Below are 56,604 nucleotides of genomic sequence, written 5' to 3'. Positions count from 1 at the left end.
CGACGACGCCGAACGCGCCTGGTTCTTCGAGAATGTCTGCACCCATGACTGGAACCTCGAACAGGATCGCGGACGCACATGGGCGGATGCCGAAGCCCTGCTGCTGGAAAACCACGCCGACCGGGAAGAGCACATCCGGGCTTTCCGCAAGCACTGGCATGAGATGGTCTCCCACTCCTATGACGATTCCGTTGTCATCCTCAAAAGCCTGATCGACAGCGGCCATGATGTGACGATGCTGACGAACTTTGCCTCCGACACGTTCCGCGAGGCGCAGAAGATGTACCCGTTCCTTACGCTTTCGCGCGGTGTGACCGTGTCCGGTGATGTCGGCCTGATCAAGCCGGACGTCGCGATCTACAAGCTGCATGCCGAGACCTTTGGGCTCGATCCTGAGACCAGCATCTTCATCGACGATTCGATTGCGAATGTGGAAGGTGCAAAAGAAGCTGGCTGGCAAGCGGTGCACTTCACCGGCGCGCAGAAGCTGAAGGCCGATCTGGCGCAGTACGGCATCAAGGCCTGACCCATGGCAGACGGGAAGATTTATCTGAACGGTCATCTGGATGTGCCGGAAGATCGTCGTGACGCAGTGGCCGATGCTTTACCGCAACGTCAAACTGACGCGGGCCGAGCCAGGATACCTCGCCTTCGACGTCGTTCTGAGCGATGATATTCCCGGACGCTATCTGGTCTCGGAGGTCTTCACCGATCAGGAAGCCTTCGATGCACATCAAAGCCGGATGAAGAACTCAAACTGGTTTACGGTCACGCAGGGCATCCCTCGTGATTACACGATCCGTAAGGGTGAGTGAGGCCGAAGGTATGTGGGAAGGGCTTTGAGAATTCCTGGCGCAGGCAGGAATGGCGGTCCCCGTCCTGCGCCAGTCCAGCCGCAAGCGGCCAGATCTGAAGAATCGTCAAACAGGGAAGCATCCGTCTTCTTGGCTTTGCGTATCTTTGCGATGCGCTAGCGGTTCGCTCTCGTCCCTAGGCGAGATTGATTAAGGTGGCTTACTTGCTCCAAGCTTGCCATGCAATTGAAATGTTTCGGGAAAACTCGTTGTCCCAAACAAGATAAACCAAGGCCCGGCGTCCAATGAACGCCGGGCCTTGCTTGTGCTTCATCCGGGACTGAAGGTACTAAACCGGATGAAGCATGTGGCGAAAGCAACGTGAAGCGGTGGATCGCAGATTAGCCGGCTTTTGCCAATTCCATGCGGATAACGCTTCTCAGATCATCGATCGGCTTGAGATCATCGCCATCCTGATAGTGCCAGAAGGTCCAACCGTTGCAGGCGTCGAGACCCTGCACCTTGGCGCCAAGACGATGGATGGACCCTGCGTCGCCGCCGGATGAAACGGTGCCGTCGGCACGGATGATTGCGGTATACCGGCGCTTGGCATCCGTCAGTACCTGCCCGGGACGAACAAGCCCGCTTTCCAGAAGAACGTTGAAAGCGACACGCGGCTCGGCCTTCTTACCGGTCATCACCGTCAGTTCGGCCTTGCCAAGCGGCTCGACCGCAGCGATGCGCGCGGATGCCGCATCGATGTAATCCTGCTCGCGCTCGATACCGACGAAGTGGCGGCCGAGACGCTTTGCCACCGCACCTGTGGTGCCTGAGCCGAAGAATGGATCGAGCACGACATCGCCGGGCTTGGTCGAGGCCATGATGACACGGGCCAACAGGGCTTCCGGCTTTTGTGTCGGATGGATCTTCTTGCCGTCGTCACCCTTCAGCCGCTCCGAGCCGCTGCAGATTGGAAACAGCCAGTCGGAGCGCATCTGCACGTCGTCATTCGACGCTTTCAGCGCTTCGTAATTGAAGGTGTAGCTTTTCGCCTTTGCGTCGCGGCTGGCCCAGATCATCGTCTCATGAGCGTTCTGGAAACGGCGACCCTTGAAGTTCGGCATCGGGTTGGTCTTGCGCCAGACGATATCGTTCAAGATCCAGAAATTCATGTCCTGCAGAATGGCGCCGACGCGGAAAATGTTGTGGTAGGAGCCGATGACCCAGATGGTGCCATTGGGTTTGAGCACACGACGGCAGGCGAGCAACCAGGCGCGGGTGAAGGCGTCATAGGCTTCGAAAGAGGCGAACTGGTCCCACTCGTCATCTACTGCGTCAACAAGCGACTGATCCGGACGATGCAGTGTACCACCAAGCTGGAGGTTATAGGGCGGATCTGCGAAAATCGCATCGACGGACTGGCTGGGCAGCGCTTCGAGAGCGGCGACGCAGTCACCCTTTATGATGCTGTCCTTCCAGGCATCGCTCTCGCCTGCAAGATCAAAACCGGCGCGCCGAAAATCGGCCAGTGGAAACACTGATGCCATGGGTACTCGCTCCATACGCTTACTCAACTGAACTGGCCTTATGGTTACCGAAGATGGTTATCAAAGGCTGAACAAGAGAAAGAAAGTTCGGCGTTAAGTGCATAAAAATGCGAGAAAATAGATTATCGAGGTCCAGAAACGAGATTGGGAGCGAAACCGATTGCCGCTATGGAATGATGAGACCGCCGGAATAGTGAAGTGCATAGGCTTCGTCGCCACCAACCATGATCACCTCGCGACCGTGGAAGTGGCGGGCATCACCCTCGCTCCGGTCGATGTATGTCCCGAATTCACCCGCCCATTGGAATCCGCCAAGGAATCGACCTGTCCGATACATCGTGGACAGGCACTCTTGATCATGGAGCCTGCGCGTTCACCATCGATCAGATCCGGACGAGAGATGAAACCGTAATAATTCATCGCCCAACAGGGAGTTTTCTGGAGCCAGAGAACCTCCGGCCCGATGAAGTTCGTGCCGCCAAAGTAGCTATCACGATAGTCCCAATCTCCCTCAGACCATGTGAGGTCGTGGGAGCCCTGCCTGCTCGCGTCCGTCTTTGATCCGCCGCCCCAAATAACAGGCCGCCTTTGCGCGAACGATCACCTCATTGAGACTGTCCATGGCACACTCCTTCTTGTAGAACGTAGAGTGAACTTACTATGCTTTTCCTCAAGACGAAAACGCATCTGCACGTTGCAGAAAGAGCTAATGGAACCGGATATTATTTTTAACGTTTTGATTTAGGAATTTTCCACGCTGGCGGTATTATGGTGCCAGTGAAGGGTGCAGGGGTTAAGTTGAAAATGCGCATAGCCTTGATGATCGCCGCGACGCTCTATGCCAGCGCCGCCTTCTCGCAGCAGCCTGCTCCGCAGGCTCCAAAGCCACGGGTCAATGTGCGCACCGACGCCTTCATGGTCAAGGGAGGCCCCTCGCTTGGCGACAGCGACAAGGTCCGCTGGGATTTCTACAAGGCAGACAGCATGGGCGGCCGCAGCGACGACAATGTCGGCGGCGCTTACGATGCAACCTTCGAGGAGAAAATTGCGCCGGGCAAATATGTTGCTGTTGCGGCGCTCGGCAATATCACCCGCGAGGTCGCTTTTGAGGTCAAGGACGGCGCCGTGACCGAGCTCGCGGTCGACTTCGAAGCCGCCCAACTGACGCTAGCTCCCAAGCGCAGCCCAGAGAGCAAGGAAGCCGAGCCGCTTGCGCGGGTCACGGTCACGCAGGACGGGTTCAGTGATAGCGTCTATGGACCGAAAGAACTCTTCGTGCCAGCCGGTGAGTTGAAGCTCGAGGGCCGCATCGGCCCGGCAGTGGCCGAGGAAACGATCACCGTCAAGGCTGGTGACACGGTGAGCCACGATGTGATCATTCCAAGCGGCGTGGTCGTGACCAATGCCGTCTACAAAGAAGGTGGTCGCCAAGTCGAGACCGACAGCATTCGCTTCGAAGCGCTTGCCGACACGCAGACACTGGACGATACGCGCACGACGATCACCGGCACTTACGGCCCCGGCAAAATCATGCAGATGCCGGCTGGAAACTTCATCATGCGAGCAAGGCTTGGCAAGGTCACCGTTGAAAAGCCTTTCAGCGTCACGGCAGGCCAACGCACCGATCTCAGTATTGATCTGGATGCGGGCGTTCTTGTCGTCTCAGCGCCTCAGGCGGAGCGGATCGACATTCTCGAAACCACGAAGGACCTGCAGGGTACGCAGAAGGAGATTTCCGGTCGTTATGGCACAACGCACCAGGAAACGCTTCACCCCGGCACCTACGCGGTGAAAGTGACCTATGACAAGAAGGCCAATCGCGATCCGAAGGAACTCAGCGCTACGGTGACAGCATCCGAACGCACCGAGATCAACATCACCGATTGATTTTGAAAACCGCGACTTAACCGACAATGGCAAAAGCGTCGCGCGTGGAGCCGGTCGGCGTACGGACAGCCGTCCTGCCGATCCATTGCACGTGGCCGTGCAGAATCCGCACGGCTTCTTCGGCCCGCTCGCCGCGAAGCGCGTCTATGATGGCGCGGTGGTCGGTGTCGGTGCGACGCTCCCAGCCTGCCCGCCAAGCAGAGAACAGAAAGCGGGCGCTGGCAGCATGCAGCCCGTCGATCGCTTCCATCAGTCGAGGCATATTGCAGGGTGCGGTGATCAGCCGGTGAAAGCGCCGGTTTGCTTCCTCCCATCGACGAACGTCCTGAGCATCATCACCTTCATGTGTCGCAGCTTCCGCCTCATCCAGAATGGCTTTGGTCAGATTGGGGATGGCGTTGCGCAGCGCCAGAACCTCGAGCGCGGCACGCATTTCCGCAACTTCACGCACATCCGCCAAGCCGAAATCGGCGACGCGAACGCCGCGGCGCGGAATGCTGACGGCTAAGCCTTGCGCTTCCAGTCTGCGAAAGGCTTCCCGTACCGGGACGTGGGAGGCGCCGAACTCTTCGGCAATATGATCCTGGCGCAGCCGTTCACCCGGCGCAAACTCGCCGCGCACGATCCGCTCGGCGAGCGTGCGACTGATCTTGGCAGCAATCGTATCGTCTGGCTTGGCTTTTGCGATCTTGACCATGACCTGACATAGGGCGAGGTGCTGCAATTGTCGAGCGCTGCGATAAACCGCAAAGCTCCCCTGCATTCCAGCCGGTTGAGCTTGTAGCTGAGTTGGTCTAAAAGCCGCCAACCCCATCCCATTCCTTCATCGACATCAAGGGAGCGCATATGAGCGGCTTCGACCTTATCATTTTCGACTGCGACGGCGTTCTGGTCGATTCAGAAATCATCGCGGCTCAGGTCGAGTCTCGCCTGTTGACGGAGGCCGGTTATCCGATCTCGACGGAGGAAATGGGTGAGCGATTCTCCGGCATGACCTGGAAGAACATCCTGCTCGAGGTTGAGCGCGAAGCAAGCATTCCCCTCTCGGCCACGCTGCTCGACAAATCCGAAAAGCTTCTGGATGCGCGCCTGGCACGCGATGTCAAAGTGATCGACGGTGTGAAGTGTGCACTGTCGCGGCTAACGACGCAGCGCTGCATCTGCTCGAACTCGTCCAGCGCCCGGCTAGACATGATGCTGACGAAAGTTGGCCTAAAGCCCTATTTCGAAGGCCACGTCTATTCCGCCAAGGATCTCGGCGCAGATCGCGTCAAGCCGAAGCCCGACATCTTCCTTCACGGCGCCAAACAGTTTGGCGTCTCACCTGACCGGGTGGTGGTGATCGAAGATTCCGTTCACGGCATCACCGGCGCGCGCGCTGCCGGCATGCGTGTCATCGGCTTCACCGGCGCATCGCACAGCTATCCAAGCCATGCGGACAAGTTGACAGACGCCGGAGCAGAAACCGTGATCTCCCGCATGCAGGACCTGCCCGCAACGATCGCGGCTCTCTCAGAGTGGGCGATCTGATCCAATAAAAAAGCCGGACCATATTCGATGATCCGGCTTCAAAATCTGTTTTCGTGGTCGGGTCTGATCAGCCCCTGCGACCACCCTTCTTGCCGGTGGCCTTAGCGCCACCTTCATCAAACGAGATGAAGACGTTGGTCTGCTTTGACGCGCCGCCCGGACCATTCGGAATGGCGACATTCGGATTGTTGAAGATAAACTGAGTGCCTGCTGTACCCGCTGGAACATCTACGCCGAGACTGCTGACCTGCGAGAAGATCTCACCGTCGCCGTCCTTCACCGTCACGCGGATCGGCAGATTGACGCGACCCGGCTTGGAGAGAGGACCTGGAACCACGCGGCCCTGCGCGAAGACGTTCACGGTCAAGGTGGAGTCATTCATGCTGCAGGAGCGCGTCGTATCGGAAATGGATGCCTGATACACGAGCTTGCTTGGATCGCCCTTAGTGCCAGCATAGACCTGATGAACGGCGTTGGTATCGAGCACGGTGATTGTGGGGCAGTTTGCCTGAACGACGGGGGCAGTCGCTGCCTGCGCAGCCGGAGGATTGACCGCCAGCGAATCTGACGGATTGGAAGAATTGCAACCCGCAAGCACGGCAAGCAGCGATGCTGCGGCGGATAAACGCAAAATAGTCCCTATCACTCTTTTCCACCCTCTAAAACAATTCCGCAACAGGCCGGAGATGCTATTTATTGGCCTTCCTTGCCTGTCGGCGATGGTCTATAGCAGCGGCGCCGGAAAAAATCGATGGTTGCGTTCGGATTTGCGCCATTTTTGCAAAATGGGCGAAATTTCCTCGCGAAGCGGTTCATGCGGCTTGACTGGTGACGACGACGAAGGACGATTTTCCGTGAAATATGTTTCGACCAGGGGCAGCGCCCCATCGCTTGGTTTTTCCGATGCGCTGCTGGCAGGTCTGGCGCGCGATGGCGGTCTCTACGTTCCAAGCGAATGGCCGACGATGAAGAAGAAGGAAATTCGCGCACTTCGAGGCAAGACCTATCCAGAGATCGCGTTCGAAGTTCTCTATCGCTTCACTGGCGGAGAAATCCCGGAGAAGGCTTTCCGCTCGATGATCGACGAAGCCTACGCGACCTTCCGCCATCCGGCCGTTGCCCCTCTGGTTCAGACTGGACCCAATAGCTTCATCCTCGAGCTTTTCCACGGCACGACGCTGGCGTTCAAGGACGTCGCCATGCAGCTTCTTGCTCGCCTGATGGATTACACGCTCGCCGAACGCGGGCAACGCGCGACGATCGTCGGCGCCACATCCGGCGATACGGGCGGCGCGGCTATCGATGCCTTTGCAGGACGCGACCGGACGGACATCTTCATCCTGTTCCCGCATGGCAAGGTGTCGCCGGTTCAGCAGCGGCAGATGACCAGCTCGACTGCTTCGAACGTTCACGCGCTTGCCATCAACGGCAACTTCGACGACTGCCAGAATCTCGTCAAGGACATGTTCAACGACGCGAAATTCCGTGACAGCGTCAAGCTATCCGGCGTCAACTCGATCAACTGGGCGCGCATCATGGCGCAGGTGGTCTATTACTTTACTGCTGCGATTTCGCTTGGTGCTCCGGACCGCAAGGTTTCCTTCACCGTGCCAACCGGCAACTTCGGCGATATTTTTGCCGGCTATGTGGCCAAGCAGATGGGCCTGCCGATCGATAAGCTGGTGATTGCCACCAATGACAACGATATTCTGGCGCGCACCCTGAAGACTGGTCGTTACGAGATGCGTGGCGTGCATGCTACCACTTCGCCGTCGATGGACATTCAGATTTCGTCAAACTTCGAGCGCCTGTTGTTCGAAGCCTACGATCGCGATCCGAACGAGATCAAGCGCTCCATGGATGGCCTGAAGCAGTCCGGCGCCTTCCAGATTTCCGAAGCGGCGATGAAGGTGATCAAGCGAGACTTCCGCGCGGGACGCGCGACCGAGAAACAGGTCGCCGCAACCATTCGCGACACGCTGAACGAGACTGGCTATCTGCTCGACCCGCATACGGCGACAGCGGTTTACGTGGCGAAAAAGTACGAAAAAACAAATAGTCCGATGGTGGTTCTTTCGACTGCGCATCCGGCGAAATTCCCTGAAGCCGTAAAATCCGCTTGCGCAATTGATCCTGCCCTACCAGTATGGCTTGCTGATCTTATGAACCGGGAGGAGCGTTTCGACGTCCTGGAAGCAGAGCTTGACGCCGTGGAGACTTTCATCGGCAAGCATGCTCGCGCCAAGGACTGACCGACGCGGAAAGACGTGGAAATGAATGTGAACGTAACCCGGCTGTCGTCCGGGTTGACAGTCGTCACCGAAAGAATGCCTCACCTCGAAAGCGTTGCTCTCGGTGTGTGGATAAAATCAGGTTCGCGCAACGAGACGGATGACGAGCACGGCATCGCGCATCTGCTCGAGCACATGGCGTTCAAAGGCACCGCGCGCCGTACCGCCCGGCAGATCGCCGAGGAAATCGAGAATGTAGGCGGCGAAGTCAACGCCGCGACATCCACCGAGACCACATCCTATTATGCCCGCGTGCTGAAGGATCACGTTCCGCTAGCGGTCGACATCCTGGCCGATATCCTGACCGAGTCTGCTTTCGACGATGGGGAACTGGAGCGCGAAAAGAACGTCATCCTGCAGGAAATCGGTGCTGCCACCGACACGCCCGATGACGTCGTCTTCGACAATTTTTCCGGCGTCGCTTATCGCGACCAGACGATCGGCCGTCCGATCCTTGGCACACCGGAGACGGTGCAGTCCTTCACCACATCTCAAATCCGCCATTATCTCGGTCGCAATTATACGACGGACCGGATTTTCGTCGTCGCAGCTGGTGCCGTCGATCACGAAACCTTCGTCAAGCAGGTCGAGCAGCGCTTTTCGAGCCTCCCGCAGAAGCCGGACGCGACGCCAATCATCGAGAAAGCCATCTATACCGGCGGTGAAATCCGCGAGACACGCGATCTCATGGATGCGCAGATTTTGCTTGGCTTCGAGGGCAAGGCCTATCACGCACGCGACTTCTACTGCTCGCAGATCCTCGCAAACATTCTCGGCGGTGGCATGTCGTCTCGCCTCTTCCAGGAAGTGCGCGAGTATCGCGGTCTCTGCTATTCGGTTTATGCCTTCCATTGGGGCTTCTCCGATACTGGTATCTTCGGCATTCACGCTGCAACCGGTAGCAGCGATCTGGCGGAATTGGTTCCGGTGATTACCGAAGAACTGCGCAAATCCTCCGAGGTCATCCATCAGGAGGAAATCGACCGCGCTCGTGCCCAGATTCGCGCGCAGTTGCTCATGGGTCAGGAAAGCCCGGCGGCACGCGCCGGCCAGATCGCCCGCCAAATGATGCTTTATGGTCGCCCAATTCCGAATGACGAGATGATGACGCGTCTTGGCGACATTACCCGTGAACGGCTGACCGATCTTGCAGGGCGTCTGTTTTTCGATAAGGTTCCCACCTTGTCAGCGATCGGCCCCTTGGAAAACCTCGCGCCGCTGTCTGACATCACGGCGGGGCTTTCTGCGGCGCCATCCATGAAGATAACGGCAAACGGCTGACGGCAGAGACTGATCCGCAGCATTGTGTTGGATGACTAGATGCTGCGTTTTCTCTCCCGCCACAGCGATACGCCGGAACTTCGAAACGCCAACTATCTGCTGAGACTGCCGCGTTATTCCGATTACCGGCAGTGGCACAAGCTGCGGTCGGAAAGCCGCGGCTTTTTGCAGCCATGGGAGCCGACTTGGCGTAGCGACGAACTGACCGAAAGTTCGTTTCGCGTGCGCGTCACGCGCAACAATCAGGAATTTTCCTCCGGCACCGCCGTATCGCTTCTGCTCTTCCTCGCGGATGGGACACTGATTGGCGGCATCACCATCGGCTATATCCGCAGAGGTGCTGCGCAAAGCTGCATGATTGGATATTGGATGGGTGAAGCCCATGCGCGGCACGGCCATATGTCTGCCGCATTAAAACTGGTAATACCCTACATCTTCAATGGACTTCAGTTGCACCGTATTGAGGCAGCCTGTATTCCAGAGAACTTCAAAAGCATCCGGCTGCTCGAAAATGCCGGCTTTCAGCGGGAAGGCCTCTTGCGCGAATATTTGAAAATAAACGGCGAATGGCGGGACCATGTCATGTTTTCGCTGATTGCCGATAAACACGGTCCCGGCAGGACTGAGCGAGATTGATGACATATATGAGCCTCGTGTCGCGCCTGTTGAAACACCTCCCGGCGAAAGCATGTGCGACGGCGCTATTGTTCCTCTGCGCCATTTTCTCCAGCCAGGCACTCGCCTTTGAGCCGGTCAAGATTTCCCGTGACGACAACGCGCTCGACCTGACCGCCACCACCGATATCTACGCCAATCAGGGCGAGGCTTTTCAGGTTTCTACCGCCCCCGGTCCGGATGGCATTCGCCGACGCATCGAAGTGCGCGCGAGCTCTCCTGCCCACCAGGGCGACTGGGCGGTCTTCGCGCTTGCCAATGTCTCGGAAGAACAGCTCGAACGCGTCATCGTCGCGCCACACTTTCGTCTTGTCAATTCCAAGCTGTTCTGGCCCGATCTCGGCTCTCAGCGTATCATCGCCATCACGCCGAGCGAAGGCTTTGCGCTGGATCGCCAACCAAGCCCCGACGCCGACGTCTTCCGCATTACTCTGAACCCGGGCGCAGTCATTACCTTCGTGGCCGAGCTTTCCACGCCGCAACTGCCACAGCTCTATCTGTGGGAGCCGGAAGCCTACAAGGACACGATCAACGCCTTCACGCTCTATCGCGGCATCGTGCTCGGCATCGCCGGTCTTCTTGCAGTCCTTCTCACCATCCTTTTCGTCGTCAAAGGGACCTCGGTTCTGCCAGCTTCGGCGGCACTGGCCTGGGCGGTTCTCGCCTATATCTGCGTGGATTTCGGCTTCCTCGAAAAGCTGATTACCGTAACATCCAGCGACGAGCGAATGTGGAGGGCGGGCGCCGAAGTGGCGCTCGCCTCCAGCTTCGTGGTCTTCCTGTTCACCTATCTCAATTTGAACCGGTGGCACGCGCATCTGGGTTACGCGACATTCGCCTGGATCATCGGCCTTGGCGCCCTCTTTGGCGTTGCGATCTACGATCCGTCGATCGCATCCGGTATCGCGCGCGTTTCCTTCGCGCTGACTGCGACGGTCGGGATCGTGCTGATCATCTATCTCGGCTTCAACCGTTACGACCGCGCCATCCTGCTTGTGCCCTCCTGGGCGCTGATCCTGGTCTGGCTCTTCGGCGGCTGGCTGACGGTGACCGGGCAGTTGGACAACGACATCGTGCAGCCGGCACTTGGCGGTGGTCTGGTCCTGATCGTGCTTCTGATCGGCTTCACCGTCATTCAGCATGCCTTTGCCGGAAGTGCCTACCAGCAAGGCCTGTTTTCCGACCTTGAGCGGCAATCGCTGGCGCTGACCGGCAGTGGCGATACGGTGTGGGATTGGGACGTGACGCGTGACCGCATCGTCACCACGCCGGACGTGTCCATCAAGCTCGGGCTTCATCCGGGCACCATGCATGGCGCGGCGCGCAATTGGTTGCCCCGCCTGCATCCTGATGACCGCGACCGCTTCAAGGCGACGCTCGACGTTCTCTTGGATCATCGAAAAGGGCGGCTAAACCACGAGTTCCGTATTCGCGCCGAAGATGGACACTTTCACTGGCTGCAAATCCGCGCGCGTCCGGTTCTTGGTTCCAACGGCGAAATCATTCGCTGCGTCGGCACGATTACCGACATCACAGAGCAGAAGAATTCCGTCGAGCGTTTGCTGCAAGATGCGCTGAACGACAATCTCACCGGCCTTCCCAATCGCCAGGTCTTTCTGGACCGTCTGCAATCCGTGATGAACCTTGCCCCCGATGGGGACACGGTTCGTCCGACGGTGATGGCGATCGACATCGACCGCTATAAGCTGGTGAACGACACCCTTGGCATTGCGGCCGGCGACAACATTCTTATTGCACTAACGCGACGCCTGCGACGCCTCCTGAAGCCACAAGATACGCTGGCGCGTCTTGGTGGTGACGAGTTCGGCCTGATCCTGGTCTCAGAGCGCGATCCTCAGCGTGTGGCCGATTTCGCCGATGCGGTGAACAAGGCCATCATGGTGCCGATCAATTTCGCCAATCGCGAGATCATCCTGACGGCCTCGATCGGGCTCGTCTCCTGGATAGACCAGCAGGAAAGTGCGGCCGGTCTGTTGAGCGATGCCGAACTTGCGATGTATCGCGCCAAACGCGCAGGTGGCAACCGCGTCGAACCGTTCCGCCCGGCCTTCCGAACCTCCGGTACAGACCGGCTTCAGATGGAAAGCGACCTGCGTCGCGCTCTTGAACGCAAGGAGCTTACCCTTGCCTATCAACCGATCGTCAAATTGGACAATGGCGATCTAGCCGGCTTTGAAGCCCTCATGCGGTGGGAGCATCCCAAGCGTGGCAATATCCCTCCGAGCGAGTTCATTCCAATTGCCGAGGCCTCTGGCCTGATCGAGCCGCTCGGCATGTTTGCACTGGAGCGGGCGGCAAACGATCTGATGGATTGGCAACACGCCATCGACAAGCTGCCGATCTTCATCTCGGTGAACATCTCTAGCGCGCAACTGCTCAACAACGAACTCTATAACGACGTGCGCAGCATGCTGCAGCGGACGCGCTGCAATCCGCAGCAGTTGAAGCTGGAGCTGACTGAATCGATCGTCATGGAAAACCCCGAGCAGGCGCGGCTTGTGCTAGCAAAGCTCAAGGAGACAGGCCTCAGCCTAGCGCTCGACGATTTCGGCACCGGCTACTCGTCGCTCGCCTATCTGACGCGCTTCCCCTTCGACACCATCAAGCTCGACAAGGCACTGATTGCCAACACCAGCGATAAGCGCAACGTGTTGCTCCGCTCAATCATCGCCATGGCACGCGCGCTTGAAATGCAGGTGGTCGCGGAAGGTATCGAAACACCAGAGGATGCGGCAGAGCTTGCCCGCATGAATTGTCATTACGGGCAAAGCTTCTTGTTTGGGACGCCGGATACGCCGGACGCAGCACTCCGCCTGCTACGCGAGCGCTTTCAGGTCTTCAAGCGCGCCTGATTGCTGTTCAGCCTGTGGCAGACCGACCTGATCGTTAGAAGCGGTCTCTGGCGCAGCGACGTCGGAGTTTGCCGGGATCTTCCCATGCACGAGGTCATGGATGAACTGCAGCTTCTCGACCACGGCCGGTGTCAGCACAAATGGATAGAGATCGGCCTCCCCCATGCTGCGTTGCATGGAGTTCAGTGCGACGCTTAGCGGCACCCAGGCGTTGACGAGACGCTGTGCGCTGCGAGCTCGGTAAGGATCGAAAGCAACCTCGGTTGCCATTTCCTCGTGGCCTTCCGGCTCAATGGCGATACCGAAAGCATGAGCCGTTTCAAGCGTATCGACAATGTGGAGATAGTGAGCGAAGCATTCGGCGAAATCCTCCCAAGGATGCACCGACGCGTAGGAGCTGATATAAATCTCCTGCCAGCCGGGCTTCGGTCCCTCTTCGTAGTTGCGCTTTAGCGCCTCACCATAATCTTCACGCTCGTCACCGAAGGCTGCGCGGAACGCGTCAAGACGACCGGCGTCGCGGACCAGCTTGTTCCAGATGAAATGCCCGACCTCATGGCGGAAATGGCCAAGCATGGTGCGGTAAGGCTCGTTCATGTTGGCGCGGACCTGCTCGCGCGTCACATCGTCCGCTTCGGCGGCACGGATCGCGATCAATCCTTCGTCGTGGCCAGTCATGGCGGGGATGACCGTGCCATCAGGAGCAATTTCATCGACAAGGAAGTCGAAGACGAGTCCGCCCTGCGGATCGGCATCCCGGTTCGGATGAGGCAGGTTCAGCCGCAGCATGGAATAGAAAAGATGCCGCTGTGCCTGGCTGATGCGCCGCCACTGCTCGATGCCTTCCTGAGTGGCAGCATCGGGCACGAGACGGTTGTGGCTGCAGGCTGGACAAAATGCCGATTCCTGGTCTGCCGGGATTGCCCAGTTGCAGATGTCGTTAACTTCGTTGGCGCAGAAGCGAACCTTATGATCCGGTTTCGACACCAGCGTCCATACAGGATCGCCCGCTGGATCCAGCGCTTCCATCGAAAGCGTCTGCGGTACGAAGGCTAGCCGATGCCCGCAGCGAACACAGGATCGGTTATCGAAGTGAACGGGCTGTCCGCAGGCAGCGCACGAGAAAAGTTGCATCCCTATCTCCTGGGCATCACGACTGATTGGGAAAATTGACTGCGCAAGCAAAGAGCGCACGTGTCGGGTTTCAACACATGCGCTCAGCGACCTTGAAGGCCATACAAGTGGCGACCGTCTGATTTTGAAAGAGGTCGCCGACCTGTTACATTCTGTCGACGGCGCCCTTTACGGCATCCTTGGCTTTGCCAGCGGTGGACTGTACTTTGCCCTTGGTTTCCTGCGCAGCACCTTCGGCGCGCATGCGATCGTTACCGGTGGCAGAACCAACGCTCTGCTTTACCTTGCCAGCAACTTCATTGGCCTTACCAGCGATCTTGTCGGATGTGCTACCCATGATCATTCTCCCTAGTTTATGCCAGGCTCGGTGCTGGCTACCGGGGAGAAAACGTCATCGATATAATTTTGTTCCTCTTGATCTCACGCTTTCATCGTGAAGATCAGGCATGTCCCGCTTCAGCTGAAAGCATGCGTGGATCGACCCCCATCAGGGCAAGCGCGCGCTCATATTTGTCATCCAGAGACTGGTCGAAGATCATGTCTTCCGAAGCAGGGCAATTGAGCCAACCATTATTGGCAATTTCGTTTTCGAGCTGCCCTGGCGCCCAACCGGCATAGCCGAGCAGCATGGTGGCCCGCTGCGGCATGCGGCCATTGGAAATCGCACGTACGATGTCGAGCGTGGCTGTCAGCGAGATATCGTCGCTGACGGGAATACTGGATTCGCTGGAGTAATCGTCCGAGTGCAGCACAAAGCCCCTGCCCGTCTCAACTGGACCACCAAACTGAATGGGGAAATCGCGGGTGCGGTTGGGCAGCATGATCGCGTCGTTGCTGTCCATGATCTTCAGATGAAGAAGAACGTCGGTAAAGGTGATCTGCTGCCCACGATTGATGATGAACCCCATGGCGCCGGCTTGCGAATGTGCGCAGATATAAATGACGGATCGCTCGAAGGCGCTGTTGGCAAGCCCCGGCATGGCGATCAGAAACTGACCATCCAGAAAGCCTCGTTCCTTCTTGTCCATGAGGGTCGAAAAAGCCAAGAGCGCCTCCCTTTCAGCGCCCCATAGCGACGCCGGTCTGGTTTCACCTTTTGGTAAGGATGCGGCATAGAGCCCCATCAATCAACCGAAAATGATGAATGAGATGAAATCGTAACTGGTCGCTTCACCCCGCTTGCGGTAGACGAGGAGTATGACCAGTTCGATCCTTCCCTCCCTTCGCAGTTTTCTGATCGCATCCATAGCGCTGGTTTCCACGCTTTCCGTTGGAGAAATCGCCAAGGCTGACACGACCGAATGGGCGACGAGCGAAGGTGGGCGGATGCGCATCGTCAGCTTGCCCCCGGATGGCAGCGGGAAAATCGATGCGGTGCTTCAGATCGACCTGAAGCCCGGCTGGATCACCTACTGGCGTGAACCCGGAGAAGCTGGAATTCCGCCGCAACTGAAGCCGGATGCCGCAAGCGGTGTTATGCTTTCCTCGATGTCATTTCCCGTGCCGAAGCTGATCAAGAACGACGACATCACGGATATCGGCTACGATCAGCCGGTGAATTTTCCGATCACCTTGCAGTCCGGCGCAGGGCATGACACCGACGCAGCGAAGCTGACGGCATTTATCGGTGTCTGCCTCAATATCTGCATTCCGTTCGAAGCCAGCTTCGAGATCGATAGAAAGGCGTCAGCCACGGACGAAGAGGTCGCCTTCGTCCAGTCAAGCCGGGAAAACCTTCCAGAGGCGCCATCGGATGATTTCAAGGTGGTCAATTTCCATATCACCCCGGACAAGTCTCTGCTTGGCGTAGAACTTTACCTGCCGGACGGCGCTCCGAAAGAGGCCGATATTTATATCGCCGGCCCGTCGGGATATGCTTATTTCGAGCCGCAGAACCTTGTTCGCGATAAGCGCAAGCTCTCCTTTTACATGAACATCAAGGGGCTGCCGAAGAGCTATAATCCTAAGGGTCAAAGCTGGCACATTCTGGTCAAATCGGGCTCACGCGCCATGGAAGCGCCGCTGAATTTCCCCTCTCAATAAGGACTGTGACCGATCAAGAAAACGACTTCACAGCTTTCTTGATCATGCACTATAGTCGCGCCGTCATTGCCACAGGAGCGATATTATGACCATCAAGATCGGCGACAAACTGCCCTCCGCGACCTTCAAGGAAAAGACCCCGGACGGCCCAGTCGAAACCACGACCGACGAGCTCTTCAGCGGCAAGAAGGTTGTCGTCTTCGCCGTTCCCGGCGCATTCACGCCAACCTGCTCTTTGAACCACTTGCCGGGTTATCTGGAAAATCGTGACGCCATCCTCGCGCGGGGCGTGGACGATATCGCCGTCGTCGCCGTCAATGACTGGCACGTCATGGGCGCTTGGGCGCAATCGAGCGGCGGCCAGGGCAAGATCCACTTCCTGGCAGACTGGGATGCATCCTTCACCAAGGCGCTCGGTCTCGATGCTGACCTTTCCGGCGGCGGCCTTGGCGTGCGCTCCAAGCGTTACTCCATGCTGGTGGATGACGGTGTGGTCAAGTCCCTGAACGTCGAAGACAATCCCGGCCAGGCAACGGTGTCTTCGGCTGCCACGATGATCGAGCAACTCTGATATTCTGATCGATCCGTCGTCTCCAATTGGCCCGGCATCGCGTCGGGCCTTTTTCATTGAAAAAGGTATAACATCAAGCCAGATGAAGCGTCGGCACCCGCCTTTCTTCCGCCTCAATTGTTACACCATAACAGTAACGGTATAACATTTTTGTGAGCGCGCTATGCGTTTGTCGACCCTGCCTCCCCTGCTGCGCCAATCATCGTGCCAACGCCTACTTCTGGTTCTCCTGCTCCTTTTGCCCCTCTGGGCCGCGATCTACTGGGCGGTTGTGTTGCCATGACGGACGTCACCATTCTTCAGATCGAAAACCTCACTGTCGCTTATGAGCGGCACCCGGCGGTTCATCATGTTTCTGGTGCTTTTCATGCGGGAAGCCTGACGGCCATTGCCGGGCCAAACGGCGCAGGCAAATCTACGCTGCTGAAATCCATCATCGGCGAGTTGCGGCCTTCTGAAGGTCGGATCGTCCACTCCTTGAAGCGAACCGATTTTGGCTATCTACCGCAGGCGGCCGATATCAACCGGCGCTTTCCGATTTCTGTGCTCGATACGGTTCTGCTCGGGGCATGGAAATCAGCAGGCGCATTTGGACCCATCACGACCGCGCAACTGGACGCGGGTTGTCACGCATTGTCGGCCGTGGGTCTTGAGGGCTTCGAGAAGCGACCTATTGGCTCGCTCTCAGCCGGGCAGTTCCAGCGTGTCCTTTTCGCGAGGCTTCTGGTGCAGGATGCCAGGGTCATTCTGCTGGATGAGCCCTTCACTGCCATCGATGCTCGAACGACCCGCGATCTTCTCGACATCGTTTCGCGCTGGCATGGCGAGGGCCGCACCGTGATCGCCGTGCTGCACGATTTCGATCAGGTACGGGCGCATTTTCCTCAGACCTTGCTGATCGCCCGCGAACTCGTTGGCTGGGGTGCGACTGCCGACGTCATGTCGTCTGCCAATCTTCTGCGGGCGCGCGCCATGGCCGAACGCTGGGATGAGAATAGCGACATCTGCGAGCCAGCAGCATGACGGCCTATGATCTCCTCATTGCACCGTTTCAAGATTACGGCTTTATGCGTCGTGCACTCGTCGCCTGCCTTTGCCTTTCGGTTGGCGCAAGTCCCATTGGCGTGTTGCTTGCGCTACGGCGGATGAGCCTGATGGGCGATGCGCTGAGCCACGCCATTCTGCCTGGTGCGGCGATCGGCTATCTGATCGCCGGCTCCCTTTCTCTGACAGCGATGGGGCTTGGAGGTCTTGTGGCCGGCCTCTCCGTTGCACTGCTTTCCGGCATCGTCAGCCGCGTGACCCCGCTTCAGGAAGATGCAAGCTTTGCGAGCTTCTATCTGGCATCGCTGGCGCTTGGCGTTCTGATCGTTTCGCTCCACGGTTCGAATGTCGATCTCCTGCATGTGCTGTTCGGCACGATCCTCGCCATCGATGCGCCCGCACTTTTTCAGATCGGCGCGATTACATCGCTGACGCTGGTGGTGATGGCGTTTATCTATCGCGCGCTGGTGACCGAATGTTTCGACCCCGGTTTCCTGCGCGCCGTTGGCGGTCGTGGACCGATCTATCACGTCGCCTTCCTATTGCTCGTCGTCATCAATCTGGTGGCAAGCTTTCAAGCGCTTGGAACGCTGATGGCTGTGGGCCTGATGATGCTGCCAGCTGCGATCGCCCAGCTTTGGGCACGCAGTCTGCCGGCCATGTTGGCGATTGCCAGCGGCAGTGCCGCCGCGTCCGGCTATCTCGGCCTTGTCGCTTCCTACCATTTCGAGACGGCGTCCGGCCCCACCATCATCATTGCAGCCACCTGTCTTTACGGGCTGTCCATTTTGGTAGCGCCTGCGGGACTCGGTTCGCGCCTTTTTACCCGCCCTCATCTGAAGGGCTAATTTTAGGAGAATGCCAATGTCACCACGCCTCTTCCTTCTCTCAACCGCCCTTCCCATCGCCATGGCTTTTTCCACTGCCGCCTCCGCCGGAGAGGTGAAAGCCGTTGCCTCCTTTACCGTGCTTGCCGATGTGGTGAAGCAGGTGGGCGGCAAGCACGTCACAGTCACGAGCTTGGTGAAGCCGGACGGCGATCCGCATGAGTTCGAGCCCTCGCCTGCGGATGCGAAAAGCCTGAAAGCAGCTGATGTTGTCTTCGTGAGCGGGCTTGGCTTGGAAGGATGGATGGACCGGCTGATCTCCGCCTCGGGTTACAAGGGCACACCCGTCAATGTCTCGGAAGGCATCAAAACGCGTGACATGGATGAGGACGGCAAAACGGTTACCGATCCGCATGTCTGGAACAGCCCGGTCAACGTCAAGGTGTGGGTCCATAACATCGAGACGACGCTTGCCGCTGCCGATCCGGCCGATAAAGATGATTTCAAGGCCAATGCCGCCGCCTATATTCAAAAGCTCGACGAGCTGGATCGGTACGCGCACCAGAAGTTTGACCCCATCCCACAGGATCGCCGCAAGGTTCTAACGAGCCATGATGCCTTCGGCTATTTCGGCCGCGAGTATAACGTCACGTTCCTTTCACCACTTGGGGTTTCGACAGAAACGGAAGCTTCCGCCGGAGACGTGGCAAAGTTGATCGAGCAGATCAAGGCCGAGCACGTCAAAACCTATTTCTTTGAAAACTCGAATGACCCGAGACTGGTCAAGCAGGTGGCGAAGGCAACGGGCGCTGCACCCGGCGGTGAACTCTACGTCGAGTCGCTTTCTAAGGCGAAGGGCCCTGCTCCGACCTATGAGAAGATGTTCCGCTACAATGTAGACAAGATCGCGGACGCTATGAACAAGTCCAGCTGATCTGAGACTAGAGCAGCTTCGGTGAACAAGGGTTCACCTACACTCCTATAACTCTTTGTTTTTACGCATTTCCGGACGCAAAACCGATCACACTTTTGCTGGAAATGCTCTAAATGGCCTTCGTCACACCCAGAGCCCATGTGTCGAAGGCCGTTAGTCATAACCCGCGGCGAAGATTCGGGTCAAACAGCCATGTCGAAGACGAGGATGCCAGCCAAGCCACCATCGGTGAGCCCGGCTAAACGTTCGCCGACGTCGACATGTTCGGGATGCACAAGATAGTCATCGCGCGCCTCGGTGCTGTCGAAGGTGACAATGAAGCCGTCCAGGAACCCACCATTCAAGCCTTCGGAAGAAACGTTCTGGCCGCACTTGATGTCCGAAATGCCGGGAATGACATCCTTAAGTGCAGTGATCGCTTCGTAGATTGCCTGCTTTTCGGATGTCGTTGTTGCGGATTTAAACCGCAGGAATACGCAATGAAGTATCGTCATAAGTCCCTCCTCCTTGATTCTGCAGCGCCCAGTTTGGGACTACATCATCGCTTCATGACCGCCGTTTGAACGGTTCCATGCCTTTGCGTGCCAACTCGTCGGCACGTTCGTTTTCCGGATGACCGGCATGGCCCTTCACCCAGTGCAGTGTCACCTTGTGACGCTCGCGCGCCAACTCCAGCGCCTGCCACAGCTCGACATTCTTGACCGGCTTGTTGTCGGCTGTCTTCCAACCCTTTTTCTTCCAGCCGAAAATCCACTTGGTGATACCATCTTTGACGTAGGCGCTGTCGGTATAGAGGTCCACTTCGCAAGGAGCCTTCAGCGCGTTCAACGCTTCGATAGCCGCCATCAGTTCCATGCGATTGTTGGTGGTATCTGCCTCGCCACCGTTCAGTTCCTTTTCGACCTCGCCGTAGCGGAGAACGGCGCCCCAGCCGCCCGGTCCAGGATTACCCGAACAGGCGCCGTCGGTAAAAATATCGACATGCTTCATTCTTCAGCCAATCCATACTCGGCCGCGTTGCCGATGGAGCGGTGGAAGCGCAGCTTACGCAGATATTCCAGCGGGTCCTTCTTCACCACCAACGCGCCAGCTGGCGTCGTCAGCCAATCGTAGAGCCGGGTCAGGAAGAAGCGCAGTGCTGAGCCCCGCGCAAGAATTGGCAGAGCGTTAAGCTCGGCCTCACTCATCGGGCGCACGGATTGATATCCCTCCAGCAGCGCCTTACCCTTGGTAACGTTATACGAACCGTCCTTCTCGAAGCACCAGGCATTCAGGCAGATCGAGACATCGTAGGCAAGAAGATCGTTACAGGCGAAGTAGAAATCGATCAGGCCGGAAAGCTCATCGCCCAGGAAGAAGACATTGTCCTGAAAGAGGTCGGCGTGGATGACGCCGGACGGCAGATCGCTTGGCCAATTGGCGGCGAGGAAAGCGATCTCGGGATCGATCTCCTCCGTCAGTCCGCGCTCCACCTCATCGGCGCGCGCTTCGGACTTATCCCACAGCACTTTCCAGCCTTCGAGCGAAAGCGCATTCGGCCGCTTGATCTCGAAGCCTTCGCCCGCCAGATGCAAGGCCGCCAGTGCCTTACCGACTTCGCGGCAGTGCTTGGCTTCGGGCTTGCGCAGCCACATGCCCTCAAGGAAGGAGATCAGCGCCGCTGGCCGACCGGACAACTCGCCCAGTAGCTCGCCGTCCTTGCGCGGCAGAGGCAACGGGCAAGACAGGCCTTTATCGGCCAAGTGCTGCATCAGCCCCAAAAAGAAGGGAAGGTCCGACTTCTCCACTCGCTTCTCGTAGAGCGTCAGGATCAGCGGATCCTTTGTCGTGTGAAGCAGAAAATTGGAGTTTTCGACACCCTCGGCAATGCCCTTGTAAGAGGTCAGCTCGCCAACGTCATATTGGCCGAGAAACTGTCTCAGCTCATCTTCGGTGATGTCCGTGTAAACTGCCAATGGAATTCTCTTGCAAGAGGATGGATAAGGGTCAGCCGTTAAGCACGGCTTTCGCAGGAAGCGCATCGCTTGCGCTGCCGTTGACGAATGCCATGTCTTGCGTGGTGAGTTCAATATTGCGGAGCTCGCGATTCACCAGAAAATGCTCGGTCTCTTCCACCGTGACGGCCAGATCGAGCGTCGTGTCGAAGCGCTCCTTGAACGCCTGAATGATCTCATCGACGATCACTTCCGGCGCGGAGGCGCCTGCCGAAAGGCCGACGGTCCGAACGTCACCGATCTCACTCCAGTCGATCTCAGCGGCACGCTGGACCAGCACGGAACGCTTGGCGCCGGCGCGTAAGGCCACTTCCACCAGACGCTTGGAATTGGACGAGTTCGGCGCACCGACGACGATGAACAGGTCGCAGCCGGGTGCGGCCTGCTTCACCGCATCCTGACGGTTGGTGGTGGCGTAGCAGATGCTGTCGGCGGCTGGCGCCTGCATTGCCGGGAAACGTTCCCGCAGTTTGGCAATCACACCGGCGGTATCGTCGACGGAGAGCGTCGTCTGTGTGACGAAACCGAGGCTCTCGGCGTCAATCGGCTGATAAAGGGCCGCATCTTCCACTGTCTCGATCAACGACACCGTGCCTTCGGGCAATTGCCCCATGGTGCCGATCACTTCGGGATGGCCGGCATGGCCGATGAGGATGACGTGACGGCCAAGGCGCTGGTGACGCATGGCTTGCTTATGAACCTTGGAGACCAAAGGGCATGTGGCATCGAGGTAGAAGAGGTTACGCGCCTGCGCGTCTTCCGGCACGGATTTCGGCACCCCATGAGCGGAAAAGACCACCGGCTGCTGGCGATGTTCGGCAGGAATTTCGTTCAGTTCCTCGACGAAGATCGCTCCCTTGGCTTCCAGCCCCTCAACCACGTAACGGTTATGAACGATCTCATGGCGCACATAGACCGGAGCGCCGTAGGCTTTTAGCGCCAGCACCACAATCTGGATTGCGCGATCGACCCCGGCGCAGAAACCGCGCGGGCCACAGAGCCTGATGGTCAGAGGCGGCTTGGAAACGGCCATATTCATTCCTGCTCCTTTGCCTCCCGCACTTCATTGATGGGCGCGAACACTGCCAAACTACTGTCGCTTACTGCGACGGCAAGAGCTACGTGCATTGCGGCCCTACTCCTTCGGGCCTTTGATGCCCCGGACATAGGCAAAACCGGCCACGAAGACAAGAGCGGCGGCAAGACCGTACCATGTAATCGCATATTGCAGGTGATTATTGGGCAGGTCGATCAGCGTCACACCGCCCTTCGGCCAACCGCCTGGATTGGGTGCATCACTGGCATCAATGAAAAACGGCACAAGTGTTCCAGCGGGAACGCCGGCGCTCTTTGCCATCGCGCGAATGTCTTTCCAGTAGAAGATATTCTTTCCGATGTCATTGTCGGGCAACATCATCGAAGGCTTGGACACAAGCTGCGCTCTAGCAAGGCCCTCAATCGTGACACGACCGGCCACCTGACCCCGCTCGCGCTTTGCCGGATCTTTCATCTCATAAGGTACGAAACCGCGATTGATAAAAATCTCTCGGCCATCATCGAGCTTTAGCGGCGTGTAAACGTAATAACCCGTCTGCCCTTGGTGGGTGGCAAAGAAGTGCCGCTCCTTAGTGTGATCAAAAACGCCAGAGACACGGACAGTGCGATATTCGATATCGCCGCCGGAGGCAGCAATCTTCTCGATCTCGGCAAGATCAACGGGGCTTGAGTGGACGCGGATTTCAATCTCGTTCAGCAAGGCTTCTTTCCAATAAAGCCGCTGCACCTGCCATGTCCCGAGCGCCAGAAGGATAACCAGCAGCAGAAGCACCAGCGGACCGGCAAACCACAGGCGCCGGTGGGATGGCTTGAGAGCGCCGGAATCAGCCATGGTCGATTTTGCCTTCACTGGCATTGTTACGATATTGCAGTGCCACCATGATGCCCTTGAGCTTGCGCAAAAGAACCAGGGCGACGACCACCGTCAAGGGAAGCCAGATCAACGCATGGAGCCAAACGGGCGGCGCAAAAACGGAATCGAACCACAGCGCGAGACCCATGATCAAAAAGCCAACGATCAGCATGACGAAGACCGCCGGACCATCGCCGGCGTCGGCGAAAGCGTAATCCAGGCCACAGGCGCTGCAATGCGGTTTGATCTTTAAAAATCCATCGAAAAGCTTTCCACGGCCGCACCGCGGGCAGCAGCCTTGCAAACCAACTTTGATGGGGTCGACGGGAGGAAATTCGCCTGTGGTCTCTGTCATGGCTCCTCCGCCCTTGTCGTATAAACCGAGCGCGGCAAACCACCGCACTCCAAACGCCGCTGGATCGCGACGTTCGTTTGTCTGATCAGACAGGGCGGCGGCGTGCCGCCCTTTTGTTTGTCAGTGACCGGTCTCAGCCAGTGGCGCGCCCCAACCGCCCCAGATATAGATGGCGAAGAAGAGGAAGAGCCAGACAACGTCAACGAAGTGCCAGTACCAGGCAGCCGCCTCAAAGCCGAAGTGGTGCTTTGGCGTGAAGCCACCCGCAATGGCACGGAAGAGGCAGACCAGCAGGAAGATCGTTCCGACGAAGACGTGGAAGCCGTGGAAGCCCGTCGCCATGAAGAACGTCGCGCCATAGATCGAATTCTTGAAGTCGAACGGGGCGTGCATGTATTCGTAGATCTGGACGGCGGAGAAGAGGACGCCGAGAGCCACAGTCAGCGACAGACCGGCAATCATCCCCTTGCGGTCGTTGTGCAACAGAGCATGGTGCGCCCAGGTGACGCAGGTGCCGGACAGGAGCAGGATAACGGTGTTGTAGAGCGGCAAGTGCCAAGGGTCGATGACCTCGATGCCCTTTGGTGGCCACTGACCGCCGGTATAGGCAAGACGCGACGCCTGAATGGCCTCATGCGGATAGAGGCTTGCATCGAAATAAGCCCAAAACCATGCCACGAAGAACATGACTTCAGACGCGATGAACATGATCATCCCGTAGCGCAGATGCAGCGAAACGACCGGCGTGTGGTGACCTTCGTCGCCTTCCTTGATCGTGTCCGCCCACCATGCGTACATGGTGTAAAGAACGATCACGAGGCCGATATAGAACAGCCACGGGTTCGCCATCTCCAGACCGAACAGCTTGAAGGAACCGCCGTTCAGATAGCGCATGTAACAGATGCCGCCAAAGGTCAGCACGAACGCGCCGATCGATGCCAGAAGCGGCCATGGGCTCGGGCTTATGATATGGTAGTCGTGGTTCTTCTGATGCGTATCTGCCATGTGATCAATCCCCGAAGGCTCTTCCCTATCTCGCTAAACCGGTCTCTCTGAACTAACGTCAGGCGACCGCCTCATTCCACGGCGCGATCTTGCGACCACGCCTCCCTCTCTCAAAGTCTCGTCTCGTCACGTTCGGTCTTTGCCGGTAAGGACGCAACCGGTTTTTCCGTTTTCGACGGGTAAAACGTATAGGACAAGGTCAATGTATGGATGTTCTTCGTTTCCCGAGCCTTGACGATCTCCGGATCGATGAAGAACACAACCGGCATCTCCAGTGTCTCACCCGGCTGAAGCGTCGTCTCGGTGAAGCAGAAGCACTGCACCTTGTTGAAGTAGGCACCAGCCTCCATCGGCGTCACGTTAAAGACAGCCGTACCCGTGGTCGCCACCGGCGAGCGGTTGGTCGCCTTGAACTTGACTTGAATGGTCTCGCCGATGCGCGGCTCGACCATCTTGTCCACCGGACGGAAGTCCCAGTTCAGGCCGTTGGACGTGTTGGAATCGAATGTCACCTTCATCGTCTTGTCGAGAATGACATCGGAATATTGCTCGACGCGCTGCGTGGTACCGTTATAGCCGGTGACCTGGCAGAACAGGCGATAAAGGGGCACGGAGGCATAGGCCATGCCGACCATGCCGCAGACGAAGACAAGGCACAGCACGAGGATCGAGCCGTTGCTCGTCTTTCTGCTTCCTGTCGTCTTTTCTGCTGCTGTCATATCTCCCTCCTCCCTAGTCGTTCGATCAGTGACCGCCGATCTTGATGATGGTGATGATGTAGAAGAGCACCACCAGAGCCGCGAGTGTTATGCCGAGCGCTATGTTGCGACCGCGCCTCGACTTCTTCTGCGCTTCGTTGAGTTTTACGGTCTCGATCATGCCGCGCCTCCAAACATCGTAACAAAGGACGGCACGAGATGATCGGCCAGAAGGGCGGAGAAAATCGCAAACAGGTAGAATACCGAATAGGCAAACATCTTCTTTGCCGGCATCATCTTCTCATCGCCATCTGGCATGCGCCGAACGGAGATGGAACAGTAAACGAAGATGATGCTGAGGACGGCAGCGAAAATGCCATAGCCCAATCCAGCAAGACCGGAGAAATAGGGCGCCACGGCAACGGCCATCGTCAGTACCGCATAAGCGATCATCTGGTTCTTGGTCGAGCGCTCGCCTGCCACATTCGGCATCATCGGAATGCCAACGGAACCATAGTCACGCATCTTGAAGAGCGCCAAGGCCCAGAAATGCGCTGGCGTCCAGAGGAAGATGATCAAAAACAGAATTGTGCTGTCCAATGAGACATTGCCGGTCACGCAGGCCCAGCCGAGCATGGGCGGGAATGCGCCTGCGGCACCACCGATCACGATGTTCTGCGGCGTCGAACGTTTGAGCCACATCGTATAGACGACGGCATAAAAGAAGATTGTGAAGGCGAGCAGACCGGCAGCAAACCAATTGACGGCAAGGCCTAATATCGCAACCGAGAACACAGAGAGCGTCAGCCCGAAGGCAAGTGCCTCACCCGGGGCAACCCGTCCAGATGGGATCGGACGCTTGGCTGTGCGCGACATGACGGCATCGATATCGGCATCGTACCACATGTTCAACGCGCCGGAGGCCCCTGCCCCGACTGCAATGCACAGGATCGCGATCAGGCCGAGCACCGGATTGATTTGACCTGGTGCCAGAATGAGCCCGGCAAAGGCCGTGAACACCACCAGTGACATGACACGGGGTTTCAAAAGCTCGAAGTAATCACGCGCGCCAGCTTCCGAAAGCGAAGCGGAGTCGACTGCCAGCGTGTCGCGATTGTCAATAACGGTCATTAGTTCCTGCTTTCCCGAAAGACGCCCCATCAGAATGAGGCGTCCTTTATCATCTCGTCCGGCGTAAAACTGACATTTATCATGTTACGCCGGACAAAACGCTCGGACAAAATGCCTCAGCGAATGCGCGGAAGCTGCTCCCACTGGTGGTAAGGCGGCGGAGACGACAGCTGCCATTCCAGCGTGGTGGCACCTGGACCCCATGGGTTGTCGCCAGCGATCCGCTTCTTGGCGAAGGCTTCCCATACGCCGAAGAGGAAGATCAGGACGGCGACCGCCGAAATGTAGGAGCCGTAGGACGAGACCAGGTTCCAGCCCGCATAGGCATCCGGATAGTCGATGTAACGGCGCGGCATGCCGGCCAGACCGAGGAAGTGCTGCGGGAAGAAGATCAGGTTGACGCCGACAAACATCACCCAGAAGTGCAGATTGCCGATCTTCTGGTTGTACATGTAACCGGTGATCTTCGGGAACCAGTAGTACCAGCCAGCGAAGATCGCGAAGACCGCGCCGAGCGACAGGACGTAGTGGAAGTGCGCCACGACGTAGTAGGTGTCATGAAGCGAACGGTCGAGACCGGCATTGGCGAGCTGAACGCCCGTCACACCACCCACCGTGAAGAGGAAGATGAAGCCGATTGCCCAGATCATCGGTGTCGTGAAAGTCAGCGAGCCACCCCACATCGTCGCGATCCAGGAGAAGATCTTGATGCCGGTCGGCACCGCAATCACCATGGTTGCGAACACGAAGTAGCGCTGTGCTTCGAGCGACAGACCGACGGTGTACATGTGGTGCGCCCACACGATGAAGCCGACGGCGCCGATCGCGACCATGGCGTAGGCCATGCCGAGGTAACCAAAGATCGGCTTCAGCGAGAAGGTCGAGACGATGTGGCTGATAATGCCGAAGCCGGGCAGGATCAGAATATACACTTCCGGGTGGCCGAAGAACCAGAACAGGTGCTGGTAAAGGATCGGATCGCCGCCGCCTTCCGGAGAGAAGAAAGTGGTGCCGAAATTGCGGTCGGTCAGAAGCATGGTGATGCCACCAGCAAGGACCGGAAGCGACAGAAGCAGAAGGAATGCGGTGACAAGCACGGACCAGGCAAACAGCGGCATCTTGTGCAACGTCATGCCTGGGGCGCGCATGTTGAGGATGGTGGTGATGAAGTTGATCGCGCCAAGGATCGAGGATGCACCGGCAACGTGGAGCGCGAAGATCGCAAGATCGACTGCCGGCCCCGGCATACCGCTCGTTGAAAGCGGTGGGTACATCGTCCAGCCGCCACCTACGCCATAGGCACCTGCAGGACCTTCGACGAAGAGCGAAAGCAGAAGCAGGATGAAGGCAGGAACGATCAACCAGAAGGAAATGTTGTTAAGGCGCGGGAACGCCATGTCCGGCGCGCCGATCATGATCGGCACCATCCAGTTGGCAAAACCGCCGATCATGGCCGGCATGACCATAAAGAAGATCATGATCAGCGCATGCGCAGTGGTGAACACATTGTACATGTGCTTGCCGCCATCGATGGCAGCATCACCCTCGAAGCCGTAAACCATGGTCGCCAGACCGTGGAAGATCTGGATGCCGGGCTCTTGTAGTTCCATACGCATGACGACGGAAAGGCCGCCGCCGATGATGCCGGCAATGATCGCGAAGATCAAATAGAGAGTGCCGATGTCCTTGTGGTTGGTCGAAAAGAACCAACGCTGAGCGAAACTCGGCGTATGATCGTGATGTGCGTGATCGTCGCTATGCGCGTCGTGGACGGCACGATCATGAGAGTGATGGTCGTCGTGTGCGGAATGTCCAGCCATTGTCCTCACTCCTTGCCTTAGTTGGTTTCGTTTGCAGCGACGCGAAGGGCGCTTGCGCCATCCACAGAAGCCATCAGCGCCCGGTTCGCACCGCTCAAGTCAGAAGCAGCGGCAGCAGCCCAGGTCTTGTATTGCTCTTCGGAAACCACCCGTATGGCAATCGGCATGAAGGCGTGATCCTTGCCGCAAAGCTCGGAGCACTGGCCGTAGTAAAGTCCTTCCTTCTCAGGCTTGAACCAGGTTTCGTTCAGGCGGCCTGGAACGGCATCGATCTTGACGCCGAAGGCCGGCATCGCGAAGGCATGAATGACGTCGGTGGGTGCTGCGGTGACGAGAAGACGAACTGTCTTGTTCACCGGAACGACCATCTCGTTGTCCACGGCAAGAAGACGCGGGTAACGCGCGTGATCTTCCTTGCCAGCAGCAGCGCGGTCAGCATCCTTCAGCATGTAGCTGTCAAACGCCAGCGGCTCGGAGCCTTCCGCTGCCTGATACTCGTAGTTCCACTGCCACTGGGTGGCGGTTGCCTTCAAGGTCAGGTCTGGATTTTCCGGCTGAGTGAGCTGCGCATTGAGCAGGTTGAAGGACGGGAATGCCAGGAAAAGGAGAATGAGAACAGGAGCCAGCGTCCAGATGATCTCAATCGCCGTGTTATGGCTGGTCTTGGACGGAACCGGATTTCTGGATGCCTTGAACTTCACGACAACGAGAATGAGCAAGACGAGAACGAAAAGCGTCACGGGAACGATAAACCACAGGGTATATTGTTCGAACCAACGAATTTCGTGCATGATCGGCGTTGCGGCCTCCTGCAATCCCATCTGCCACTCTTTTGGCTGATCGGCACTGGCGCCGACAGCCGAGAGCAGACAGATCATGCCCGCTAACGCTGCTGTAATCCTAGTAATCACGGTACCTCTCCCTCACGCACCTGGTCATGATCAATCCCAGGCGCAGAATCCATGCTTATAGTTTAGACTCAAATCATAGTTTGCGCGCCGCCGCAATATCGCCCAGCTTTCGGAGAGGGGCATTTTTCTTCTGTTATTTTGTCTCTTTACCCTCAGTTGAAAGGACATCGCAGCCCTCTCTCGCATGCGCCGAAACCTGAGGGTAAGCAATGATCTGACCCGGAGCAGGTCCTATTTTGGCCGCACTCACTTGGAAATGAGGAGCGTGGCTCTTTCATTTCCCGTATCGGAAGTCAAAATAACCGCACTGATTCGAATTCCAGAGGTATCCATGCGTCTGCCCCCGATTGCGCGCGCCGCTTTTGTCGCCGCCGGCTTCTCTCTTCTCGCGTCCGGCGCGAGCGTCGCCCAGCAACCGCCTGGCACGCCGAAGTCCACGCACGGCTCATGGTCCGTCATCTGCGATAAGCCGGCCGGTGCATCCGAAGAGCAGTGTGCGCTCATGCAGAACGTCATTGCCGACGACCGTCCTGAAGTTGGCCTTTCCGTCGTCGTGCTCAAGACTGCTGACCGCAAATCCCGCATCCTTCGTATTCTGGCGCCGCTCGGCGTGTTGCTGAAGGATGGAATGGAACTCTATATCGACAATAACAATATCGGCCGCGCCTACTTCACCCGCTGCTTTTCCGAGGGCTGTTATGTGGAAGTCGATATCGACGACGAATTGATGAAGGTTCTGCGCGCCGGAAAGCACGCGGTATTCGCCTTGCGGGAATCGGTAGACCAGGATCGCGTCGGAATCCCCATCGAACTCAGCGGCTTTGCCGAAGGCTACGACGCACTGCCTTGAGCAGTATGATCTCTGCTCTCAGTCCGCATTTGCCTGACCGACAATTCCTCAACACATCCGTGAGGCGGCTTGCGCCGCCACACGCCAGCACCTAAATCACATTCAATAGATGATGGATGCTGACGCCTGGAGTACGCGATGACCCAAGACCTTCTGACGCTTTTCGATTGCGATGAGGGAACATTGCGGAGCCGCGTGGCAGACGCCCTTCAAGGCGCCGATGACGGCGAACTCTTCGTCGAGCATGCCCAGGCGGAATCGCTAACTTTCGACAATGGTCGTCTGAAGGGTGGCAGTTTCAATACCGATCAAGGCTTTGGCCTGCGCGCTGTTGCTGGCGAGACCGTTGGCTATGCCCATGCGGGTGAACTTTCTACAGCGGCACTGCAACGCGCAGCCGATGCCGTCGGCGCCGTCACCAAGGGCTACTCTGGCTCCTACGCGGCAGCCCCGCAGCGCACCAACAAGAAACTCTACGGAGACGACAACCCGATCGGTTCGCCTTCCTTCGAGGAAAAGGTCAAGCTTCTAACGGAGATCGACACCTACCTGCGTGATAAGGATCCGAAGGTCCGTCAGGTCACGGCGTCGGTTGCGGCGAGCTGGCAGGTCGTCGACATTCTGCGCGCAGACGGCCATCGCGTCAGCGACGTGCGACCGATGACCCGCATCAACATCTCGGTAGTGGCTGGTGAGGGTGACCGCCAGGAAACCGGCTCTTACGGCATTGGCGGACGTGTGGGCTTCGGCGACTTCGTCACGACCGAAAGCTGGCAGCGGGGTGCCGACGAGGCGCTGCGCCAGGCGCTGGTCAATCTGACGGCGATCGATGCGCCTGCCGGCACGATGGATGTCGTGCTTGGCTCAGGCTGGCCGGGTGTCATGCTGCATGAGGCCGTCGGGCATGGCCTTGAAGGCGATTTCAATCGCAAGAAGACGTCGGCTTTTGCGGGTCTGCTCGGTGAAATGGTGGCCGCACCCGGCGTCACAGTTGTGGACGATGGGACCATCGACAATCGCCGCGGCTCGCTGACGGTGGACGACGAGGGCACACCGTCCGGCTACAATGTGCTGATCGAAAACGGCAAGCTTGTCGGCTATATGCAGGATCGACAAAACGCTCGCCTGATGGGCATGACGGCAACGGGCAACGGCCGCCGCCAGGGCTACTCCCACGTCCCAATGCCGCGTATGACCAACACCTATATGCTCGGGGGTGACAAGACGCCGGAAGAGATCATCGCTTCGGTCAAGAAGGGCATCTATGCCGTCTCCTTCGGCGGCGGACAGGTGGACATCACTTCGGGCAAATTCGTCTTTGGCTGCACGGAGGCCTATCTTATCGAGAATGGCAAGATCGGCGCACCGGTCAAGGGCGCCATGCTGATCGGCAACGGGCCGGATGCGATGAAGCGTGTCACCATGATTGGTAACGATATGAAGCTCGACACCGGCATTGGCAATTGCGGCAAGGCGGGCCAGTGGGTGCCGGTCGGCGTCGGCCAGCCGCACCTGCGCATGGATCAGATCACGGTCGGCGGCACCAAGGCTTGAGGTCGGCAGGTGGGAACGCTCGTCGAGATCGTTTCCTATAACGCTGACTGGCCGCGCCTTTATCTCGACACCCGGGATCGTCTCACGGTGTTGTTGGGCAAAAAGCCTCGAGCATGTCGGCAGCACAGCCGTGCCCGGCCTTGCCGCAAAACCCTATATCGATATTGACGTTGTTCAAAAAGCGTCCATGGGAATGGAAGCCGGTCGGGTCCGCAGGGAAGCCGCTGGTTTCGAGCCCCGCGGATCTCGGCATGGCGACGGGGTGTTTGCCTCCATGGTGCGGGATCCGTTGCCGGGTCTGCACGTTTATCTTTGCCCGCCCGACAGCCTCACCCACCAGAACAGAATGCGTTTCCGTGATATCCTTCGCCAAAACCCCTCTCTTGCCAACCAGTACGCGACACTTAAGATGGCTCTGCCAAGCAATATGAGGACGATGGGGATGCCTACACCCTCGCCAAGTCCGACTTCATCTCCAAGGCGCTGAATGCACTGACCTCGCCCGCATCCACGTCCCAAACCCCCTCCCCGTCGACAAGGAAAAAATGACTTTCGTTTCCAATGCACTCGTTCCCGAACTGGCCGTCAGCGACTGGCACAAGAGCCGCACATTCTATTGCGACCTGATCGGATTTCATGTCGTTTACGAGCGACCGGAAGAAGGCTTCACCTATTTGGCGCTGGGCGACGCGCAGCTGATGATCGACCAGATCGGTGCTGGCCGCACCTTCGAGCAGGAGAATGCGCCAATCCACTATCCCTTTGGACGGGGTATGAACCTGCAACTTGCTGTGCCCTCGCTTCAACCTATTCTTGACAAGCTGGAGCTTGCGCGGGTTCCGCTCTTTCTGCCACTGGAAGAAAAGTGGTACCGCAAGGGAGAGACCGAGGTTGGGAACCGCCAGTTCGTGATCGCAGATCCGGATGGCTATCTTATTCGTCCGTGCGAGAGCCTTGGCGAACGCGTCTTTCGGTTTGGGTAAAAGATGAGCATGACACTGCCGCGCAGGCCCAAAGCGGTCGTCTTCGATATGGACGGCCTTCTCATCGACAGCGAGACGCTTTATCGCGACTCCTTTCTGGCGGCGTCAAAAGACGGTGGGCATAATTTGCCAGTCGACCTTTACCAGCGGGTTTGTGGTAGTCCTTGGGATGTTATCAGCGGTACTATCATTGCCGAACATGGCGCTGATTTTCCGATGGACGCGTTTCGCGACGCGTGGCTGCGCCATTTGGCCATCAGTATGGCGCAGGGCGTTGCGTTGAAGGCCGGTGTCGTGGAAATGCTCGACCTGCTGGACGATCTCAAGTTACCGCGCGCCATCGCCACCTCATCCCGGCACGAATCCGTCAATCGACATCTTGGGCCGCATAACCTCCTCGGGCGCTTCGATCATATCCTGGCGCGAGAGGATTACGGCGAGCCCAAACCCTCCCCCATGCCCTATCTGACCGCCGCCCAACGCCTTGGTGTTGATCCCGCGGACTGCCTGGCGCTCGAAGATTCCTATCACGGTGTCCAATCCGCCTCTTCTGCCGGAATGATGACGGTGATGGTTCCGGATGTAGCGCCGGCAACCGAGCGGATGCGAGAAAAGTGCGTTGCGATCTGCTCCGGTTTATCGGAGGTCGCTGCCTTGCTTCGTGATGAAAAGACGGCTGTTTAGTCAATAACCGCTGGATCGAAACGCCACTTGCGTTCGATCGAGCCCATCAGATCAAGCTGGTTGTGATGGGCAATCAGAAGAACGTGACCGAAGAGGCCTGCCACCTCATCGGAAAGGTCCTGCCTCAACTCGTCTGGCGTTTTGCCCTTCGTTCGACCGCGCGCCGTCAAGCGGTTCCAGGCTTGCGTCACCTCGCCGACCTCTTCCTGCATCTTCAGCATGAACCAGTCAGGGTCACGTTCGATGCCGTTTTCGGCGGAATAGGACGCCGAGGCCTTCTCGAATTTCTGCATCAAATCAGCCAGCATCGCGTTCCCTCTTCGTTCACACGGCACTGGTCACGATTCGCCCGCCGCTGTCGACGGGCCTTGCGATACAGGAGGTAAAGCGTTCTCTATGCGTCCAATAAGAGGCACAGCACTTTATGGGTACATACGGACCTTAGCCCACGGGCCGTCAGTGGTTTCCCGCCGGAATTCGACCCGGTCATGCAGACGGAACTTCCGGTCATGCCAGAATTCGATGGTCAGCGGGTTGATACGGAAGCCCGACCAGTATGGCGGACGTGGGATATCGCCCAGCGCATATTTAGCGGTGTACTCGGCCACCGCCTTTTCAAGCGCGAAGCGGCTTTCCAGTGGTCGCGACTGCTTTGACGCCCAGGCACCGATGCGGCTGCCGCGCGGGCGAGAGGCATAGTATTCATCCGCCTCTTCGTCCGACACCACCTCGACCAGTCCGCGCACGCGAACCTGTCGGCGCAGGCTTTTCCAGTGGAAACACAAGCCAGCCTTCTGTTGTCCAAGGAGCTCACGCCCCTTACGGCTTTCGAAATTCGTGTAGATGACGAAGCCGCGCTCATCCGCGGCCTTCAGCAGAACCATGCGCACGCTTGGCATGCCGTCCTCGTCCACCGATGCAAGGGCTACCGCATTGGGATCGTTTATCTCGGACGTGGTTGCATCGCGCAACCATTCGGCGAAAAGCGCGAATGGTTCATTTTCTTCCGTGAAGTCACTAGATGTTAACCCCGTTTCCGACATATTGAATAAAATGCTCCAAAGCTGATTTGCGTACCAGAGATGTTGTCTGGGTAAGAGATGGTGATCGTCATAGCAAAGTCGAACAGTCGCACAAAGAGCTTCCTGTCATCGGTCGTCAATGTTTTTGCCGCCGGCTTTATGGCCGTTGCACTGACAGGCTGTGTCAGTCTTGATCTTTTCGGCGGCGAAAAAGTCGACCGCTCGCTTTCCACGGCTTCTGTGCCAAACCAGCCAACCCAGCCGGCACTTTCCGATGATGCTACCATTCGCAACGCTGTGACATCAGCCGACCTGGTGAAGGTCGCCGATTCCCCTGTTCCGTGGGCCAATGCTGCAACTGGTAGTGCCGGTGTGTTGACCGCCATCCGCGAAGACAGAAGCACAGGTTTCGTCTGCCGCAACTTCAATACCACGCGCCATTCCTTTGAAGGCGTGGCGAGCTATACCGGGCAAGCCTGCCTTTCCGAGACAGGCGAATGGCTGATGACCCGCTTCGATCAGAAGTAAAACATTTACCCTATCCTCAGAGATCAGACCGGCAACACATCCAGTAACGCGTGTGTAAAGGTCTGATTAGCAACTTCTTGCCACAGTCCCATCCAGTTCAAGACACTGATCGTGCAACATTTTCGAAGGTTGGCACGTTCAGGTCTCGAGTTTCTTCTGTTTCAGGCCGCTTTGACAGGCGGCTGCAGTTTCGGGCGTAACTGGTGGTTCGGATGCGTGATCCCTATTCTATTCTCGGCGTCAAGCGCGATGCCGATTCCGATGAGATAAAGGCCGCCTGGCGTTCGAAGGCAAAGACGGTTCATCCCGATCATAATCGCGATGACCCGGACGCCACAGCGCGCTTTACCGAAATCGGCCAGGCCTATGATTTGCTGAAGGATCCGAAGAAGCGCGGTCTCTATGACCAGGCGCGCCGGGCCTCAGACGGCAAGCAACGTGAACAGACCATCATGCAGAAGCGGGAAGCCGCGCGTGAGGCTGCACGTCAAGCAGCAGAGCGTGCGAAGGCGGCCGAAAAGCTGATGGAAGAACTGGCGCGGGCACAGGCGCGCAATGACAAGGCGTCTGCCGAAGGCGCCGAAAGTCCTTCAGCCAGCGCGACGAGCGGAAACACCATACCAGAATCTCCAGAGGATATGCTGGAGCGCATTTTCGGCGCCGAAGACAAGATCAAGGGCGGCGTCGATGCAGGCAAATCGGCGGTGACAGGATCTACCGAAGACACCACAACTCAAGAAGCATCGGACAGCGGCAACTCGGTTGCCCTCAGCTTCTTCAACGCGCTTATCCGCCGCTTCAGGGCGCCAGCCCCGGTCGTGGAAAAAGCGCCCGACATGACTGCGGAAGCGATCGTGACTGTTGGCGATATCGTCGCTCAGAAGCAGGTGACGCTTCGCATGCCCGATGACCGCGAGGTGCGTTTTCAATTGCCCGTCGGTGCGACCGATGGACATGTGGTACGACTAAAAGGTCAGGGCCTGAAGCTGCCAGAGGCGCCACGTGGCGATCTCGTCGTCACGGTTTTGACAGCGCGCGACGACGCTTTCACCGTGAAGGGCTACGATATCTACACCAGTTTACCGGTTGCTCTCGCCGATGCGGTGCTGGGTTGCGAGGCCAAGGTGCAGTCGCCACGCGGTGAGCAGCAGGTCTCGGTGCCTGCCTGGTCGGGCTCGGACAAGGCCATCAAGGTGCCGGGTAAAGGCTTGCAAAAAGAAGATGGCAGCTTCGGCGATCTCGTCGTCGAACTGCGTATCGTGCTTCTTGAAACACCAGATGCTAAAGTAACGGACCTGATGCGCCACATGCGCGAAGGCCTTTATCTGTGACGTCTGCGTGAAAGCGGTGAACAACGCACCCTTTGTTACGCTCCCTTACATGAGATGATCTGAGGCCTTCTTGAACAGTGGTTCTGCCTATGCCATAGGCAGGATCAATCTGGAATATGAGGGAGCATCACATGGCTCAGACATCCGGCCTGATGGCTGGCAAGCGCGGTCTCATCATGGGCGTCGCAAACAATCGTTCGATTGCCTGGGGCATTGCCAAGGCGTGCGCCGATGCGGGTGCCGAACTTGCCTTCACCTGGCAGGGTGACGCACTGAAGAAGCGTGTCGAACCTCTGGCCCAGGAACTTGGCGCCTTCATGGCTGGCCACTGCGATGTTACCGATCTCGAAACGATCGATACCGTGTTCTCCAATCTGGAAGCGCATTGGGGCAAGATCGACTTCGTCGTGCACGCCATCGCGTTCTCCGACAAGGATGAGTTGACGGGTCGCTACCTGGACACGAGCCGCGACAACTTCAACCGAACGATGGATATTTCCGTCTATTCTCTGACAGCCGTTGCAAAGCGCGCCGAGCCGATCATGAATGATGGTGGCTCGGTGGTGACGCTGACCTATTATGGTGCAGAAAAGGTCATGCCGAACTACAACGTCATGGGCGTTGCCAAGGCGGCGCTGGAAGCCAGCGTACGTTATCTGGCGGTCGATCTCGGCACTCGTGGCATTCGCGTCAACGCCGTCTCTGCCGGTCCGATCAAGACGCTTGCCGCCGCCGGTATCGGTGATTTCCGTTACATTTTGAAGTGGAACGAGTATAACGCTCCACTCAAGCGTACCGTATCCATCGAGGAAGTCGGCAAGTCGGCGCTCTATCTGCTGTCCGATCTGTCCACCGGCGTGACCGGCGAAGTGCATCACGTGGATTCGGGCTATCACACCATCGGCATGAAGGCTGTGGATGCGCCGGATATCTCCGTCGTAAAAGACTAACGCGGCTCAGTAATAATAGTGATCGGCGCCGCCTCATTTTTGACGTGCGGCGCCGTCACGTCTTTAAGGGACAGAGTTAAACAGGCAGGGGTGTGCAGTGCTGGTCTATGTTATCCGCCACGGACAGACAGACTGGAACGCGATCAGAAGGCTTCAGGGCCAAAAGGACATCCCGCTTAATGACTTCGGCCGTGCGCAGGCGGTTGGCAACGGCAAGACCCTCTCCACCATCCTCGGCCCGACAGCCCCAGAATTCGATTACGTCGCAAGCCCCTTGGGTCGCACACGCGAGACGATGGAGCTCGTGCGTGGCGCGATGGGGCTTGACCCCACCGCTTACCGGACTGACGAGCGTCTCGTCGAAGTGTCTTTCGGTGACTGGGAGGGCTACACCCTGCCCGAACTCAAGCTTTCCTTCCCGGATCGCGTCAGGGCACGCAAGGCAGCGAAATGGGATTTCATTCCGCCAGGTCAGAACGCCGAAAGCTACGAAATCCTCTCCTGGCGCATCGGCGCCTGGCTTTCTTCCGTTGAGCGCAAGACCGTCTGCGTCTGCCATGGCGGCGTGATCCGAAGCATTTTCCGGCTGGTTTCTCAGATGGATAAGGACGAAGCGGCAGAAATCCCCATTCCGCAGGACAAGATTTTGAAGGTTGAGACCGACAAGAATTTGGCCGAATGGGTCGACGTCAAAGAGACAGTTTAGAGCTAACTTTCTGTCCTTCGCGCTGGATGTCTCAAGCGTGTCGCGATCCTTCAGATACGCTCCTTACCCGCAAAACCGCTGCACACTTTTGCGCGACATGCTTTAGAAACGCTTAAAACAACGTCATCGGGCGGTTTGGTCTGCCAACCTATCCACACGCTGAGTACAGTTACCGTATCAACTTGAGCAAATCTAAGCGTTGCAGTCCGTTTACTGCACGACCTCAAGATCGTCCACGACGCGCTTGCCATCGACTTCGGTGTAGAACACCAGAACCTTCACGCCGGGCTGAAGACCCTCGAAATTGAATTCCTCCGGCACCTTGTAATTCTTGCCGTCGGCGAGCGTGATGTTCAGACCCTTCACGTCAACCTTGCTGATGGTCGACTCGACATCGACGCTCTGGGCAAAGCCATTTAGGGGTGCAAACAGGCTGGCGGTGGCTAAAAGTGCGGCGATCATCAAGCGCATGGTTCTAGCCTCCTTCAGGCTCATTACGAATTTTTCATGCAACAAGATTTCTCTCCCGAATGTGGCGGAATTTGCCCGTAACAATGTCAATTTCGGTATAATTAGTGAATGGTTATTAACCAATATCAATTGGTTAGACTTTTTTTGCTTTGCCACGCTCCTCTCACCCTACGATGGCCTTCGCTATACTATTTATTTTAGATTATCTTTTAGGGTGCTCGTCGTACATCGTTTTCTAAGCTTGGACTGAGGACTGTCTGACGTGGCATCAGCATCGACATTTTCACGCAGTGTCCGCGAGAAGAGCAAACGGAAAAAGATGCTGTTCGGTGCTTCGGCAGGAGTGTCTCTGGCGCTCATTTACTTCATCGATGCAGCCTCCTTCTGGATCGCGTTGCCGCTAACCGTCATTCTGCTGCTGGTTGCCGAACGCAACCACAATCTGACGATGATCCACATTCGAGAAAGCAAGCTTCTCGAACTCTCCCAACGCTTCAAGCTCGCGATGGACTCATCCAATATCGGGCTATGGGAACTGAACGGCGACAACGGATGCTACCTCGATGGTCGTGCAGCAGGATTGCACGGCTACGCGACGACCGAGAACGAATTTTCGCTCGCACGCTGGCTCGAAGCGATTGTGCCGGAAGACCGAAGCAAGGTTACGGACTTCCTGGCGCTTTGCCTGCAGGGTGAAGAGACCCATTCCGAGGCCTACCGTGTGCGACTGCGCTCCGGCGAAACGCGCTATCTGCGGGCAGCCGGTGCAAACTACGGCACCGCGGATGGCGCACGGCACACGAGCGGCATCATCTGGGATGTGACGTCGGATATGCAGGTGGCGGAAACACTCAAGCACTCCGTCTATAGCAGCCACGTAAAAAATGCAGAGCTTGAGCTTGCGCTTCAGGAACTCTCCTCCCGCGAGCACGATCTCATGGAGCTGTCGCGACGGCTCGACTTCGCGCTTCAGTCCTATAATTGCGGCATTTGGGAAGCCAATCTCACAACCAACAGCGCTTACTGGGACCGGCGGATGCACCAGCTCTATGGGCTGGAATACACGACGGGCTATACCGATCGCGCAGTATGGCTGAACTGTCTTCACCCCGATGACCGGGAGAAAGCCGCTTCCGACGCCGATCGCTCCGCCGCCAACAATGAGCCATTCTCCAGTATTCAGCGCGTTCTGCTTCAAGATGGGGACGTGCGCTATGTTCGCTCTGTCGGCAGCATCCACATCGACCGGGATGGCCAGCGCAAGGTCACTGGCATTGCTTTCGATATTACAGCGGATGTGCGTCTCGCCGAGGAGTTGAAGGCGGCGAAGGAAGAGGCGGAGGCACGCAATGGCGAGCTGATCGAGGCCAAATCACGCATCGAGCATAACGCGCTGCACGATCCACTGACCGGGCTCGCAAACCGGCGAAAGCTGGATCAGGAGCTTGATTATCTCACGTCGTCGCCTTTTACCGGTGGGCGGGCGCGTTTTGCCATCCTCCATCTCGATCTTGACCGTTTCAAACAGATCAACGACACGCTGGGCCATGCAGCGGGCGACGCCACGCTTGCCAGAGCCGCCGAGATCCTCAGCCTCAATGTTGGTGATGCCGGCCTCATCGCCCGCATTGGCGGCGACGAGTTTGTCATTCTCATTCCTCAGGTGAATGATTTACACGTGGTCACATCGATCGCGTCCAACATCATAGCGGCGTTCCAGCATCCATTCGATTTTCAAGGTTTCACCTGCCGCTGCGGCGTCTCGATCGGCATCGCCTTTGGCGAGGCGCACGAGAATGACGCGCGCAAGATCCTTATCAATGCCGACCTCGCCCTCTACCGCGCAAAGGCGATGGGTCGGAACCGATATGAATTCTTCACGCAAAACCTCCAGGCCGAGATCGTCAATCATAAGCGCACGGCGGATGAGATCCTGGCGGGGCTGGAACAGGGTGAATTCGAAACCTGGTATCAACCGCAACTTTGCGCCAGAACCGGGGAGATTGCAGGTATGGAAGCGCTCGTTCGTTGGCGCCACCCAACCCGAGGAATTTTGACACCTGACAAATTCCTGGACATTGCTGAAGAGTTGGATGTCGTGCAGGCGCTCGACCGGCTGACATTGCAGTCTGCTCTTCAGGACCGGCGCCTGTGGAGACTGAAGGGCTTGGAGATTCCACGCGTTTCGGTCAACGTTTCGGTGCGCCGTTTGCATGATGCGCATCTGCTCGAAAGCCTGCAGCAGCTTTATATCGTGCCTGGCGAAGTGGTGTTCGAGCTGGTGGAGTCCATCTTCCTCGATGACAGCGACGAACAGGTCGTTCAGAATCTCGACAAGGTCAAAGCCCTTGGCATCGATATCGAGATAGACGACTTCGGCACGGGGCATACGTCGCTTATTAGCTTGCTGCGCCTCAAACCGAAGCGTCTGAAGATCGACCGCCAGTTGGTGATGCCGATCCTCAACTCACCGCAGGAGCGCGCGCTGGTTCGCTCCATCATCGACATTGCCCGTTCGCTCGGTGTTGAAACCGTGGCTGAAGGCGTGGAAACCATGGAGCACGCTGCGATGCTGAAAGATATGGGCTGCGACATCCTTCAAGGCTTTGCCTTCGCCGCGCCTTTGCCAGCACATGAGTTTTCAACCTTTGCCAGGCAGCAGGAAATGCGTCGCGTGTCCTGATATGCGCGGGCTCATCCCGGTCGAAGAAAGGCTTTTGCCTTCCGGGTATTTTCCACTAAGGAAAGACCGCGCATTTTTTGTAAATATCGCGGCCCTCTACGGGAAACGCCGCCTGGTCTGGTTCTATCGTCATGTCGCATAACACGTTCGGTCATCTCTTCCGCGTTTCCACCTGGGGCGAAAGCCATGGTCCGGCGCTCGGCTGCGTGGTGGATGGCTGCCCTCCCGGCATTCGCTTTACAATTGCGGAAGTGCAGGCCTGGATGGATAAGCGAAAGCCCGGCCAGAGCCGCTTCGTCACCCAGCGGCGCGAAGACGATATCGTTAAGGTTCTTTCCGGCGTGATGCTGGATGAGGACGGCGAGACCATGATCACCACGGGCACGCCGGTGTCCATGCTGATCGAAAACACCGACCAGCGCTCCAAGGATTACGGCGAAATTGCCAAGCGCTACCGTCCGGGCCACGCCGACTTCACCTATGATCTGAAATACGGCATTCGTGACTATCGCGGTGGCGGACGTTCTTCTGCTAGAGAGACCGCCGCGCGCGTGGCAGCCGGTGCATTGGCTCGCAAGGTCGTGCCCGGAATGACCGTTCGCGCAGCACTGGTTCAGATCGGAAAACACAAGATCAACCGCAACAACTGGAGCTGGGATCAGGTGAACAAGAACCCGTTCTTCTGTCCGGACCCTGAGATGGTGCCGGTGTGGGAAGAGTATCTCGATGCCATCCGCAAGGCGGGGTCCTCCATTGGTGCAGTGGTGGAAGTGGTCGCCGAGGGCGTTCCGGCAGGCATCGGTGCGCCAATCTATGCCAAGCTCGATCAGGATATCGCCTCCAATCTGATGTCGATCAACGCCGTCAAGGGCGTCGAAATCGGCGATGGCTTTGCCTCGGCAGAACTCTCCGGTGAAGAAAACGCCGACGAGATGCGCATGGGCAATGAGGGCCAGCCGATCTTCCTGTCGAACCACGCAGGCGGTATTCTGGGTGGCATCGCGACGGGGCAGCCAGTCGTCGCCCGCTTTGCCATCAAACCCACCTCATCGATCCTGACCGAACGTCAGTCTATCGATGCGGACGGCAACAATGTCGATGTCCGCACCAAGGGTCGCCACGATCCTTGCGTCGGTATCCGCGCCGTACCAATCGGCGAAGCCATGGTCGCTTGCACTGTAGCAGACCATTATCTGCGCGACCGCGGCCAGAGCGGACGACTGAAATAACAAGGGGAGAAACAGCATGGCATACGATCAGAAACGCGTCGTTGAAGCCATCCGCGCCTTCGAAGCTGGCGAGATCGTGGTGGTCATGGATGATGACGGCCGAGAGAACGAAGGCGATTTGATCGTCGCTGCCGTGCATTGTACGGCTGAGAAGATGGCCTTCATCGTGCGCCACACGTCCGGCATCGTTTGCGCCCCCATGCCGCGCGAGGAGGCCAAACGGCTGAACCTCAACGCAATGGTAGCGGAGAACGATAGCGCCCATACGACAGCCTTCACCGTCTCCGTCGATTTCAAGCACGGTACGAGCACCGGTATCTCGGCTGACGACCGCACGCTGACAGTGCGCAATCTCGCCAATCCAAATGCTGGCCCTGCGGATTTCACCCGCCCCGGCCACATCTTTCCACTGGTATCACGTGAGGGCGGCGTTCTGATGCGCTCCGGCCACACGGAGGCCGCCGTCGATCTCTGCAAGCTTGCCGGTCTGCCGCCGATCGGCTGCATATGCGAACTCGTCAACGACGACGGCAGCGTCATGCGCGGACCACAAGTTTCGAGCTTTGCGCAAATCCACCGCCTGAAGCAGGTGTCGGTTGCCGATCTGATCGCCTACCGCCAGCGCAAGGAAACACTGGTCGAGATGGAGAGCGAATTCACGATCGAAACGCCGTTCGGTCCGGCCAAGGCGCAGACCTACTCCCTTCCTTGGGACCCGATGCAGCATATGGCGGTGATCTTTGGCGATATCCGCGATGGCGTCGATATTCCGGTGCGGCTGCATCCAGAGAACGTGGCCGACGACATTTTCGGCAGCAAGCAGCCAGTGCGCCATTACATGCAGAAGATTGCAGAAGAAGGCCGCGGCGTCATCGTCTATTTGCGCGAAGGCTCCGTCGGTGTCGGCAAGGTTGAAGGCCGGCGCAAGTCGCGAGATGCCGACGAAGCTCATGAGCAGGCACGTTCACGCGAGGAAGAGTGGCTGGAGATCGGCCTTGGCGCTCAGATTCTCAAGGAACTCGGCATCAGCTCCATCAAGCTTCTGACGACACGCGAGCGCCACTATGTCGGCCTTGAAGGCTTCGGCATCCAGATCAGCTCGACTGATCTTTGCTGATACTCACCCAGAGCGCCGTGCGTCCAGTCGGACGCACATAGGTCGCTCTATCTTCTTCGATCTGCCCAACGTGCTTTGCGAAATTCGATTCCGATTTTCGGGCCTGTGTTGTAAGCCAAGAGCGATATATCCCGATCTTAACTATGCGTTTTCAAGCCAGCCGTCGAGGTAACGCACGCTCTCCACACCGGTGAACTTTGCCAACCGATTGAGCTCGGCATCCAGCTTCTCCAGCCTGCCGGACGATGCTCGCACGCCCTTTTCGAGCCAGAGTCTCCTGACGTCGAGGGAGCCGTTCCTGCGCTCGGCCTTCATATCGATGCGTCCAATCATGCGATCGCCTTCGAGAAGCGGAAAAACATAATAGCCATATTGGCGCTTCGGTTCCGGCACGAAGACTTCGATACGATAGAAGAATCCGAAGAGGCGCTCCGTGCGGGCACGGTCGCGCAAGAGCGGATCGAAGGGGCTGAGAACCCGGATCCGCTGCGGCGGCTGGATTGCTGCCTGCGCGTCCATCTCCTCGACAAAGCTGGCGAAGGCGTAAGACGCGCGGTCCTTTGCGCCATTGGCCGAAACCAGCGAGACCTCCACCAGTTCATCCCGATGGGACGTCACCCAGTTCTTCGCCTCATTCGGCGTCACAAGATCGAAGAAGGCCGAGATCTCCCCCGATGTCGCAAAACCAAGCCGCAACAGCGCCTGACGGCAGGCCCAGTCGATGAACGCCTCTTGGCTCACCTCACGGTCGTAATGCTCCTTGAGGATAACGCGCTCTGAAAGATCGTAGATCTTCTGGAAATTCAAGCGACCGGAAATGGCAAGCCTTCCCGTGTGCCACATATATTCCAGTGCGGTTTTGGACGGATGCCAGTTCCACCAGCCCCCGGATTGATGATCTTGCGCCTTCATATCGCGCGACATCACCGAGCCGTTTTCCGCAATGTGCCGATAGGTGTCGTCAAAGGCGGAATCGAACCCTTCTCCATGCCATTTGCGCCACCGCTCCTGCATGATTGGCTCGCGGCGGCGGAAACGGTGTTTCCAGTAGGGGTAGAAGGCCGTCGGCAGGATCGACGCATCATGCGTCCAGTGCTCGAAAAGTGTGCGGTCTTCTTCCAGCAGCGTTGTCAGATGCTCGCGCTTATACGTCTGATTTCTGGAGAAGATGATCTGGTGATGGGCGCGTTCAACAGTAGCAATGCTATCTACCTGCACGAAGCCAAGGGTCGTGATGAGCTCGAGCAGCCCTTCCTTCGACATGGCCTTGTTTGGCGGTGCCGAAAGACCTTGCCGCGCCAGGAAGATGCGTCGTGCTGCTTCATTTGAAACCAGAATCGCCATGTTCTGAAGTCTAAGATTCCCGTTTGGCGAAATCAACGTTCTTTTTTTGTTCTTGATTTAATCAAGCCGAGTTTGTGTTTATAGAAGCGCAACGGACGATAAGGGAAACGGCGTGGACATTCGGTTCCGGAATGCGGGTGTAACCTTCGAGGGGCGGACAGCGCTTGCGCCGCTCGACCTTTCGCTGTCGGAACGACGCGTCGGCGTTATCGGCCTCAATGGCTCGGGCAAGACCACGTTTGCGCGATTGATCAATGGTCTCACCAAGCCCAGCACCGGCAGGGTCGTCGTCAACGGTCTTGATACGGTGAAGGATGCCGATGCTGTCCTTAAACAAGTGGGCTTCGTTTTCCAGAACCCGCAAAACCAGATCATCATGCCGATCGTCCGTGACGACATCGCCTTCGGGTTGAGGAATCGTGGCCTCGGCAAGAGCGATGTCGATGAGGCGGTGGAGGAGGTTTTGCAGCGCTTCGGTATCGCCCATCTCTCTGGCCGCCGTGCGCATGAATTGTCGGGCGGCGAGTTGCAGCTCGCAGCGCTTGCGGCGCTGTCCATCACTGGCCCAAAAATTCTGATTCTGGACGAACCGACGAACCAGCTTGATCTGAAGAACCGCGCGGTCGTCGAGAAGACCGTTCTGGGGCTGAAGCAGGATGTAGTGGTCATCACACACGATCTGCCGCTGCTTGAGACGTTCGACCGTGTTTTGCTCTTTCACCAAGGCATGCTGACGTTGGAGGGCAAACCGGGCGATGTGATTGACCGATACCGGGAGATCGCGCTTTCATGAGAAGCCTTTACGGCGAAGGAACAGGCTGGCTCTACAGGCTTTCGCCACGCGTAAAATTATTGGGCCTCGCCGGTTTTAGCGCGGCCCTGTTTCTCACACGCGACCCCATCGTCTTGGCTCTTGCGGTTGTCGTGGCGGCGCTTATTCTCTGGCAGGCACATCTCGGGCTGCGCGACACGCTTTCCCGCCTTCGCCCGGTCTTTCTCACCATCGCTCTCATCGCCGTTTTCAGCTTTCTGCTGATCCCTGTGTTGGATGCCACAATCACGCTTTTGCGGCTAAGCGCTCTGACATTGCTGGCAACAGCGGTGACCGCAAGCGTCAGCATCGCGCAATTCATGGACGAGATCACAACCGCGCTCCAGCCGCTTGAAAAGCTTGGTCTCGCAAAGGCAGCCGATGTAGGCCTTGCGGTTGGTCTTGTGGTCCGCTTCGTCCCTGAGATCGTCAGCCGATATCACACGTTGAGCGATGCGCACAGGGCACGCGGCAGCCGTGTGAAGCTGAATAGCATTCTCGTCCCACTCATCATTATGACGTTGAAGGATGCGGACGCAATTGCGGATGCCATTGACGCGCGCGGCTTCAGAGGTCAAACCTCACTCAGACAAAAGGGAGACACCCCATGAAGACCCGTGACCTGGTTCTGATCTCACTGTTTTCGGCCATCATCATCGCGCTTGGCCTGTTGCCGCCTATCACGCTCGGCTTCATTCCGGTTCCGATCACGGCACAGTCGCTGGGTGTCATGCTGGCGGGCGTGGTGCTTGGAGCCAAGCGCGGCACGCTTGCCGTACTGTTGACGATCCTGATTGCAGCGATCGGCTTGCCAGTGCTTTCTGGCGGCAGAGGTGGCCTGTCGATTTTCACCACGCCGACGACGGGATATCTGATCGGCTGGATCGCCGCAGCCTTCGTAACCGGTACTCTGTCCGAGCGTCTCGTGAAGGCAAGCCAGCCGGCACTGACCCAAGGCATCGGCTTCTTCCTCGCCAGCGTTGCCGGTGGCGTGATTGTTCTTTACGCGTTCGGCATCACCTATCTCGCTTTTGCGACCGGCATCGGTTTCAGCAAAGCCTTTTTCGGCTCCATGGCCTTCATCCCGGGCGACCTCCTCAAAGCCGTCTTGGCAGCACTTGCCGGCCGTGCCGTAATGGCGGGCTATCCACTGCTGCCGCAGCGGGCCTAACTCGAACTTCCACGCGTTTCAGGAGTAAGCTGACCATGGCCACACGGCTTTACGAGCATCCGATCTTCCTGGAACACATCACCCCTGAGGGGCATCCGGAGCGACCGGACCGGCTGCGCTCGCTCAATATCGCGCTCGAACATCCGAATTTCGAGCGGCTGGTTCGCAAGCAAGCACCGCAGGCCAATGAAGATGCGGTGCTTCTTGCTCATCCTGAAAGCCATCTTCTTTCAGTGATGCGCCAGATCCCCGAAGAAGAAGGCGAAATCAATCGTATCGAAGCCGATACTTACGCCTCGCCGAAAAGCCTGCAAGCGGCTCTCACCGGTATTGGCGCGGCGATGGCTGCCGTGGATGACGTGTTCAAGGGCGAGGCCGACAATGTTTTCGTCGCAAGCCGCCCGCCTGGTCACCATGCAGAAACCGAAAAGGCGATGGGCTTCTGTCTCTTCAACAATGCTGCGATCGCCGCTCGTCATGCGCAGAAGGTGCATGGTGCCGAACGTGTGGCCATAGTCGATTGGGATGTGCACCACGGCAACGGCACGCAGGATATTTTCTGGGATGACACCTCGGTACTTTTCTGTTCCACGCACCAGATGCCGCTTTATCCCTGGAGCGGCAACAAGAACGAGACGGGCGTAAAGAACAACGTGGTCAATGCGCCGCTCTCCCCCAATACGGGCAGCGACCATTTCCGCGAGGCCTTTAAGTCCCGGGTTCTGCCGGCGATAGCCGATTTCTCGCCGGACCTGATCATCATCTCCGCTGGATTTGACGCGCATCACCGCGATCCGCTTGCCCACATCAATCTCGTCGGTGAGGATTTCGACTGGGCGACGGGGCGAATTCTGGAGATGGCGGATAAATATGCCGGCAACCGGGTCGTCAGTCTGCTGGAAGGCGGTTATGATCTGGAAGGGCTGGCGGAATCGGCGGCCATGCATATTTTGAGAATGATGAAGGGTTGAAGATGACGGAAAATGCGAACACAGCCGATGTCAGCGGTTATTCTTTCGAAAAGGCCGTCGCCGAGCTGGAAAGCATTGTTGCCCGCCTGGAACGCGGCGATGTCGCATTGGACGAATCCATTGCCATCTATGAGCGCGGCGAAGCCCTGAAGAAGCACTGTGAAGCACTGCTGACCACCGCTGAAAAGCGCATCGAGAAGATCCGCCTCGACCGCGCCGGTAAGCCGCAGGGCGTGGAGCCACTAGACGGCGAATAAGGCTCGCGCGTCGCGCACCTTGCCCGCAGGATTCCCTCCTACGACTGGCCGCTGCTCTAGTAACGCTGCCTCCATAAGAGAATGCTCACGCGCCATCCAAAATCGTGGTACCCTGCGCAGCAACCACGGTAGAGGACCAACCCATGTCTTTTTTCCCAGGCAATGATCCCGCCGTCGGCGATGCATTCGCATGTGATGCAATCGAGAACCTGATCGTCCCCCGTTCAAGCGACATTGGCGGCTTTTCTGTGAGGCGCGCCTTGCCGACGCGAGATCGCCGTCTCGTTGGCCCGTTCATCTTCTTTGACAGGATGGGGCCGGCGATCCTCAAGGCGGGGGAAGCGCTGGATGTAAAGCCGCATCCGCATATCGGGCTCTCCACCGTTACTTATCTGTTCGATGGCGAGATCAAGCATCGCGATAGCCTTGGGACTGAAATCGTCGTTCGACCCGGCGACATCAACCTGATGACGGCAGGTCGCGGTATCGTTCATTCGGAACGCACGCCGGAAAATCTGCGCGGCAATCCTTTTTCCATGTCCGGCCTGCAAACTTGGCTTGCCCTTCCGAACGACAAGGAAGAAATTGCTCCAGACTTCGCCCACACCGAACGCGATGCGATGCCAATGATCGATATTGCTGGGGCAACCGGTCGCGTGGTTATCGGTGACTTTGCTCGCCTACGCTCTCCGGTAAAGACCCTCACTGACACGCTCTACGTCGATCTTTCGCTGGCAGCAGGCGCAAAGTTTCCCTTTCCTGCCGATCACGAGGAACGGGCTATCTATATTCTGTCCGGCTCGCTGGAAGTCGCCGGTGACGTGTTTGCCGCGGACCAATTGCTGGCCTTTCGCGCTGGCGACGACATAACCTTAAAGGGCGGTGTCGATGGTTGTCACATCATGCTTTTCGGCGGCGCAGCGTTGAATTCACGGCGTTATATCTGGTGGAATTTCGTCTCGTCATCAAAAGAACGCATAGAACAGGCCAAGGAAGAGTGGAGAACCGGACGTTTCGATATCGTACCGGGGGACGAAGAGGAGTTTGTCCCTTTGCCCAAAGGTTGAAGTTCGCTAGAGGGCCGTGCGTCCCCTCGGGCGCACAAAGGACGTTTTAACTGTTTGGATCTACGCACCGTGCTTTTCCGAAAATCGATTTCGATTTTCGGGCCGATGCTGTAGACAGAAGAAATGCTTGCCGAAGGCTGCGCCCTCCCCCATCTAAAGGGTGCATTTGAAAAAACGCGAAGGCCAAACACTTTGACCGGAATGCCAGACACACCATTGCTTGACCGGGTGAAATTCCCATCCGATCTCAAAGCGATAGAGGATCGCGACCTCCCGCAACTCGCAAGAGAACTGCGCGACGAGATGATCGATGCCGTTTCCAAGACGGGCGGACATCTGGGTGCTGGCTTGGGTGTGGTGGAACTGACGATCGCCATTCACAAGGTGTTCAACACACCTGACGACCGGTTGATCTTCGATGTCGGACACCAGTGCTATCCGCACAAGATCCTGACCGGTCGTCGCGATCGCATTCGCACTCTGCGCCAGGAAGGCGGCCTTTCTGGCTTCACCCGCCGTGCCGAAAGCGAGTATGACGATTTCGGCGCCGGCCACTCCTCAACCTCGATTTCCGCTGGCCTTGGCATGGCTGTTGCCGCAGAACTCGATGGAAGCGACCGCAAGGTGATTGCGATCATCGGCGATGGCTCGATGTCGGCCGGCATGGCTTTCGAAGCGCTGAACAATGCCGGTGCGCTGGATGCGCGACTGATCGTCATCCTTAACGACAACGACATGTCGATTGCGCCGCCGACGGGCGCCATGAGCGCCTATCTCGCACGTCTGGCATCAGGCCGGACCTATATGGGTTTCCGCGATTTCGGCAAGAAGCTGACCGCCTATCTCGGCAAGACCATCGACCGCGCCATTACCCGTGCCGTGACGCACGCACGCGGCTATGTGACCGGCGGCACGCTGTTCGAGGAGCTTGGTTTCTATCATATCGGTCCGATCGACGGCCATTCCTTCGACCACCTTCTCCCCGTCCTGCGCAATGTGCGCGACAATCAGAAGGGCCCGGTGCTGATCCATGTCGTGACGCAGAAGGGCAAGGGCTACGCGCCTGCCGAAGCCGCCGCCGACAAATACCACGGCGTCAACAAGTTCGACGTCATCACCGGCACGCAGGCGAAGGCAAAGCCGAACGCGCCGAGCTATACATCCGTCTTTGCCGAGGCACTGGTTCAGGAAGCAAAGCTCGATGACAAGATCGTCGGCGTCACCGCTGCCATGCCGAACGGCACGGGCCTCGATAAGCTCGCAGAACTCTTTCCCAAGCGCACCTTCGATGTCGGCATTGCCGAGCAGCATGCCGTAACCTTCGCAGCGGGACTTGCTGCCGAAGGCTACAGGCCGTTCTGCGCGCTCTACTCCACCTTCCTGCAGCGCGGTTACGACCAGCTGGTGCATGATGTGGCATTGCAAGGCTTGCCTGTCCGCTTTCCGATCGACCGCGCGGGCTTCGTTGGTGCGGACGGCCCAACGCATGCCGGCTCCTTCGACACCACGTTCCTTGCCACCCTCCCCGGCATGGTGGTGATGGCCGCTTCCGACGAGGCGGAGTTGAAACACATGGTGCGCACCGCCGCCGCCTATGACGAGGGTCCGATCTCCTTCCGCTATCCGCGTGGAGAAGGTGTGGGGATCGACATGCCCGCCCGTGGTGAAATCCTCGAAATCGGCAAGGGTCGCCTGGTCAAGGAAGGCTCGAAGATTGCGCTCCTCTCCTTCGGCACGCGTCTCGCCGAATGTCTGGCAGCTGCGGAGGATCTCGACGCAGCAGGGCTTTCGACGACGGTCGCCGACGCGCGCTTCGCCAAGCCGCTCGATCTTGATCTTATCCGCCAGTTGGCGAGCCACCACGAGGTTCTCGTCACCATCGAAGAGGGCTCATCCGGCGGCTTTGGCGCTCAGGTGCTGCACTTCATGGCAGCATCTGGTCTTCTCGACACAGACATCAAGGTGCGCACGCTCACCCTGCCCGATCAGTGGGTCGAGCAGGCAAAGCCGGAGACAATGTATGCCGAAGCGGGCCTCGACCGTGCCGGCATCATCAAGACGGTATTTCACGCTTTAGGCCAGAAAGAGGTGGGCGTCGGCTTCGCAGGCTAAAGCCTATCGCATGTCGGTATCGCAAGGTCGCTTCACCCTTTTGCGCGGCATGCTTTAAGCTCTTCCGGGAATTGGAAAAAGCCGCGGGAGGAGTCCTGCGGCCTTTGTTCGGATGTTGGGAATGGAAGCGCGGCTTCAGCACCTTGCCATTAAACTCGGCTTGATCTGACACTCCCTCGATACCGGGGTGTGTTACGAAGGTTACCCGTCTCCAGCCTGCGCTCAGTTCCCTGGCTTTTGCCAGAAACGGCGATCGAACGGGATAGGTGAATAATCGTGCAGCTGCGCAAGCTTCTTCACGTAGCGATTGCGATAGCTATGCTGATCCTCGTATTCAATGTTCTCAAGAACGATGTCCGCACCCAGCTCATAATAGAGATCAAGGTTGGTGAGATCCGGAACAGGCGTCTCGCCGCGCTCGCACTCGTCCTGCATCTGCCAGAAGAGTTCCTCAAGACGTCGCGCCAAAGCTGGGATGTCGCGCAAGACGCTGGTCTCGCGCTGTCTTGCGATCGACTCGCGAACGGCACGCAGGCTCTCGCGGTCGCGCTCGAATCCAATGGCGCGCGCAACGTAGTCTTCCGGGGAGGAACAAATCATTTCCGGCACGCCAGCCGCACTCACGATGCTGGCGCAGAAACGGGCGGCGAAGGTTTTGCCAGGCATGGTGAGAACCGGAAGCCCGGAGGTAATGGCGTCCGAGGCTGTTGAATGTGCGCCATATGGGAAGGTGTCGAGAAAGAGATCGGCCACGCCGATGCGAGCTATATGATATGGGTTCGGCACCTTCGGCGCAAAGACCAGCCGATCGGCCGACACGCCGCTTTGCTCTGCAAGCACTCGCAGACGTTGATTGACCCCCTCGTCCCCCGCCAGAAGCCACAACAGGCTGCCGGGCGTCTCAGACAGGATCGTCATCCACCGGGCAAAGCAACTCTCGGTGATCTTCTGCATGCCATTGAAGCTGGCATAGACAAACGCATCCTCCGGCAGGCCCACATCTGCGCGGCTCGGGCGTGCGGCGATCGGACGGTTGCGATCAAGCGGCTGGTCGCAAGCAACGCGCAGCACCTTCTCGGAATAGTAGATCTCGTTCTCCGGAGGGATCATGTACCCGTCGGAGATCAGGTATTGGTGGAACGGGCTTCCCATCGACCCTGGATAACCGCAGAAGCTGACGATCACAGGTGCCGGACGATAGGCGAAAATCTTTGCCCGAGCGTCTTTGGTGTAGCCATTGACGTCGATCAGAATATCGATCTCGTCGGAAATGATCAGCGATGCCGCCGCTGCGTCGTCAAGATCTTGGATATCGCGCCAGGTATCTATCGCGGCCCTCATCCGTGCCTGTGTGCTGTCGGGAGCGCGAACATGACCACAGTAATAGGCAAAGACTTCGACACTGGTCTTGTCATGCAGTTCCAGAACCTCGCAGAGGGCAAACCCAACGGCGTGATCGCGAAGATCAGACGACACGTAACCGACGCGCAACCGTTGGCCAGTACCGGACTTTTGTTTCGGCTTTCTGCGTGGGAAGCGGCTCAAATCAGGCTGACCGACCAACGTCTTGTTGTACCTATACGCCTTTGCGAGCTGGAACATCGGGTCGTCGGAATAACAGCTCAGCGTCAGCGAAGACATGGCATCGAGCATCTTGCGCGGGAGAACGTGGCCGGAGGGTGCAAGAACAGGCCACTTGCACTGTCGCTGCCGCAGTGACACCCAATGCTGGCCAGGCTCCGGTATCTCCGGTCTGAGTTCAAAAGCCTGCAGCAATGTGCTTTCTGCTTCCTCAAGCCGATCAGCAACTTCTAGCACCCGACCCATATTCTGCAACGCCATATGCCGATGGCTCACCGCGTCAGCGTCAACACCCTTCGTCGCCTCGGCATACTGACGCCATTGCTCCACAGCCTTGTTCATCAAGCCGGCATCTTCGAGCACACGGCCAAGGTTGATATAGCCGGGAGCAAAATCTGGATTTGCCTTGATGCAGGCTCGAAAGGCTTGGATTGCCCCTGCGCGATCCCCAATTTGGTTGAGCGCGACTGCATAATTGAAATAAGCCAAATGGATGGCGGGATTTCTATCGTTGAAGGCGACCCAGGTCTTGTAGAGCTCAGCCGCCACAACCTTCTGACCGCCATCATTGAGCGCCTCGGCGACACTCAGCAAATCCATGAAGCTAAGTTGTTGATTGCGCGCAAGGTCGAGAGCGGAGGGAGTGACGTTGTTCGAATGCGAAACGTGGGTGGCGGTCATGGCATCCTGCGACAAGGCGGAAAGAACTTGGAATTGCCGACTAAAGGCTATCCTTAGTTATCCGAGATAACTTGCCTGTGGCTGGATGTGTTTTTGTATCCGTTTCTTTGCGGCGCCGACGTCTCTACTATCGACCGCTATGCTTCAACCTATAACTTGAAAGCGCAATAGACGGATTGATTTGATAGACGTTGTCGAAGTCCTCGTCGGTAAAGTGTTCATAAGAACGCGCGGCATATTCACGGAACAGGCCTTGAAGGTCTGGCTGTATGCGTTGATGCGCCCACTCCACCAAGCCCGCTTTGAAGACAATGAAGATCGGGTAGTACTTGGCGCGAAAGAGAGGGTTGGCCATAAATAGCTTCTCCGTATCCCTTAGCGCCGCGAACAGCTCAAGGCGCCGCTCGTCGAATGTGCTGGTGTGCTGTTCACGTCCAGGAACAAGGCGATGGGTGCTAAGGCTGCGGTTGATCGCGAGAAACCGTCCTGCGTTCATGTAAGCAGCCCAATGAGGAAGAATGTCCTCATTGATCCGGGCTGAAGAAAACGACCAGCCCGTCCTGCGAATGAAAGACGTGCGCAGTATCTTGTTCCATGGGTAATTGATCGTCATCAGGAACTGCGCAGCTGAATCGAGATCGATTATATCTGCCTCACGCTCGCCGAGCGCCATGTCCCAGACCGTCTTGTCGAGGGGCGACATCTCGTCGAGGGGCCCGTCAACAGTCCTCATGAGACTGTATTTGAACGATGTGACGTCAATTTTCGTCTCATCCATCAACGGCAGCACGAGGTCAAGCGCACCGGCATGCAGAAGATCATCGGCGTCGTGACACAGGCAGTATTCGCTGTTTATCGTCGCAAGCGCCCTGTTGCGGGCAACTCCGGGGCCAGTGTTGGTTTCGCTGCGCATCAGCCTGATATTGGGGTGTCGCGAGATGTATTCTTCGACGACGGCACAGGTGTCATCGGAAGAGGCGTCGTCGACCACGACAATGTCCATGTCAGTCTCATTGCGCAGTACACTATCGAGTGTCTCGCCGATAAGGCTGGCCATGTTATAAGCTGGGATGATGACTGATATTTTTGCCATGTGAAAACCGAACATTCTCTGAAGCGCGTCGCGACCACAGCATCTGGCTGTCATTTGAGGTCAGCCTATACGCCTTAAGTCCGTATATAAACACATATAGTGATCGCACACATCTCGGCATTTTCGCACGGCATGCTTTAAAAATTTTACGACGCGGCTAGTTTCAGCCGCGTCGTGTGCTTGAGCGCTCTACCTTTAGTTGGCCTGGTAGGCCTTGAGCACCGCTTCGACCTGGGAGTTGGTCATCGCACTGAGCTGCTGCGAGGTTAGTGCGAAGGCTTGGGTGCTACCCATTCCAGCAAGCGCTGTCGTGGACAGACCTGCAAGAGCCTTGTTGCTCAGCGCCTTGATCTCACTTGTCGTGAAGAGTGCGAGTTCGGTGCTGCTCAGCGTGGTAAGCTGGGCGGAGCTGAGACCTCCAACCTGCTCGGATGTCAACGCCTCAATCTGAGTCGTGGTCATCGCGGCCAACTGCGTCGTCGAGAGCGCTGCGACCTGCTGCTGGGTCAGGTTGGCGATGTTGTCGGTGCTCAGGTTGCTCGCCGTCAGGCCTGCAAGGGCCTTGGTGCTGATAGCCTTGATCTCATCGCTCGTGAAGGTCGCCAGAGCGTTGGACGAGAGAGCGCCCAGCTGCGCCGAAGACATGGAGGCGACCTGCGCCTTCGACAGACCCACGGCAACGTCGCTGGAAAGACCAGCAAGAGCTGTTGTCGTCAGACCGGCAAGCGCCTTGGTGCTCAGTGCCGCAATCTCGCTTGAGGAGAAGACGTTCAGTTTGTCGCTGCTCAGTGCCCCAAGCTGGGCGTTGGTCAGACCCGCTACCTGCGAAGAGGTCAGTGCGGCGAGCTGCGTCGTAGTCATCGCGGCCAACTGCGTCGTCGAGAGCGCTGCGACCTGCTGCTGGGTCAGGTTGGCAATGTTGTCGGTGCTCAGGTTGCTTGCCGTCAGGCCTGCAAGGGCCTTGGTGCTGATGGCCTTGACCTCATCGCTGGAGAGCGTGGCCAGAGCGTTGGACGACAGAGCGCCCAGCTGCGCCGAAGACATCGAGGCGATCTGCGCCTTCGACAGACCCACGGCAACGTCGCTGGAAAGACCAGCAAGAGCTGTCGTCGTCAGACCGGCAAGTGCCTTGGTGCTCAGTGCCGCAATCTCGCTTGAGGAGAAGACGTTCAGTTTGTCGCTGCTCAGTGCCCCAAGCTGGGCGTTGGTCAGACCCGTTACCTGCGAGGAGGTCAGTGCGGCGAGCTGCGTCGTGGTCATCGCGGCCAACTGCGTCGTCGAGAGCGCTGCGACCTGCTGCTGCGTCAGGTTGGCAATGTTGTCGGTGCTCAGGTTGCTCGCCGTCAGGCCTGCAAGGGCCTTGGTGCTGATGGCCTTGACCTCATCGCTGGAGAGCGTGGCCAGAGCGTTGGACGACAGAGCGCCCAGCTGCGCCGAAGACATCGAGGCGACCTGCGCCTTCGACAGACCCACGGCAACGTCGCTGGAAAGACCAGCAAGAGCTGTCGTCGTCAGACCGGCAAGTGCCTTGGTGCTCAGTGCCGCAATCTCGCTGGAGGAGAAGACGTTCAGTTTGTCGCTGCTCAGTGCCCCAAGCTGGGCGTTGGTCAGGCCTGCTACCTGCGAAGAGGTCAGTGCAGCGAGCTGCGTCGTGGTCATCGCGGCCAACTGCGTCGTCGAGAGCGCTGCGACCTGCTGCTGCGTCAGGTTGGCAATGTTGTCGGTGCTCAGGTTGCTTGCCGTCAGGCCTGCAAGGGCCTTGGTGCTGATGGCCTTGACCTCATCGCTGGAGAGCGTGGCCAGAGCGTTGGACGAGAGAGCGCCCAGCTGCGCCGAAGACATCGAGGCGACCTGCGCCTTCGACAGGCCCACGGCAACGTCGCTGGAAAGACCAGCAAGAGCTGTCGTCGTCAGACCGGCAAGTGCCTTGGTGCTCAGTGCCGCAATCTCGCTTGAGGAGAAGACGTTCAGTTTGTCGCTGCTCAGTGCCCCAAGCTGGGCGTTGGTCAGGCCCGCTACCTGCGAAGAGGTCAGTGCAGCGAGCTGCGTCGTGGTCATCGCGGCCAACTGCGTCGTCGACAGAGCTGCGACCTGCTGCTGCGTCAGGTTGGCAATGTTGTCGGTGCTCAGGTTGCTCGCCGTCAGGCCTGCAAG

General features: G+C 57.8%; 57 protein-coding genes and 1 pseudogene (1 of these 58 only partly in view). 32 read left to right on the top strand and 26 right to left on the bottom strand.

Annotated features, from left to right (window positions below):
- Both WKI41_RS11995 and WKI41_RS11990 read left to right on the top strand, forming a co-directional pair.
- Positions 1-526, top strand: the 3' portion of a protein-coding gene (locus WKI41_RS11995; protein WP_340193741.1) for an HAD-IA family hydrolase. It extends 86 nt beyond the left edge of the window; the window shows 526 of its 612 coding nt (coding positions 87-612); its start codon lies off the left edge, out of view; the stop codon is at positions 524-526.
- 40 nt (positions 527-566) lie between these two features.
- A complete protein-coding gene (locus tag WKI41_RS11990; protein ID WP_340193740.1) occupies positions 567-815 on the top strand; it encodes an antibiotic biosynthesis monooxygenase family protein in 249 nt (82 codons plus the stop codon).
- Between the two features lie 380 nt (positions 816-1,195).
- Here the strand turns inward: WKI41_RS11990 and WKI41_RS11985 are convergent, their stop codons facing one another.
- Together WKI41_RS11985 and WKI41_RS11980 are read right to left on the bottom strand one after the other, a co-directional pair.
- Entirely contained in the window at positions 1,196-2,341 is a 1,146-nt protein-coding gene (locus tag WKI41_RS11985; RefSeq protein ID WP_340193739.1) for a site-specific DNA-methyltransferase, read from the bottom strand.
- 166 nt (positions 2,342-2,507) lie between these two features.
- A pseudogene (locus WKI41_RS11980) lies at positions 2,508-2,963 on the bottom strand (DUF5680 domain-containing protein).
- A gap of 182 nt (positions 2,964-3,145) precedes the next feature.
- Between WKI41_RS11980 and WKI41_RS11975 the strand changes: the two are divergent.
- On the top strand, positions 3,146-4,228 hold the full coding sequence (locus tag WKI41_RS11975) for a hypothetical protein (protein WP_340193754.1): 1,083 nt from the start codon (positions 3,146-3,148) through the stop codon (positions 4,226-4,228).
- 16 nt (positions 4,229-4,244) lie between these two features.
- Here the strand turns inward: WKI41_RS11975 and WKI41_RS11970 are convergent, their stop codons facing one another.
- A complete protein-coding gene (locus tag WKI41_RS11970; RefSeq protein WP_340193738.1) occupies positions 4,245-4,925 on the bottom strand; it encodes a GntR family transcriptional regulator in 681 nt (226 codons plus the stop codon).
- A 149-nt stretch (positions 4,926-5,074) separates the two neighbouring features.
- Between WKI41_RS11970 and WKI41_RS11965 the strand changes: the two genes are divergently transcribed.
- On the top strand, positions 5,075-5,758 hold the full coding sequence (locus WKI41_RS11965; RefSeq protein WP_340193737.1) for an HAD-IA family hydrolase: 684 nt from the start codon (positions 5,075-5,077) through the stop codon (positions 5,756-5,758).
- A gap of 67 nt (positions 5,759-5,825) precedes the next feature.
- On the opposite strand, the gene WKI41_RS11960 is transcribed toward WKI41_RS11965, so the two are convergent.
- Entirely contained in the window at positions 5,826-6,404 is a 579-nt protein-coding gene (locus WKI41_RS11960) for a PilZ domain-containing protein (RefSeq protein WP_340193736.1), read from the bottom strand.
- 208 nt (positions 6,405-6,612) lie between these two features.
- On the opposite strand from WKI41_RS11960, the gene thrC reads away from it, so the two are divergent.
- Genes thrC through WKI41_RS11940 form a run of 4 tightly spaced genes read left to right on the top strand, consistent with a single transcriptional unit; the run spans position 6,613 to position 12,878 of the window.
- Positions 6,613-8,010 carry a threonine synthase gene (gene thrC / locus WKI41_RS11955; RefSeq protein WP_340193735.1) on the top strand — a complete coding sequence of 466 codons (1,398 nt, stop codon included), beginning with the start codon at positions 6,613-6,615 and terminating at the stop codon, positions 8,008-8,010.
- Between the two features lie 21 nt (positions 8,011-8,031).
- Complete coding sequence (locus WKI41_RS11950) at positions 8,032-9,330, top strand: M16 family metallopeptidase (protein ID WP_340193734.1); 1,299 nt, start codon at positions 8,032-8,034, stop codon at positions 9,328-9,330.
- A gap of 39 nt (positions 9,331-9,369) precedes the next feature.
- A complete protein-coding gene (locus tag WKI41_RS11945; protein ID WP_340193733.1) occupies positions 9,370-9,966 on the top strand; it encodes a GNAT family N-acetyltransferase in 597 nt (198 codons plus the stop codon).
- Between the two features lie 8 nt (positions 9,967-9,974).
- Positions 9,975-12,878 (top strand): EAL domain-containing protein, encoded by a 2,904-nt coding sequence (locus tag WKI41_RS11940; RefSeq protein ID WP_340193753.1) that lies wholly within the window; start codon positions 9,975-9,977, stop codon positions 12,876-12,878.
- Here WKI41_RS11940 and WKI41_RS11935 read toward each other — a convergent pair.
- From WKI41_RS11935 to WKI41_RS11925, 3 genes are all read right to left on the bottom strand, one after another.
- Positions 12,843-14,012 (bottom strand): zinc-binding metallopeptidase family protein, encoded by a 1,170-nt coding sequence (locus WKI41_RS11935; RefSeq protein ID WP_425341023.1) that lies wholly within the window; start codon positions 14,010-14,012, stop codon positions 12,843-12,845. The two genes, WKI41_RS11940 and WKI41_RS11935, sit on opposite strands and share 36 nt — an antisense overlap.
- Before the next feature lie 145 nt (positions 14,013-14,157).
- Positions 14,158-14,349: a CsbD family protein gene (locus WKI41_RS11930; protein ID WP_340193732.1), complete on the bottom strand. Its 192-nt coding sequence runs from the start codon at positions 14,347-14,349 to the stop codon at positions 14,158-14,160.
- 103 nt (positions 14,350-14,452) lie between these two features.
- Positions 14,453-15,058, bottom strand: coding sequence for a YqgE/AlgH family protein (locus WKI41_RS11925; protein ID WP_340193731.1), 606 nt, complete (start codon positions 15,056-15,058; stop codon positions 14,453-14,455).
- Between the two features lie 151 nt (positions 15,059-15,209).
- Between WKI41_RS11925 and WKI41_RS11920 the strand changes: the two genes are divergently transcribed.
- The 5 genes from WKI41_RS11920 to WKI41_RS11900 all read left to right on the top strand — a co-directional run bounded on the left by WKI41_RS11920 (position 15,210) and on the right by WKI41_RS11900 (position 19,431).
- On the top strand, positions 15,210-16,055 hold the full coding sequence (locus WKI41_RS11920) for a protein-disulfide reductase DsbD domain-containing protein (RefSeq protein WP_340193730.1): 846 nt from the start codon (positions 15,210-15,212) through the stop codon (positions 16,053-16,055).
- Between the two features lie 85 nt (positions 16,056-16,140).
- Positions 16,141-16,626 carry a peroxiredoxin gene (locus WKI41_RS11915; protein ID WP_340193729.1) on the top strand — a complete coding sequence of 162 codons (486 nt, stop codon included), beginning with the start codon at positions 16,141-16,143 and terminating at the stop codon, positions 16,624-16,626.
- Between the two features lie 279 nt (positions 16,627-16,905).
- Positions 16,906-17,649 (top strand): metal ABC transporter ATP-binding protein, encoded by a 744-nt coding sequence (locus WKI41_RS11910; protein ID WP_340193728.1) that lies wholly within the window; start codon positions 16,906-16,908, stop codon positions 17,647-17,649.
- On the top strand, positions 17,646-18,518 hold the full coding sequence (locus tag WKI41_RS11905) for a metal ABC transporter permease (RefSeq protein ID WP_340193727.1): 873 nt from the start codon (positions 17,646-17,648) through the stop codon (positions 18,516-18,518). Before WKI41_RS11910 ends, WKI41_RS11905 begins: the two co-directional genes overlap by 4 nt.
- 16 nt (positions 18,519-18,534) lie before the next feature.
- Positions 18,535-19,431 carry a metal ABC transporter substrate-binding protein gene (locus tag WKI41_RS11900; protein ID WP_340193726.1) on the top strand — a complete coding sequence of 299 codons (897 nt, stop codon included), beginning with the start codon at positions 18,535-18,537 and terminating at the stop codon, positions 19,429-19,431.
- 182 nt (positions 19,432-19,613) lie between these two features.
- On the opposite strand, the gene WKI41_RS11895 is transcribed toward WKI41_RS11900, so the two are convergent.
- The 12 genes from WKI41_RS11895 to coxB form a co-directional block, all read right to left on the bottom strand.
- Positions 19,614-19,925, bottom strand: coding sequence for a Dabb family protein (locus WKI41_RS11895; protein ID WP_340193725.1), 312 nt, complete (start codon positions 19,923-19,925; stop codon positions 19,614-19,616).
- Between the two features lie 52 nt (positions 19,926-19,977).
- A complete protein-coding gene (rnhA, locus tag WKI41_RS11890; RefSeq protein ID WP_340193724.1) occupies positions 19,978-20,421 on the bottom strand; it encodes a ribonuclease HI in 444 nt (147 codons plus the stop codon).
- The gene (locus WKI41_RS11885; RefSeq protein ID WP_340193723.1) at positions 20,418-21,386 is read right to left on the bottom strand and encodes a homoserine kinase; all 969 of its coding nucleotides are present in this window, start codon (positions 21,384-21,386) and stop codon (positions 20,418-20,420) included. The genes rnhA and WKI41_RS11885 overlap by 4 nt, the downstream gene beginning before the upstream one ends.
- 31 nt (positions 21,387-21,417) lie before the next feature.
- Positions 21,418-22,464 carry a 4-hydroxy-3-methylbut-2-enyl diphosphate reductase gene (gene ispH / locus WKI41_RS11880; RefSeq protein WP_340193722.1) on the bottom strand — a complete coding sequence of 349 codons (1,047 nt, stop codon included), beginning with the start codon at positions 22,462-22,464 and terminating at the stop codon, positions 21,418-21,420.
- A gap of 96 nt (positions 22,465-22,560) precedes the next feature.
- Positions 22,561-23,313: an SURF1 family protein gene (locus tag WKI41_RS11875; protein WP_340193721.1), complete on the bottom strand. Its 753-nt coding sequence runs from the start codon at positions 23,311-23,313 to the stop codon at positions 22,561-22,563.
- Entirely contained in the window at positions 23,306-23,689 is a 384-nt protein-coding gene (locus WKI41_RS11870; RefSeq protein ID WP_340193752.1) for a DUF983 domain-containing protein, read from the bottom strand. The genes WKI41_RS11875 and WKI41_RS11870 overlap by 8 nt, the downstream gene beginning before the upstream one ends.
- A gap of 120 nt (positions 23,690-23,809) precedes the next feature.
- Positions 23,810-24,694, bottom strand: coding sequence for a cytochrome c oxidase subunit 3 (locus tag WKI41_RS11865; protein ID WP_340193720.1), 885 nt, complete (start codon positions 24,692-24,694; stop codon positions 23,810-23,812).
- 110 nt (positions 24,695-24,804) lie between these two features.
- Entirely contained in the window at positions 24,805-25,413 is a 609-nt protein-coding gene (locus tag WKI41_RS11860; protein WP_340193719.1) for a cytochrome c oxidase assembly protein, read from the bottom strand.
- A gap of 25 nt (positions 25,414-25,438) precedes the next feature.
- Positions 25,439-25,573 carry a hypothetical protein gene (locus tag WKI41_RS11855; RefSeq protein WP_340193756.1) on the bottom strand — a complete coding sequence of 45 codons (135 nt, stop codon included), beginning with the start codon at positions 25,571-25,573 and terminating at the stop codon, positions 25,439-25,441.
- Entirely contained in the window at positions 25,570-26,523 is a 954-nt protein-coding gene (locus WKI41_RS11850; protein ID WP_340193718.1) for a heme o synthase, read from the bottom strand. Before WKI41_RS11850 ends, WKI41_RS11855 begins: the two co-directional genes overlap by 4 nt.
- Before the next feature lie 116 nt (positions 26,524-26,639).
- On the bottom strand, positions 26,640-28,343 hold the full coding sequence (ctaD, locus tag WKI41_RS11845) for a cytochrome c oxidase subunit I (protein WP_340193717.1): 1,704 nt from the start codon (positions 28,341-28,343) through the stop codon (positions 26,640-26,642).
- A 17-nt stretch (positions 28,344-28,360) separates the two neighbouring features.
- Entirely contained in the window at positions 28,361-29,221 is an 861-nt protein-coding gene (gene coxB / locus WKI41_RS11840) for a cytochrome c oxidase subunit II (protein ID WP_340193751.1), read from the bottom strand.
- A 364-nt stretch (positions 29,222-29,585) separates the two neighbouring features.
- Between coxB and WKI41_RS11835 the strand changes: the two genes are divergently transcribed.
- From WKI41_RS11835 to WKI41_RS11815, 5 genes are all read left to right on the top strand, one after another.
- A complete protein-coding gene (locus tag WKI41_RS11835) occupies positions 29,586-30,104 on the top strand; it encodes an invasion associated locus B family protein (protein ID WP_340193716.1) in 519 nt (172 codons plus the stop codon).
- 138 nt (positions 30,105-30,242) lie between these two features.
- Complete coding sequence (tldD, locus tag WKI41_RS11830) at positions 30,243-31,658, top strand: metalloprotease TldD (RefSeq protein WP_340193715.1); 1,416 nt, start codon at positions 30,243-30,245, stop codon at positions 31,656-31,658.
- Positions 31,659-31,788: 130 nt separating this feature from the next.
- On the top strand, positions 31,789-32,145 hold the full coding sequence (locus tag WKI41_RS21740; RefSeq protein ID WP_425341022.1) for a GrpB family protein: 357 nt from the start codon (positions 31,789-31,791) through the stop codon (positions 32,143-32,145).
- A gap of 58 nt (positions 32,146-32,203) precedes the next feature.
- Positions 32,204-32,641, top strand: a complete 438-nt coding sequence (locus WKI41_RS11820) for a bleomycin resistance protein (RefSeq protein ID WP_340193713.1) — start codon at positions 32,204-32,206, stop codon at positions 32,639-32,641.
- A gap of 3 nt (positions 32,642-32,644) precedes the next feature.
- Positions 32,645-33,325 (top strand): HAD-IA family hydrolase, encoded by a 681-nt coding sequence (locus tag WKI41_RS11815; protein WP_340193712.1) that lies wholly within the window; start codon positions 32,645-32,647, stop codon positions 33,323-33,325.
- On the opposite strand, the gene WKI41_RS11810 is transcribed toward WKI41_RS11815, so the two are convergent.
- Both WKI41_RS11810 and pdxH read right to left on the bottom strand, forming a co-directional pair.
- A complete protein-coding gene (locus WKI41_RS11810; RefSeq protein ID WP_340193711.1) occupies positions 33,322-33,633 on the bottom strand; it encodes a pyrophosphatase in 312 nt (103 codons plus the stop codon). The two genes, WKI41_RS11815 and WKI41_RS11810, sit on opposite strands and share 4 nt — an antisense overlap.
- Positions 33,634-33,747: 114 nt before the next feature.
- Complete coding sequence (gene pdxH, locus WKI41_RS11805) at positions 33,748-34,368, bottom strand: pyridoxamine 5'-phosphate oxidase (protein WP_340193710.1); 621 nt, start codon at positions 34,366-34,368, stop codon at positions 33,748-33,750.
- 57 nt (positions 34,369-34,425) lie between these two features.
- Here pdxH and WKI41_RS11800 point away from each other — a divergent pair, with 57 nt between their 5' ends.
- The 4 genes from WKI41_RS11800 (at position 34,426) to WKI41_RS11785 (ending at position 37,862) form a co-directional block, all read left to right on the top strand.
- Complete coding sequence (locus WKI41_RS11800; protein WP_340193709.1) at positions 34,426-34,875, top strand: RT0821/Lpp0805 family surface protein; 450 nt, start codon at positions 34,426-34,428, stop codon at positions 34,873-34,875.
- A 212-nt stretch (positions 34,876-35,087) separates the two neighbouring features.
- Positions 35,088-36,206, top strand: a complete 1,119-nt coding sequence (locus WKI41_RS11795) for a DnaJ C-terminal domain-containing protein (RefSeq protein ID WP_340193708.1) — start codon at positions 35,088-35,090, stop codon at positions 36,204-36,206.
- 131 nt (positions 36,207-36,337) lie between these two features.
- The gene (fabI, locus tag WKI41_RS11790) at positions 36,338-37,156 is read left to right on the top strand and encodes an enoyl-ACP reductase FabI (RefSeq protein WP_340193706.1); all 819 of its coding nucleotides are present in this window, start codon (positions 36,338-36,340) and stop codon (positions 37,154-37,156) included.
- A 97-nt stretch (positions 37,157-37,253) separates the two neighbouring features.
- Positions 37,254-37,862 carry a histidine phosphatase family protein gene (locus WKI41_RS11785; protein ID WP_340193704.1) on the top strand — a complete coding sequence of 203 codons (609 nt, stop codon included), beginning with the start codon at positions 37,254-37,256 and terminating at the stop codon, positions 37,860-37,862.
- Positions 37,863-38,072: 210 nt separating this feature from the next.
- Here the strand turns inward: WKI41_RS11785 and WKI41_RS11780 are convergent, their stop codons facing one another.
- On the bottom strand, positions 38,073-38,333 hold the full coding sequence (locus WKI41_RS11780; RefSeq protein WP_340193703.1) for a DUF1344 domain-containing protein: 261 nt from the start codon (positions 38,331-38,333) through the stop codon (positions 38,073-38,075).
- Positions 38,334-38,595: 262 nt separating this feature from the next.
- On the opposite strand from WKI41_RS11780, the gene WKI41_RS11775 reads away from it, so the two are divergent.
- The 3 genes from WKI41_RS11775 to ribB all read left to right on the top strand — a co-directional run bounded on the left by WKI41_RS11775 (position 38,596) and on the right by ribB (position 43,362).
- Positions 38,596-41,016, top strand: coding sequence for a putative bifunctional diguanylate cyclase/phosphodiesterase (locus WKI41_RS11775; RefSeq protein ID WP_340193702.1), 2,421 nt, complete (start codon positions 38,596-38,598; stop codon positions 41,014-41,016).
- A 131-nt stretch (positions 41,017-41,147) separates the two neighbouring features.
- A complete protein-coding gene (aroC, locus tag WKI41_RS11770; RefSeq protein WP_340193700.1) occupies positions 41,148-42,245 on the top strand; it encodes a chorismate synthase in 1,098 nt (365 codons plus the stop codon).
- A gap of 16 nt (positions 42,246-42,261) precedes the next feature.
- A complete protein-coding gene (gene ribB, locus WKI41_RS11765) occupies positions 42,262-43,362 on the top strand; it encodes a 3,4-dihydroxy-2-butanone-4-phosphate synthase (RefSeq protein ID WP_340193699.1) in 1,101 nt (366 codons plus the stop codon).
- A gap of 141 nt (positions 43,363-43,503) precedes the next feature.
- Here the strand turns inward: ribB and WKI41_RS11760 are convergent, their stop codons facing one another.
- On the bottom strand, positions 43,504-44,706 hold the full coding sequence (locus WKI41_RS11760) for a winged helix-turn-helix domain-containing protein (protein WP_340193698.1): 1,203 nt from the start codon (positions 44,704-44,706) through the stop codon (positions 43,504-43,506).
- A 112-nt stretch (positions 44,707-44,818) separates the two neighbouring features.
- Here WKI41_RS11760 and WKI41_RS11755 point away from each other — a divergent pair, with 112 nt between their 5' ends.
- From WKI41_RS11755 to dxs, 7 genes are all read left to right on the top strand, one after another.
- Positions 44,819-45,499 carry an energy-coupling factor ABC transporter ATP-binding protein gene (locus WKI41_RS11755; RefSeq protein ID WP_340193697.1) on the top strand — a complete coding sequence of 227 codons (681 nt, stop codon included), beginning with the start codon at positions 44,819-44,821 and terminating at the stop codon, positions 45,497-45,499.
- Complete coding sequence (locus WKI41_RS11750; protein ID WP_340193696.1) at positions 45,496-46,128, top strand: CbiQ family ECF transporter T component; 633 nt, start codon at positions 45,496-45,498, stop codon at positions 46,126-46,128. The genes WKI41_RS11755 and WKI41_RS11750 overlap by 4 nt, the downstream gene beginning before the upstream one ends.
- Positions 46,125-46,688, top strand: coding sequence for a biotin transporter BioY (locus WKI41_RS11745; RefSeq protein WP_340193695.1), 564 nt, complete (start codon positions 46,125-46,127; stop codon positions 46,686-46,688). The genes WKI41_RS11750 and WKI41_RS11745 overlap by 4 nt, the downstream gene beginning before the upstream one ends.
- 35 nt (positions 46,689-46,723) lie before the next feature.
- On the top strand, positions 46,724-47,659 hold the full coding sequence (locus WKI41_RS11740) for a histone deacetylase family protein (protein WP_340193693.1): 936 nt from the start codon (positions 46,724-46,726) through the stop codon (positions 47,657-47,659).
- A 2-nt stretch (positions 47,660-47,661) separates the two neighbouring features.
- On the top strand, positions 47,662-47,916 hold the full coding sequence (locus tag WKI41_RS11735) for an exodeoxyribonuclease VII small subunit (RefSeq protein ID WP_037171757.1): 255 nt from the start codon (positions 47,662-47,664) through the stop codon (positions 47,914-47,916).
- 143 nt (positions 47,917-48,059) lie between these two features.
- Positions 48,060-48,983, top strand: a complete 924-nt coding sequence (locus WKI41_RS11730) for a pirin family protein (protein ID WP_340193688.1) — start codon at positions 48,060-48,062, stop codon at positions 48,981-48,983.
- A 192-nt stretch (positions 48,984-49,175) separates the two neighbouring features.
- A complete protein-coding gene (gene dxs / locus WKI41_RS11725) occupies positions 49,176-51,095 on the top strand; it encodes a 1-deoxy-D-xylulose-5-phosphate synthase (protein ID WP_340193687.1) in 1,920 nt (639 codons plus the stop codon).
- A gap of 222 nt (positions 51,096-51,317) precedes the next feature.
- On the opposite strand, the gene WKI41_RS11720 is transcribed toward dxs, so the two are convergent.
- The 3 genes from WKI41_RS11720 to WKI41_RS11710 all read right to left on the bottom strand — a co-directional run.
- On the bottom strand, positions 51,318-53,357 hold the full coding sequence (locus WKI41_RS11720; RefSeq protein WP_340193686.1) for a glycosyl transferase: 2,040 nt from the start codon (positions 53,355-53,357) through the stop codon (positions 51,318-51,320).
- 127 nt (positions 53,358-53,484) lie between these two features.
- Positions 53,485-54,465 carry a glycosyltransferase gene (locus WKI41_RS11715; protein ID WP_340193685.1) on the bottom strand — a complete coding sequence of 327 codons (981 nt, stop codon included), beginning with the start codon at positions 54,463-54,465 and terminating at the stop codon, positions 53,485-53,487.
- Positions 54,466-54,645: 180 nt separating this feature from the next.
- On the bottom strand, positions 54,646-56,604 hold a 1,959-nt coding region (locus WKI41_RS11710; RefSeq protein WP_340193683.1), incomplete at its 5' end, for an ice nucleation-like protein.

The sequence above is a fragment of the Agrobacterium larrymoorei genome (genome assembly GCF_037722385.1).
GTDB classification, from domain to species: domain Bacteria; phylum Pseudomonadota; class Alphaproteobacteria; order Rhizobiales; family Rhizobiaceae; genus Agrobacterium; species Agrobacterium larrymoorei_C.
This window is presented reverse-complemented; position numbering and strand designations above follow the sequence as displayed.

Bases quoted from the DNA above. Each gene is read 5' to 3' on its own strand.
- WKI41_RS11915 (WP_340193729.1), top strand. From the start codon at position 16,141: ATGACCATCAAGATCGGCGACAAACTGCCCTCCGCGACCTTCAAGGAA.
- WKI41_RS11715 (WP_340193685.1), bottom strand. From the start codon at position 54,465: ATGTTCGGTTTTCACATGGCAAAAATATCAGTCATCATCCCAGCTTAT.
- WKI41_RS11875 (WP_340193721.1), bottom strand. From the start codon at position 23,313: ATGGCTGATTCCGGCGCTCTCAAGCCATCCCACCGGCGCCTGTGGTTT.
- ispH (WP_340193722.1), bottom strand. From the start codon at position 22,464: ATGAATATGGCCGTTTCCAAGCCGCCTCTGACCATCAGGCTCTGTGGC.
- WKI41_RS11985 (WP_340193739.1), bottom strand. From the start codon at position 2,341: ATGGCATCAGTGTTTCCACTGGCCGATTTTCGGCGCGCCGGTTTTGAT.
- WKI41_RS11795 (WP_340193708.1), top strand. From the start codon at position 35,088: ATGCGTGATCCCTATTCTATTCTCGGCGTCAAGCGCGATGCCGATTCC.
- WKI41_RS11950 (WP_340193734.1), top strand. From the start codon at position 8,032: ATGAATGTGAACGTAACCCGGCTGTCGTCCGGGTTGACAGTCGTCACC.
- WKI41_RS11820 (WP_340193713.1), top strand. From the start codon at position 32,204: ATGACTTTCGTTTCCAATGCACTCGTTCCCGAACTGGCCGTCAGCGAC.
- WKI41_RS11865 (WP_340193720.1), bottom strand. From the start codon at position 24,694: ATGGCAGATACGCATCAGAAGAACCACGACTACCATATCATAAGCCCG.
- WKI41_RS11965 (WP_340193737.1), top strand. From the start codon at position 5,075: ATGAGCGGCTTCGACCTTATCATTTTCGACTGCGACGGCGTTCTGGTC.
- ribB (WP_340193699.1), top strand. From the start codon at position 42,262: ATGGCATACGATCAGAAACGCGTCGTTGAAGCCATCCGCGCCTTCGAA.
- WKI41_RS11780 (WP_340193703.1), bottom strand. From the start codon at position 38,333: ATGCGCTTGATGATCGCCGCACTTTTAGCCACCGCCAGCCTGTTTGCA.
- WKI41_RS11970 (WP_340193738.1), bottom strand. From the start codon at position 4,925: ATGGTCAAGATCGCAAAAGCCAAGCCAGACGATACGATTGCTGCCAAG.
- WKI41_RS11940 (WP_340193753.1), top strand. From the start codon at position 9,975: ATGAGCCTCGTGTCGCGCCTGTTGAAACACCTCCCGGCGAAAGCATGT.
- ctaD (WP_340193717.1), bottom strand. From the start codon at position 28,343: ATGGCTGGACATTCCGCACACGACGACCATCACTCTCATGATCGTGCC.
- WKI41_RS11975 (WP_340193754.1), top strand. From the start codon at position 3,146: ATGCGCATAGCCTTGATGATCGCCGCGACGCTCTATGCCAGCGCCGCC.
- WKI41_RS11850 (WP_340193718.1), bottom strand. From the start codon at position 26,523: ATGACCGTTATTGACAATCGCGACACGCTGGCAGTCGACTCCGCTTCG.
- WKI41_RS11935 (WP_425341023.1), bottom strand. From the start codon at position 14,012: ATGCAACTTTTCTCGTGCGCTGCCTGCGGACAGCCCGTTCACTTCGAT.
- WKI41_RS11730 (WP_340193688.1), top strand. From the start codon at position 48,060: ATGTCTTTTTTCCCAGGCAATGATCCCGCCGTCGGCGATGCATTCGCA.
- pdxH (WP_340193710.1), bottom strand. From the start codon at position 34,368: ATGTCGGAAACGGGGTTAACATCTAGTGACTTCACGGAAGAAAATGAA.
- WKI41_RS11720 (WP_340193686.1), bottom strand. From the start codon at position 53,357: ATGACCGCCACCCACGTTTCGCATTCGAACAACGTCACTCCCTCCGCT.
- WKI41_RS11855 (WP_340193756.1), bottom strand. From the start codon at position 25,573: ATGATCGAGACCGTAAAACTCAACGAAGCGCAGAAGAAGTCGAGGCGC.
- WKI41_RS11860 (WP_340193719.1), bottom strand. From the start codon at position 25,413: ATGACAGCAGCAGAAAAGACGACAGGAAGCAGAAAGACGAGCAACGGC.
- WKI41_RS11900 (WP_340193726.1), top strand. From the start codon at position 18,535: ATGTCACCACGCCTCTTCCTTCTCTCAACCGCCCTTCCCATCGCCATG.
- WKI41_RS11920 (WP_340193730.1), top strand. From the start codon at position 15,210: ATGACCAGTTCGATCCTTCCCTCCCTTCGCAGTTTTCTGATCGCATCC.
- WKI41_RS11815 (WP_340193712.1), top strand. From the start codon at position 32,645: ATGAGCATGACACTGCCGCGCAGGCCCAAAGCGGTCGTCTTCGATATG.
- WKI41_RS11990 (WP_340193740.1), top strand. From the start codon at position 567: ATGTGCCGGAAGATCGTCGTGACGCAGTGGCCGATGCTTTACCGCAAC.
- WKI41_RS11910 (WP_340193728.1), top strand. From the start codon at position 16,906: ATGACGGACGTCACCATTCTTCAGATCGAAAACCTCACTGTCGCTTAT.
- WKI41_RS11800 (WP_340193709.1), top strand. From the start codon at position 34,426: ATGGTGATCGTCATAGCAAAGTCGAACAGTCGCACAAAGAGCTTCCTG.
- WKI41_RS11745 (WP_340193695.1), top strand. From the start codon at position 46,125: ATGAAGACCCGTGACCTGGTTCTGATCTCACTGTTTTCGGCCATCATC.
- WKI41_RS11735 (WP_037171757.1), top strand. From the start codon at position 47,662: ATGACGGAAAATGCGAACACAGCCGATGTCAGCGGTTATTCTTTCGAA.
- WKI41_RS11835 (WP_340193716.1), top strand. From the start codon at position 29,586: ATGCGTCTGCCCCCGATTGCGCGCGCCGCTTTTGTCGCCGCCGGCTTC.
- WKI41_RS11810 (WP_340193711.1), bottom strand. From the start codon at position 33,633: ATGCTGGCTGATTTGATGCAGAAATTCGAGAAGGCCTCGGCGTCCTAT.
- WKI41_RS11895 (WP_340193725.1), bottom strand. From the start codon at position 19,925: ATGACGATACTTCATTGCGTATTCCTGCGGTTTAAATCCGCAACAACG.
- coxB (WP_340193751.1), bottom strand. From the start codon at position 29,221: ATGATCTGTCTGCTCTCGGCTGTCGGCGCCAGTGCCGATCAGCCAAAA.
- WKI41_RS11750 (WP_340193696.1), top strand. From the start codon at position 45,496: ATGAGAAGCCTTTACGGCGAAGGAACAGGCTGGCTCTACAGGCTTTCG.
- tldD (WP_340193715.1), top strand. From the start codon at position 30,243: ATGACCCAAGACCTTCTGACGCTTTTCGATTGCGATGAGGGAACATTG.
- WKI41_RS11760 (WP_340193698.1), bottom strand. From the start codon at position 44,706: ATGGCGATTCTGGTTTCAAATGAAGCAGCACGACGCATCTTCCTGGCG.
- aroC (WP_340193700.1), top strand. From the start codon at position 41,148: ATGTCGCATAACACGTTCGGTCATCTCTTCCGCGTTTCCACCTGGGGC.
- fabI (WP_340193706.1), top strand. From the start codon at position 36,338: ATGGCTCAGACATCCGGCCTGATGGCTGGCAAGCGCGGTCTCATCATG.
- WKI41_RS11870 (WP_340193752.1), bottom strand. From the start codon at position 23,689: ATGACAGAGACCACAGGCGAATTTCCTCCCGTCGACCCCATCAAAGTT.
- WKI41_RS11930 (WP_340193732.1), bottom strand. From the start codon at position 14,349: ATGGGTAGCACATCCGACAAGATCGCTGGTAAGGCCAATGAAGTTGCT.
- rnhA (WP_340193724.1), bottom strand. From the start codon at position 20,421: ATGAAGCATGTCGATATTTTTACCGACGGCGCCTGTTCGGGTAATCCT.
- WKI41_RS11740 (WP_340193693.1), top strand. From the start codon at position 46,724: ATGGCCACACGGCTTTACGAGCATCCGATCTTCCTGGAACACATCACC.
- WKI41_RS11945 (WP_340193733.1), top strand. From the start codon at position 9,370: ATGCTGCGTTTTCTCTCCCGCCACAGCGATACGCCGGAACTTCGAAAC.
- WKI41_RS11905 (WP_340193727.1), top strand. From the start codon at position 17,646: ATGACGGCCTATGATCTCCTCATTGCACCGTTTCAAGATTACGGCTTT.